The sequence below is a fragment of the Acinetobacter sp. 24-47-64 genome (assembly GCF_057737055.1).
On sequence record NZ_CM173215.1, the window covers coordinates 2363566 to 2421236 of the forward strand.

Here is a 57671-nt window from a genome sequence, read left to right on the forward strand (position 1 = left end):
AGATATTTCAGTTCCCCCACCCCACGACTTTGCTCCACCGTGCGTGGGAGATTAAACATAAGAAACAATAAAATCAGAAAAGCACAAACGAGGCTAATAATAGCCATGATTAAATAAGACTTCGTTTGGGCAGATTGCCCAAACAGCTCTGAAAACTGTTCAAGTTTTAACTTAAGTGAAGCTTTCCATCCCTGTGTGTTGGAATCTGAATCATTCACATTCCGACTGGTCTTTTTTAACCGTAAACTCACTCAGCTCCCCCAAAAAACTATTGCTGACTACACATTAAATTGAATTTGATGTGAACATGTGCTTTAGACGATCATGCTCATATAGCAGACTCATCATCAGCACAGCTACAGGTGTTGAATGATCGAGAAAATAACCTTGGCAAAACGATCTATATGGTTCTGCGATCAAATCCGAACTGGTGCTATAGGTATTATTCTTATAATGTTTTACACCAAGGACTTCATCCACAAGCAATCCAACACAGTCTTGCCCCACGTTAAAACATAAAATTTTAACATTAGCGTGTAATTGTGTTGATTTACTCAAAGCAAATTGCTTTAGATCTAATACGGACAGTACTCGACCTCGCAAATTCGCCAAACCTAAATACCACGGCGGCGTAAGTGGTAATGAGGTAATGCTCATTAAAGGGCTAACCTCCGCAATATCACCAAGTGGGGTAATAAATTGGTGCTGCTCAACTTTAAAACATACACCAGACCAGAGGTCCTGATTTTGCACATCACGGTACTCATTTGCTTGAGCCGAATTAGCATTACTGGCTTGCGTTAACCAGTGTTGTTGATCACTTTCATCTTGAATGATCATGCTGTGCCTGTATTTAAATATTGCTGAATGACATCAAGTAATCTTGATTCATCTACAGGTTTGATCAGGTAGTCGACAGCGCCTTGTCTTTTGCCCCAAATTCGATCCGTATCCTGATCTTTGGTACTGACAATGACAACTGGAATATGCTTCGTTACATCAGCTCTTGCAATTTGCCTCGTCGCTTGAAATCCATTCACACCAGGCATCACCACATCCATAAGTACAAGATCTGGTTGCTCTGCTTGCGCTAAGGTAACACCATCTGCACCATTGGTTGCTTCTAGCACTTCATAGCCATTTTTGGACAGAATTTCTTTAAATCTAAACATTTCTGTTGGAGAGTCATCTACCACTAAGATACGTGTCATATTTTGTTTTCCCAGTACTTAACGTGAAGCGACAAGTTTACGAATCGCATTCAATAGCTCATCTTTACTGAATGGTTTCGTGAGGTATTCATCAGATCCAACAACTCGTCCTTTTGCCTGATCAAACATCCCATCTTTACTGGATAACATGACCACTGGAATATGTTGGAAATTTTGTGAGTTTTTTAACAATGCGCACGTTTGATACCCATCTAAACGCGGCATCATAATATCTACAAAAATAATATCAGGTCGAGTTTCAGCAATTTTAGATAATGCTTCAAATCCATCTACTGCAGTTACAACGTCATATCCTTCACGCTGTAATAAAGTTTCTGCGGTCCGACGAATCGTTTTTGAATCATCAATGACCATCACTTTAATATTTTGCAGATTATCATCCATTGAATGATCCTTCCTGAGATGAGATTTAAAGAAAAATGAAACGCTTAATTTAGAGAATAACCATTATTTTCTAACATAACATTACATTGATTTTCAATGCAGTTGAGTACTCGCGGAGAGATTGTGTCACAAAGCTTCATAGAATTTAAGGGTGAATCAGATTAAGCGTAAATTATTTAATGGTTTATATTTATAAATTTACCAAAACCACATAAAATGCTTGTTATTAAAAGCAAAAATTAAAAAATTGAATTGATATCACGGGGGCCTATTCCAATGTTTAATCTTTCGCACAAATCAAGAATTGGGTTAAAGCATCTTCATCATAAAACATTCTTAGTGATCATGATGACATTTGGTTTATGTATCAGTGAAGCAATTGCTAATACCACAGTGATCAAACCGTCTTGGTATCGTTATTATGATAAAAATGGCGTAGCTAATATTAGTAGCTCGGTAACACCCGAGCATATTCGTCACGGTTATGAAGCACTTGACCGGAATATGCAAGTAATTAAAAAAAATCGACCTTATGATGCCGATAAAGAACAGCAACAAAGTGCTGTACGTACGCAACAAGCCAAACAACATGAACAAGATCTACGCTTAAAACGTGCTTATGGTTCTAGTAAAGTGGCTGCGAACAAACGTGATGATATGTTGAAAAACATCAACCAACAAATCACCTTTCAAAAACAACAGTACCAACAACTGGAGCAAGATCGAATATTGTTTAAAAAGCAGGAACAGACCTATATCAAAAAAGGGAATCCTGTCCCTAAAAACTTACAAGATCGAATCACTTATAATGCGCAGAATATGAGTAATATCCAAAAAAATATTGAATCTTTACAAACAAACTATCGAAATACTCAGTCACAATACGACAATATTATCAAGCGCTTAAAAACTCTTGAATAAAGAAGAGTTTGTCTGAATGGAAAGGAATTATCACATGCCGAATGCGACTCGACACAGCAGTCAGTTTAAGAAATATCTCGTATTAGGAACGCTGTGTACGAGTTGTCTTTTAGCCGCTTGTCAAAAAAATGACGAAAGTGTACAGCCAACCTCATCTACCCCTCAAAAAATTGAATTAATACAACAGGACTTAGTCAAAGTTGAAAATGGGGTCTCAAATCTGAAATTTGCTTTCACGGGCACCATACGCGCTGTGAATCAAAGTACAATTCAAGCGCAAGTGACTGCCACTGCTAGCCAAGTCTCTGTACAAGTCGGTGAAAGGGTGAGTAAAGGACAAGTCTTGGTACGTTTAAATAATCAAGATAATGCAGCCCGACTCGCACAAGCTCGCGCTAATCTTGCTTCTGCACAAGCGCAGGCACAACAAGCTGCAAATATGGTTACTCGAAAAAAACGACTTTATGATCAAGGATTTATTTCTAAGGTTGAATATGAACAAAGTCAAGTGGAGCATAAAGCTCAACTCGAAACTGTACGAGCTCAGCAAGCAAATGTGGATATCGCACTGAAAGCCGATGCTGATGGGTTAATTCGTAGCCCCATTTCTGGCGTGATTACCAAACGTCAAGTTGAACCTGGTCAAACCGTTTCAATGGGTCAAACACTATTTGAAATCGTAGATCCACAAAAATTAGAGATTCAAGCAAAACTCCCTGTCGAATCTCAACATGCGCTCAACATTGGAAACAATATTGAATATAAAATTCAAGGGACTACCCAAAATTATACTGCCAAGTTAACACGCATTTCCCCTATGGCCGATCAAATCAGTCGTCAGGTTGAGTTTTTTGCTCAACCGAATGAATCAATCAATTCACTGAGTATTGGTGCTTTTGTCGAAGGTTTCATTTTAGATGACAAACAAATTCAGGGGCAAAAAGTTCCTCTTGATACTATTCAAGATGCAGATGGCAAACCTTATCTGTGGATCATCCGTGATCAGAAAATTCTGAAAGCCAATATTCGAATTCTGGATCGACAACCCAACGAGAATATTGCAATGATCAGTGGTCTTCAGCCAACGGATTACATCAGTAGAATTAAGTTTAATAATGATGACTTAAATAAAACAGTCTCAATTGCTTCAAAGTAAGACAGGATCTGAACTATGTGGTTAACTCGAATCAGTGTGAAATATCCTGTCTTTACGATCATGATGATGCTATGCCTGATGGTATTGGGCTTATCATCATGGCAACGAATGGGAGTTGAAGAATTCCCTGATGTCGATTTCCCATTTGTGGTCGTGTATACCACTTACCCAGGTGCTTCTCCTGAAACTGTTGAATCTGAAATTACCAAAAAGATGGAAGATCAGATCAATACGATCTCAGGTGTTAAACAAGTGATATCGCAGTCGAGTGAAGGACTCTCTACAATTATCACTGAGTTTAATTTGGATGTTCCTTCAACCGTTGCAGCTCAAGATATTCGAGACAAAATTGCGCCAGTGACAGCTGAATTTCGTGATGAAATTACTGATCCTATTGTTGAGCGCTATGACCCTTCCGCAGGTGCCATCATGTCGGTGGTATTTGAGTCTGAGAATATGTCACTCCGAGAGCTCAGCTCTTATTTAGATCAAAAAATTGTTCCTCAATTGAGAACTGTTCGTGGGGTAGGTACAGTTAACCTGCTAGGTGACTCGCAGCGTCAAATTCGTATTGAAGTTAATCCACAAAAATTACAAAGTCTTGGTGTTGGCGTTGATCAAGTCATTAACACACTAAAAGGCGAAAACATTGAAGTCCCTGGGGGCACACTCAAACAGTCAAATTCAGAGCTGGTCGTTGAAATTAAATCAAGAGTAATTCATCCCCAATCCTTTGGGGATCTCATCGTCGCGAGTAAAAATGGCACGCCAATCTACTTAAAACAAGTAGCTGAAATTTACGACAGCCAAGCTGAACTCGAGTCGAGTGCCTTCATTAACGGTCAAAATGCTGTCGCGTTGGATATTCTCAGAAGCTCTGATTCAAATGTAATTGATGTTGTAGATGCGGCTTATAAAACACTAAACCGTATAGAACAACAACTCCCGAAAGGGACAACATTGAAAGTAGTTGTCGATACATCTCGAGGCATACGAGCAAGTATTGGTGATGTTGCCCGTACAATTATTGAAGGTGGTGTACTTGCGGTTGTCATCGTTCTACTGTTTTTAGGTTCATTTAGATCGACGATTATTACAGGCCTTACCCTGCCAATCGCCTTACTTGGTACATTAACGTTCATTTGGGCTTTTGGTTTTACCATCAATATGATGACTCTTCTTGCCCTGTCTTTAAGTATTGGTCTTCTTATTGATGATGCAATTGTGGTACGTGAAAACATTGTCCGCCATGCTGATATGGGGAAAGATCATGTGACTGCTGCTTTAGATGGAACCAAAGAAATTGGGCTGGCAGTTCTCGCAACCACTTTGACTATTGTTGCGGTGTTCTTACCAGTTGCATTCATGGGCGGTATTATCGGTCGTTTCTTCTACCAATTTGGCGTGACAGTGAGTACCGCCGTACTAATCTCAATGTTTGTCAGTTTTACGCTCGATCCAATGCTCTCAGCTCACTGGGCTGAACGTCATCATCCAAATAAAAAACCGAGCGCATTGAAACGCTTCTTCAATGGGATCTCAAATAAACTTGATTCATTAAATGAAGTGTACGAGAAGCTGCTAAAACTGGCTCTAAGATTCCGCTTTCTAACAATTATCGTTGCTGTTGCTTCACTGTTTGGCGCGCTCGCGCTGTCAAAAATGGTGGGAACAGAGTTTGTACCAGTTCCAGATAAAGGTGAAATTCGGATCAAATTTGAAACGCCCGTAGATGCTTCACTCGAATACTCTCAGGCAAAGTTAAAACAAGTTGAATCTATTATTCGACAGCATCCAGAGGTTAAAGGAACGTACGGCGTTATTAATGGGGTGACTGATCGCGGGAAAAACCACGTAAGCATCCGAGTCAGTCTGAGTCCTCGCCAAGAGCGCTCTCAGACACTGACTGATTTAACCAATGAGTTTCGTGATCGACTACAAACAGTGGCGGGTATTACCCTCACCTCTATTGCTTCAGCGGATGAAACTGTGTCTGGTGGTCAAAAGCCTGTCATGATTTCCATCAAAGGACCTGAGCTAGATGAATTACAAAAAATTTCTGATCGCTTCATGGTGGAAATGGCAAAAATTGATGGTGTCGTCGATTTAGAAAGCTCGCTCAAAGAGCCTAAACCTACCCTTGAAGTGCATGTAAATCGTGTACTGGCAAACGATTTAGGATTATCAGTCAGCCAAATTGCCAATGTGATCCGCCCTCTCCTTGCTGGTGATGATGTAACGACGTGGAAAGACGAAAAAGGTGAAACGTATGATGTCAATTTGCGCCTCTCTGAAGATCAACGTACGCTTCCAAGTGACATCAATAATTTATATTTAAAATCGCAAAAAGTGGATGCAAATAATCAACCGATCTTGGTTCCACTCTCAAGCGTAACAAGCACGCATGAAAGCTATGGTGCATCTCAAATCAACCGTCGTGATTTAGCGCGTGAAGTCATGGTTGAAGCCAATACTTCAGGTCGACCTGCAGGTGACATTGGTCGAGATATTAAAGCATTGCAAGATAACTTCGACATGCCTGCCGGCTATGGTTTTGAAACACAAGGTGCAAACGCAGATATGGAAGAATCGATTGGGTACGCTGTTACAGCCGTTACACTCTCTATTGTATTTATCTATATTGTTTTAGGCTCTCAATTCAATAGTTTTATTCATCCTGCGGCGATCATGGCCTCATTACCATTGTCATTGGTCGGGGTATTCCTTGCATTATTCTTATTTAACTCAACAATGAATTTATTTTCCATTATTGGCATCATCATGTTAATGGGATTAGTAACCAAGAATGCAATTCTCCTCATTGACTTTATTAAGAAAGCTATTGATCGCGGTGATACACGTTTTGATGCCATTATTGCTGCAGGTAAAACACGACTGAGACCCATTCTGATGACCACAAGTGCGATGGTCATGGGTATGGTGCCATTGGCATTAGGCTTGGGTGAAGGAGGTGAACAAAGTGCTCCGATGGCGCATGCTGTCATTGGGGGCGTCATTACCTCTACCCTGCTGACCTTAGTTGTCGTTCCCGTTATCTTTACCTACTTAGATGACTTTAAGAATTTTATGGTACGTCAAACACGAAAATTCATGTCATAATGTAGAGAATTGTCATGAGGTGTCATTCAAAATGCTCACCTCATTTTTTATCGTATAATCTTATGCTTTAACGCTCATTATTAGGACAAATTCCATGCGCGCGAGTCGCTTTTTATTTGCAACGTTAAGAGAAACCCCAAGTGATGCTGAAGTAATCTCTCATCAGCTGATGCTTCGTGCGGGTATGATTCGTAAATTGGCTTCAGGATTATATTCTTGGTTGCCAATGGGCGTACGTGTGTTAAATAAAGTCGAAGCGATTGTTCGCGAAGAAATGGACCGTGCTGGTTCACTACAAGTATTGATGCCTGTGACCCAACCGGCAAGTTTATGGGAAGAATCTGGTCGCTATGTGCAATATGGTCCAGAACTTTTACGCTTTAATGACCGTCACAACAACCCGTTTGTTCTCGGCCCTACACATGAAGAAGTCATTACTGATTTAGCGCGTAACGAACTCAAAAGTTATAAACAATTACCCGCTAATTTCTACCAAGTACAAACTAAATTCCGTGATGAAGTTCGTCCTCGTTTTGGCGTTATGCGCTCTCGTGAATTCGTGATGAAAGATGCTTACTCATTCCATGCAGATCAAGCTTCATTACAAGAAACTTACGACACGATGTACGATGCCTATTGCCGTATTTTTACTCGTTTAGGTTTAGACTTCCGTCCAGTTCAGGCGGATACAGGTTCAATTGGCGGTTCAGGTTCGCATGAATTCCATGTATTGGCATCAAGCGGTGAAGACGATATTGCATTCTCAACTGAATCAGATTATGCAGCCAATATTGAAATGGCTGAAGCGATTCTTGTAGGTGAACGTGCTGCACCAACTCAAGAATTAAAAATTATTGAAACGCCAAATCAAAAGACTATAGCTGATGTATCTGCTTTCTTAGGTACCGATGCAAAACAGTCTGTCAAAGCTTTGTTGGTACAAGGAGTCGCTGAAGAAGGTAAAACTGCGCCTGTCGTGGCACTGTTCCTTCGTGGTGACCATGAGCTAAACGAAATCAAAGCTGAGAAACATCCGCTGATTGCATCACCACTTGCATTTGCAACTGAAGAACAACTGAGTGCTTTAGGCTTAACCGCTGGTTTTGTTGGTCCTCAAGGTTTAGTCGAAAAAGGGATTAATGTCATCGTTGACCGAGCAGCATCAGTTTTGTCTGATTTTGTTGCAGGTGCAAACGAAGCAAACAAACATGCGACGGGTGTGAACTGGGAGCGTGATGCTCAATTCACTGAAGTTTATGATCTTCGCAATGTTGTTGAGGGTGATCCATCTCCAGATGGTAAAGGTGTACTTCAAATTAAACGTGGTATTGAAGTTGGTCATATTTTCCAATTAGGTCAAAAATACTCTGAAGCTCTGGGCTGCAAAGTATTAGGTAAGGATGGTAAACCATTCACTGTAACAATGGGTTGTTATGGAATTGGGGTGACTCGCGTCGTCGCGGCTGCCATTGAACAAAATTACGATGAAAAAGGAATTATTTGGCCTGCTGCTATCGCACCTTTCCATGTCGCAATCGTTCCGATGAATGCTCATAAATCACCTCGTACTGTAGAGGCTGCTGAAGCACTTTATACAGAACTTCAAGCTGCTGGTTATGACGTGCTTTTAGATGACCGTGATGAACGACCAGGCGTTAAATTCTCCGATATCGAAATAACAGGTATTCCGCACCGTATTGTTATCGGTGAAAAAGGTTTAGATGCTGGTACTTTTGAGTACAAAGGTCGTTCTGATACTGAATCAAGCAACCTGAGTAAAGAAGAAATACTCGCTAAAATCGCCCAATAATTTGAGCATAAAAAATCCCGCTATTCGCGGGATTTTTTATAGACCGTTGATATTCACTTTCAAATCTTTCACAGATGTACCAATAGCCCCAAAGCTCCCCATTGAGCCATTCGCTAAACCATTAAAGACCGTCGGACTACTCGCCCCCTCACGTCCCAACATCACATTGTTGAGACCAACATTCATTTTACTAGATTGTCCTGTATTTCCGATGTAAATACCTGAAGGTGCAACACCTGCATGGAAACCAGATAATGAAAAACCATTGTTTTGATCAGTAGCTTTAGCCTGAAAATCGAATTTTGCAGAAGAATTACCAGATACAAATGCAATAGGACAGCCTGTGCCACAGATTGATTGAATTGCGCCTCCAAACTGGACCATGTAGCCTTGTGGCACATTGCCTAATTGAACATTGATTTGAGGACGTTGGGATTGATTTAATGTAATTTCAAAGTTTCGATCAGTACTGCCTATTTCTAAAATTTTAGCGACGCCAGGCACCAATTGCTTCAGATCATTATAAATCGATTTAGTTTGCGTAGTACCAGACACCTGATTACTGCTGGCGATATAGAGTGCGAATGGACTCAATTTAAACCCAGTAATTTGCTCCGCAAAAGTGATACCTATATTGGCATATGGCGTGCCATTGCCTCCGTCTGTATCAATTTTTGCATTGATTGTAGACGAACCAGGGGTATGACCTAAAAATTGAACCTGAATTGGATTACCAGTTGGACCTGCGACCACTAAGCCAGCAGCTTGTGAATAATTTTTTCCTAATATTGGATCTTTAATTCCGTCTTGATCAATGATCGCAGCCTGTGTGAACTGGATCTTATCCATTCCAATACCAATGCTGATCCCATCTTGACCAGTAGTAGATGAAAGAGACTGATCATCTAATGGTTGCATAGCAAAACACGGGAATCCCACCGCAGTGGTCAAAATAAGCAAACTGAATCGTTTTGTTTTTATCATATTCATGAGTCTATCCCTCAACTTTCCATATTTACTTATTAATTTCGAGGTGTAATGCGCAATTCACTATTCAAGCGACCGCCAGTAATAGCCAATTCGCCTAAACGAGCGCCAGCACCTACAGTTGGAGGATAGAAGTTGATGTCTCTTGCTCTAAAAACACCCGAAGTTGTCTTTTGAGGATTGAACATCAAGGCAGCATTCACACCTAATTGTCCCGCACCATTTTGATCTTTACTAACAACCAATGCATTATTAAATGCAATTTTACCTGTCAAACGGTCTAAACCAAGTGTTGAACCATTATGAGGATCGGTAATTTGGAAGGTGTTATTGTCACCTTTCAATTCTAATTCACCTACAAAAGATAAGTTCTGACCATCTTCAGCAGCATTATTTGGAATTAAAGAAAAATCAACATCACCACCAAGACGTGATTTCACCACAAACATCACATCATCAGCTAAAGCAAAATTGTTATCTGGTGATGAACTTCGCGTAGCACATCCTGCTGCTCCACTATTTAATTTACAGGTTTTATAAATGGTACCTGGCAGATATCCCGCAGCAACTTCTGTTGATAGAACAATCAACATATCGCGCAAGCTGACATTTACACTACCATTTTCTACGCCCATATTTCCTGTACCCTTCGCGTACAGATCAATATTACGTAAACCCATATAGTAATCGGTTGATGTTGCCGTATCTCCACTGCCTACCTTACCTCCATCAACCACTAAAATTGACGTGGTTTTATTACCTAGCGCTTGACCATTAGCTCGGTCTACCCCAGAGGTACTCATTGCAAAAGACAAACCAATTCTTGAGGTATTACCCGTTGTAGCAATCATGTTTTTAACAACATCGGAGCCTGCTAAAGTGTAATAAAAAGCTTGATCTGCACGAACTGATGTTCCATATAGAGCAAGATTGGCATTCAGATTATAAAAAGGCAGTGCCAAACCCCACTCATTTTTAACATTTGTATTCGCAAACAAGTTAGCTGCTGGTGTTCCTGCACTATTGGTAAAACGTCCACGGCGGGAAATAGACTGAAATTCAGCACCACGAATCGCAGCAATCAAGCTGTATGGATTATCACCTGTTACTGCATTATGAATTTGGTGCTGATAATCAGTTGCTAAGGTTAAATAACTTCCATTACCAAAACGACTTTTTTGGAACACTTCGTTTTCAGGTAAGCGCAGTGTTTTTGTATCGGCTAAATTGAGATACACGTTACCGCTATCAAAAGATGCTCGAGTATTTGGTCTTAACCCTGTTAAGTTACTAAACTCAAAACCGTATGCATTTAGACCTGCCCCACCAATTTCTAAAGTCGTTGCTTGTCCATCACTTCCGAGCATTGAATCATTGTCTTTGGTAAAGTCAGCTTTCATACGGAATCCGATTCCAGAATCACCAATTACACTATTACTAGATGAAGCCGTTGGACTATTGGCATTTCCTAGAACACTTTCATTGCCTTTTGTACCACGAAATTGCAACGATGAATTGACCATTCGCCCGCTGGCACCTACACGGATGAGACCTTTAGCTCCTTGAGGATTATTCGTATTGCTATTTAAAGCATATGGGTCATTTGAACTCACGTTCTTATTCAACATTACTTCAATATTTAGACCCGAGTTTGTTGTTTCACCCTCAGCACCTGACTTACCATTGCCATAGGTTCCTGTGTTAATAAATCCTGCTTTTTTTGAAGCCGAATTTGCAACACGGTTTAAATCCACATAACCCAAATTATCATTAGGCGTACTACTCATACCGGCAACATTATCTGTCGACCCTGTACGTGTATTCGACTGCATTCTCAATCCCTCAACTTCATCCACAAACATGGCACCACGTGCTTTGAAGTTGAAATTGAAGTTGTTTAAAACAAGTTGGTTGAGTTGGTTTCGTGCGTCAGTCTGCCCTAAATAGATATTGGCATTTTTAATCCCTAGTGCGATTTCGCTAAGATTCTCTTTGCTGAATAATCCGTGAATCGTTCTAAGCGATAAATCAGTATTCGAAGTAGTTTGTAAAGCCAATTGACCCATTGAAAAACTACAACGGCTTGAACTCTCGTTATCACAAATTCTGAGATTATTCATGGTCACTAAAGCAGGTGTCACACTGGCATTGAAGTCTAAACCTGCTTGGTTCGCATTGCTTCCAGCATTAATTTTAATATCTGCCCCTAATGTTTGATTAGTGACATTACTTTTTCGAATAGAGACATTATCTGCTGTTGCCTGCAATGTATTATTGGTTGCTCCACTACTGCCACGACCAGCTTGATCTTGCCAATAGACCTGATCCATGTTGGCTTCAGTCAATGTTGTCGAGATATGCACACCATCTTGACCATTGACATTTCGCAAAGCTTCGTCATGCATCACTTCTAAAGCCATGGCATGACCGCTTGCAAGCAAGATACTCAGGCTTAATGCATTCATAACCAGCAATGAGCTGTGATTATATTTTTTATTGTTCATCACATTTCCTTATGCATGTCTAATTTCAACAACGCTGGTGACTGCCGTCACAACCAAACATCATGACTTTACCCTGAACAGCTAAATTACCATTCATTTTTAAACCCATAAAACCAGTTTCTCGCCCATGGTCATATGCAGAACGAGGAGCGTTAGATGAATCATAACGTGTCACTTGCAGGTAACCATAGTCAGCAGGACTTGTTCCTACACCCTCAGTGGTGGCATTGCTGGTAAATTTATCCTGACCAAAAGCCAAAGCATCAAAACCAAAATTACGAATTTGAATTGGCTTAGATGCATCAAAGCTCAGTTGCATCGCTGCTTTAAGCTGATCAGTACCAGAATCATTTTTATAGCTGAGATCTACACCATCCAAGCCAATCTTTTGAATATTTAGAGTGCCCTGAATCCCTTTAAAAACAAGCCATAATTTAAAACCATCTGTACTACTTGCTTGACCATCTTTGATATAGCGATTATTGACAGCAAGCGCGAGACGACAATATTCCACATCCTTACACAGTGCATCATCAAACACATAACGTTGAACATTATTCTCAGTCACTAACTTTTGGTTTAAAGAAAGTTTTAATGAGAGATCAGCTCCAGCTTGTCCTTCAACATTTTTTAAAGCTTCATCTGACATGGGCTCAAGTGCATAAGTCATTGATGCTATAACACTGAATAGGACAGCGACTAATGAATTTTTCATGAATGCTCTCCTATAATCCTTTTGTGGTGATTTTCATATGCTGAATAAGAACACCATCAATGACCGCAGAACCCATATTTTTAAAATTTGATGCTGGCAATGCGGCATTAGGCGTTTGGGGAATTGGATTGACTGCACCAAAACTTATACCTACTGCATCTGATCCTTTATAAGCACTTAAAGTATTATTCGCAGCGTTATAAGAAGTACTTCCAATAGTGATACTGCTATGTGTTGCATTCGTCCCTTGATAGCCATTCAAACCATTGTTACCACATTTATAAAAGTTACAGGTTGAGCCCGCATATTCTGTCGAGTTTGGATTGCTATAATCTGTGTATATTTTTTTATAAATTTCAGGTTTATTTGGAATACGCGTGAGTTCCAAACTAAAGTTTTTACCATCAGAGCCTAGAATCAAAGGCTGATAGAGTGAACCCAATACGATATTGGCATTCAAATTATGAATAAAGATACCCTCATTGGCATCAAATACTGGTGCCAGAGTATTGTTGATGGCAGGGGTTTGTAAATTAGGAGTGTCTGATGTTTCACGCGTACTCAGTCTAAGAACATTGGCTGTTTTATTCCCCGTCGTCAGATTTTGACCATCACCTGAGTTCAAACGCACAAGTCCAGCAACACCCAAGGTGTTGTTATAAAATGCACTCATGCCTGCTTGGTTACTTGCACCATTTAAAGTTTGAAAGATTTTTATATTACTTCCATTAATGGAAAAATTATTCCAAATGGCCTGTAAACGAAGTCGATTAGCACGATCCGCATTACTCGTTCCTGCTTTTTCACCCAATTGGTAAAGTAGTGGATCCCCTTCTTTACGAGATGGATCAAGAACAAAAGCATCCGCCCACATGGCCATCTTCAATTTGTAAGCATCAAGACCATTGGCTGCATCCGTAGGACGAACTGTGTCCATTAATGGAGCTTCAAGCGTCAAGAATGGAACCTGACAGCTAGGATCATTACTTATACATGTTTTATTTAAATCAAAATTTGGAACCTGATTTTCAGTACCGACTCGAAGTAGCCATGGATTGGTTGCTGTTCCCCATGATCCTATACGTGCATCTTTATCTGTCGCAGCTAAGCGCGTATTGTGATTATTATCAGATTTAGATAATGCGAGACCATACACGAACAAATCAGCCTTACCCACGGAATGATCTTCTGACCCTACTGTTCCATTTTTATTGGTATCCAATGCCGCATCCGTTAAAGGACCCACTGGAATGAGATGAATATATCCGGTATCTTTTTGGCGATTCATTAAATCTGCCGCAGTTGAATTTTCCCCTTGAAAAACAAAATAAGCATCTTGAGGAATCATGGCGACACCCTCACCAGTCGTCGCACTTAAATTTTCATCCGAAAGAGGCTGCAATGCATAGACCGAAACCGTAGTAAGCGTCATTAAACTTGCAAGTAAAGTCTGATTAAATATGTTCGTATAATTAAGTGCCATCTCGACCTTCCCGTATACGATGCCTTGCACCATATTTATATTTTTAATTGTTCAGAGAAGAATTCCATGCTTCTCTTTTAATATTAAGATTACATCACAGTTTATAGTATATAAATGAAGTAGAATTTGCAAAAAATTGCGATTGGGTTGGCATTTTTTCCGATAAATGAATAAATTCAATTTTTCAAATACTTATAAAAAAAGCAAACTCATTGAGTTTGCTTTTTGCATGAAGTCTTACAATTCAATACTTAGGTTTTAGGTAAAGTTACACCTGTTTGACCTTGATATTTTCCACCACGATCTTTATAAGATGTTTCGCACACTTCATCAGACTCAAAGAACAACATTTGAGCAACACCTTCACCAGCATAAATACGTGCAGGTAAATTGGTTGTATTTGAAAATTCCAAGGTCACATGACCTTCCCACTCAGGCTCAAGTGGCGTCACGTTTACAATAATACCGCAACGCGCATAGGTTGATTTACCTAAACACACCGTCAAGACATTACGTGGGATACGGAAGTATTCTACTGTACGAGCAAGCGCAAATGAGTTAGGTGGAATAATACACACGTCAGCTTCGATATCGATAAAACTTTTATCATCGAAATTTTTTGGGTCAACAATAGCAGAGTGAACGTTTGTGAACACTTTGAACTCACGCGCACAACGAACATCATAACCATAGCTTGAAACGCCATATGAAATGAGTTTTTGACCATTTTCATCTAAACGAACTTGGTTTTCTGCATACGGTTCAATCATGCCGTGTTTTTCGCTCATTTCGCGAATCCAACGATCAGACTTAATAGCCATTTATTTATTCCCAGAATACATATTCAATTACTGCGCTGTACTTTAACTGAAAACCCCGTCAATGGAAATAACCCACGATTTGTATTCCTGTTCAGTCTGCTGCGGTGAATCATCTTAAAGACTTAACAATGCCGAATAACTCATTGGAATTGAGAAACTCATCAGGACTAAGGATGCTGTTTTTTGCATATTGGACTGGTTTACCCACTTAATTTTATTATTGGCTAACAGCGACCCAATGAGTGTCCAAATAAAAGCGATGGGTAGGATCAATAAAATAAACATCAACATGTGCGCAATATAATAATCTACACTCACCCAAACAATTGCAGGGAAAATAGCCGAGGCAAAAAGCAAAGCTTTAGGATTTAGTAAAGTTGCACAGAATAATTCAGAAGCTTTGATGGTGGGCTGATTCAACTGATGTTCTACGTTGGCAGTGCGCCATAATTTGATGGCCAGATAGATAATATAGAATGAACTAAATAATTTTAATATCACTGGCAAAATTGGCAAATGAGTGGTGACACGACCAATTAAAAATCCCCATGCAGTGATGGCAATAAGATAGCCTAATGCTTCCGCGGGTATTAAGCGAAATGACTTTTTAATACCTACCTGTATGCCTGAAGATGCAAGTAAAGTATTGGTTGGTCCGGGTGTGAATAAAATCGTGGTAACCAACGCAATAAAGAGCCATGAAATCATAGGATGACCTCGCTGATAATGCGCTCAGATTAATCAGGATTATTTCAATTGGCAAAATATTATTTGTGTGAAAATTTCTCAAGAATGAAACACAATTTTTTTTGTAATATTTTTCATCAGGTTAGTTTGTCATTTAAATTATAACTCTGAAGTCACACAATGTAATCGAAACGAAAAACATGATGCACTCTTGCAAAAATGCTTATAGCACGTTCTTCATCGATGAAATTCAGCATCACAGTCCATTCACGCTGTGATGCTAAGTTCAAGTATTAATTTGACTGTTGTTCAGCTTCTTGAACCTGAATATTTAAAGATTTCTTTTGGAATTCTTTAGGATAATCAACATAAGGAATAATAGCAGCAGAAGCTGTCGTTGACAGAATGAGAGAAATCATAACCATCTTCATTGCAGTGATTGAACGCATTTCTATACCCATATAACGTGAAATTTCACAAAATATTTTAGGTAGAAAAATTAGAGTAAATAATCCTAAAACGACGAACGGTCAACAAAAAAACCTGCCTAAGTAAGACTTAGACAGGTTTAATATCGAGTCTTTTCAAATAGTTAGAAAATCCGACTTTTATCTCTTTCAGCTTTAGGCAATGCAGCTGCAATCTTCTGTGCAATTTCAATATAACTATCTGCTGCATCATCACCAATCAATACAGATGGTTTACCTTCATCGGCATGCTCTCGGATTTTCGCATTCAATGGTAAACGTCCAAGTAATGGAATATCGTATTGTTCCGATAACTTATCGCCACCACCAGTACCAAAGATTTGCTCTTCATGGCCACAGTTTGAACAAATATGTGTCGACATATTTTCCACCACGCCCATCACAGGAATTTGAACACGGTTAAACAATTCAATACCTTTGGTCGCATCCATCAATGCGACATTTTGTGGTGTCGTCACGATCACTGCACCGGTCACTGGAATACGTTGTGCCAGAGTTAATTGAATATCCCCTGTTCCTGGTGGCATGTCGATCATTAATACATCAAGATCAGGCCAAAGGGTTTGGTTGAACAGTTGCATCAATGCGCCTGTTGCTTTTGGACCACGCCAAGCCACAGGAGTATTGTGATCTCCTGTCAGATGACCAATCGACAACACCGCCATACCAAAAGCATCCAACGGTACAAAATGTTCTGCCTCGATCATTGGGGTTTTACCGGCATTGCCAAGCATCGTTGGGATACTTGGACCATAGATATCTGCATCCAACACACCTACTTTCAGCCCGAGCTTTTGTAATGCCAGAGCTAAATTTACCGTAGTGGTTGATTTGCCTACACCACCCTTACCTGACGAAACTAAAATCACGTTCTGGATACGTGGATGCTTAGGTACATCACGTTGCTGTGGTGCAGCTTTTTGAATCGGTGCTTCTTCTTGTTGAGGTTGGTAATTCGCATTCGCTTGTTTTACCGCATCTTGGCTTGCAGATGCATCTACAACAGGAGGCAGATTGGATTTTGGGGCTTCGGCTTTTTTGCTTGAACAGCTTTCACCTGCTGCATGGTTGTGCCCACAGCCACCTTGTTGTTGAGCATGACTGCCTGTTTTTTGCTGAATGACATGCATATTCAGCTCTTTAATCCCACACTTTTCCAAAGCATCAGCAAGTTCATCGTGAATTTGCTGTAACTGATCTTTTTCACTTGGCACGGTATTAATGGTAATTTGTAGTACATCATCTTCAACATTGACCTGTGTGATTCGATCTTTCAAAAAATTGTCAGAATTCGGCAAAACGTAGTGTTGTAATACGTGTTGTACAGCCTCTTCATTCACCTCCTTTGAGGGTGAAAAAACAGATTTGAGTGAAGAAAGCCACGACATACCGTACTCCAAGTCTGGACAGAAACTGATAAAGGAATAGTTTAACGAGAAATATCAACAAGGTTAAGCAACAATATATTGATCCCCGTTTGATTAGAAATATGTTAGTCGAATTCCAACTAAATTAGTCAGCTTTTTTATTATTTTTATTGGCGTATTGCGAATGCTGTCATTGATACACTCTATAAACTTGATTTCACTGTTAAACGCCTTGATTCATGTTGCAAGTGATTCATGCTTTCAACAAATAGCAACACAATAGCGAATTTTTAACATTAAAATTGAAAAGAATATAAAACCAAGATAACGCTACGATATGTCTTTAAAACAAATAAATCTGAAACTTAAATTAAAAACACGCTCAATAACTGCCCTAATGAGCACAATGCTCCTTCTACCAATTTCAGGCTATGCCGCCAATGAATCCCGAAGTTTTCGTACTCCTTCAGGACAAATCATCAGCTTAGGTGACTCTTATGCAAAATTAAGCTCACACATGAAGCAGACGCCGACTTCAACACAACATTATGAATGGAAAGAAGGAAAAAATCTTTTTACGGCTTATAGCTATACCTACGAATTTCATGATCTGATTTACACCTTTACTGTGGTGAATAATGAAATTAGAAAAATCGAATGGATTAGAAAAAATTAAAAAAAAGCTCATCTGATGATGAGCTTTTTTGTGATCAATTTACTTTTTCAGTTGATCAATTTTTTCTGATGCTTTTGCTTTAAGATCCGCAAATTTTTCACTCGCTTGATCTTTCAGGTCATGCAATTTATCTGCTGCTTGCTCTTTTAAATCTACCGCTTTATGTTTTAAATCATCTAAAGTTGAATGCGCTTCAGAAGAATTTTGCTGCGTGTCATGTTTTAGATCATTCAGTTTTTTTTCACCTTCAAGCTTGGCTTCTGCTGCACCATGCTTCACTTGATCCAATGCTTTCTCGCCTTTCAGCTCAGCTTCTTTCGCCTTTAATTTCAGATCATCGCCGAGTTCTGAAGCTTTGTTTTTTAAGTCATCAATTTTATTATTCGACATCTTCAATCCTCTTTATCGCTTTGATAGTGAATCTTAGTTATATCGAAGATTTGCAGTGCTCATCGTAAATGTTTCGAATCACTACAATTTCTCACATGATGATGTAGAACAACACTACGCTGTAACTTTTGAGTTGAAAATGATGAATTTAGGAGCGAATATTCGACATAAAGTTCAATGCAGAAAACAACCAAATAAATAAAATAAAGCTTCGTGCTTGTGTGAAATGCTCGACATCCGTGCCATGCAAAATATTATGACGTGTCGCAGTCACATTCGAGCTTGAATCCATTTTATAAGCCGCGAGTTCTGCAAAGTATGGATTAAGCTCAATGGCAATCTTGGATTTATGCCAAAGGCTCTTAATTTCATTGCCTTTCAAACCCGGTACAATTTTATAAACATCGACAAACTTGGTGCCGTTTTGTTTTAAGAATGCTTGTTGAATCAGTACATCTGTCAACAGCCCTTCCAACTGTGCATAGAGTAAAGGCACACAACCTGCATAACAGCCGAGTTTATACATTTTAAAGGCTTCAACAATCACAGGTCGACGCAAGGCTTTATTCTGCTCATCGATCTGCATAGCATCGAAAGCGGTCAACACATCTTTTTGAAAAGCTTCAGTGTTAATAACATCAAGTAAATTAAAACTTTGCACATCTTCGTAAGCATGAATTTGTTGCCAAAAGTGCATCAGATTTAACGCATCATTGGCAACTTTCGAACCGACAGGTTGATCCAACTGATCGGCAAGCACATTAAAATATTCATCTTGCTGGGCAAGTTCACGTAAATGATTGACTAAAAGTGTATGTTCACCTTGTGAGATTTGATCAAGATAATCCTGTGCCTGATTAAGAATTTGCTTACCCAGAGTTGGTAAGCCCTGCACATTCGATTTGATGCGTTTTACAGGTTGCTCATCTTCATAATCATCAAAATCGTCATACATGGTCAAACACTCAGGTGAATAGCAGGATGTCTATTATCCCTGATAAGTCCGTAACAAAGTAGCCTTTCCACGTGCTCTAACTTTGTTAATAAAAAAGAATTCATCAAAAGGCTTATGCAAGTCTCGCCTATCTCATGTAAAATTATCGCCCATTGCATAAAATACGAATGAGAGAGTCAGATCCGTGCGTAATATCTTAGTCACTAACGCCCTTCCATACGCCAATGGCCCGATCCATATGGGTCACTTACTCGGTTATATCCAAGCAGATATTTGGGTACGTGCGATGCGTGCAATGGGTCATAACGTGACTTATGTCTGCGCGGACGACGCTCACGGTACAGCGATTATGCTACGTGCTGAAGCCAACGGTATTACTCCAGAACAGCAAATTGCCAATGTACAAAAAGAACATGAGCGTGACTTTGCCGGCTTCAAGGTTGATTTCGATCACTACGACTCAACCAACAGCGCTGAAAACCAAGCTCGCGCTTCTGAGATTTATATTAAGAACCGTGAAGCAGGCAATATTGCGGTGCGCCCTGTAACGCAATTGTTTGACCCTGAAAAAGGCATGTTCTTATCAGACCGTTTTATTAAAGGCACATGCCCGAAATGTAAAGCGGAAGATCAATACGGCGACTCATGCGAAGTCTGCGGCACAACCTACAACGCAACTGAATTACTCAATCCAAAATCGACTTTAAGCGGTGCGACTCCTGTTGAGAAATCTTCAGATCACTACTTCTTTAAACTGCCGAACTTTGGTGAATACCTACAAAAATGGACACGTGACGAAGGTCGTTTACCTGTGTCGATTGCCAACAAGCTCGATGAATGGTTTGAAGCAGGTTTGTCGGATTGGGATATTTCTCGTGATGCGCCATATTTTGGTTTTGAAATTCCTGATGCACCAAATAAATATTTTTATGTTTGGGTCGATGCGCCAATCGGCTATATGTCGAGCTTTGAAAACTACATCAAAACCAAGCGTCCTGACTTAAGCTTTGATGATTACTGGAAAAAAGATTCTCAAAATGAAGTCTATCACTTCATTGGTAAAGACATCGTTTATTTCCACGCATTGTTCTGGCCTGCAATGCTTGAAGGTGCAAACTACCGCACCCCAACAAGCTTATTCGTAAACGGTTTCTTGACTGTAAATGGTCAGAAGATGTCTAAATCTCGTGGTACGTTCATTAAAGCGGAAACGTATTTAGAGCATTTAAACCCTGAATATTTACGTTACTACTTTGCATCTAAACTTTCTGACAAAGTTGAAGATTCTGACTTAAACCTTGATGATTTCGTTCAAAAAGTGAATTCTGACCTTGTTGGTAAAGTGGTGAACATCGCAAGTCGTTGTGCGAAATTCATTAACACGAAATTTGACAATAAATTGTCTACGACTTGTGCAGAGCCTGAGTTGGTTCAAAGCTTTATTGATGCGGGCGATTCAATTGCGCAAGCATACGAATCACGTGAATTCTCAACTGCCATTCGTGAAATCATGTCGTTAGCTGATAAAGCCAACCAATACATCGATGAGAAAAAGCCTTGGGCTTTAGCGAAGATTGAAGGTGAAGAACAACAAGTTCATGATGTGTGTTCAGTGGGTATTAACCTATTCCGTCAATTGGCGGTGTACCTTGCGCCTGTATTGCCAACTTTGGCAGAGCAAGTTCAAGCGTTCTTACAATTAGACAGCTTTAACTTTGAATCTCGTAAGCAAATTTTGGTTGCACACGAAATCGCATTGTTCCAACCATTGATGCAACGTGTAGATCCAAAAGCTGTGGCTGCGATGGTGGATGCATCTAAAGATTCTTTAGCTGCACCTGCGGAAGCACCAAAAGCTGAAAAGAAAAAAGAGAAAGCCAAAGAGAAGAAAGCTGAGCCGAGAGTAGGCGAAGCTGAAATTATTAATATTGATGATTTTATGAAAGTTGACCTACGTGTAGCGGAAGTATTGGAAGCTGCAACGGTTGAAGGTTCGGACAAGCTTTTACAACTCACTTTAAATGTCGGTGAAGCTGAGCCACGTAACGTATTTAGCGGTATTCGTGAGTTTTACCAACCTGAAGACTTAAAAGGCAAATTGGTGGTGATGGTAGCAAACCTTGCTCCACGTAAGATGCGTTTTGGGATCTCTAACGGTATGGTATTGGCTGCGGGTAATGGCGAAGGTGTTTGGGTGATTTCACCTGAATCTGGTGCTAAACCGGGTGATAAAGTGTCTTAAGATTTAAGTCTTAGATAGGAAAAAGCCTCTACATTGTAGGGGCTTTTTTTATATTGAATAAGTTTACTTAGTATTATTCATCATCTGTCGAATTTCTCTCATCTTAGGTAAAAATTTTTCTGAAATCTTATGCCTTTCAAGAGTAGTTGTATCAACTAATCTTTTCTCTAATAAGTCCACAATACTCTCGAACCAGATTTTTTCCTCTAAGACATTCCTATTAGAAGCAAAACTAACATACCTTCTTTCTAGTGTATTGATGACACTATTTGCATTCGTATATTTAATTTCTAGTAAGGTCTCTACAAAAGCCCTAGGCTCAGCCCACTTTAAAATTGGATAGTTATAATATTTCGAAGACATAAGTTGAAGAAATTCATATTCATTATGTCTCATAGACACTAATATTGCATCTATTAGCTTAGTATGTTGAGTCTTATATTTTTCTTCATATGCATGCTGAATTTTAAGCAAAAACTCCTGAAACAAGGGTATTTCCTTAGCATAATACTCATATGTGATAGAGCCTTTCTCTAGTATAGAATCATCTAGTTGTTGAATATGCTCTTGTATTTCTACTTTATCTTTAAAGTTTTCAACTGCTAGATCTAACAAGCTTTCTACGGAAAAGAATATTAATTTTTTATCTTTCAAATAAACCAACATACTAAATGTATGAATAATATCTAAGGTGTTAGTTAATAATTTTTTTCTATAGCTATTTTTGCTTCTTTTACTAATTCTTCAAATATCTCTTGCCTTAAATCTAAATAATTCCAAAGTTTAAACCATGTAGGTTCTTCTATTTTTAGTCTAAAATATGATTCATAAAACTCATTTTTTATTTTTTCTTCATCAAGAATATTTTCGATTAAAATTTCATTCCATAATTTTTTTGACAAGATATACTCTTTTAAGTTCATCTGATACTTCTTTTGAAAATTATGTGCATCTTCACCTACAAAGCCTAAAAGATGCTGTAATGCTCTCTGACTTTTTTCTTCATCCGTCTTTGGTTCTTTTTCGTCATCTTTAAAATTTAGAATCTCTTTTTCAAATCGTCCACTCTTACTTTCTAACGATAAAATTAAAAAAGCTTTCAAAAAATTTTCAAATATCTCATTATCAAATTCCTTATCCTGTGAAAAATAGTTTTTTTTGTAGAATCGGTCAAAATCCAAAATTGTTTGTTTAAATGCTCTTAAATTTTTATAGCCCACTTGGTTAAACGTTCGCTTTATTATTTCAAAATTTGAAGTGAGCAGATTTTTTAAGCCTTCATCTCCCACCTCATGCAGAATACTTTTAATTGCTAAATCCTGATCTTCCGTATAAGTAAAAGTTACTCCTATTAATTTTTCCTTTTTTCTAGAATACTGCTCATTTTCTTTATTAATTTCTTCTTCATTCGAAACAATGAGTGTCTTAATTCCTTCCTGCTCAACGAAGTAATTAATATACCCGAGTACTTCTTCTTTTTTTAATTCACAGCGTTCTAGATCATCAAAAACAAGAATAAACCTTTCATCGATTGTTAAATAATCAGGAAGGTTTAAACTCGGCAAAGTAGCATTTACTGATGCGTCTGGTTTGGAATCACCATCTAAATCAACTTTCAAAGTCGCTTTCAGTAAACCTTTACCTAGTTGCCCGACTAACTTTGCACCTTTACTCCCAAGAATTGGATGAATGCTTTTAAAAATAGCCTCATCAATCATCGAAGTTTTAGATATTCCATTTAAGCTTACATAGCAAATTTTTCTTTTACCATCTTCTTTCTTTTCTAGATATTGTTTTACAAACCATGTTTTTCCACTTCCCCATGCTCCATTCAAAAGCACGGCATATTCAAAATTCTTTTTTCCATCAAAGTAATAATCTAAGAATTCCTCAATATGTTTATTTGGCTCTGAAATATAAGTAGACATAGTTTTTGGCTTACTCTTTTTAATTAGAATGAATTGGTTGAATTAAAACTCAATGAAAAATATTTCACAACATGATAAAAACAGTCTATCTATTTAAAACTTAAAAGAATCCCATGAAAACTTTAAAACCCTTATTCCTCGCATTCACCCTAAGCACCACAGCCCTCACCACTTACGCCACTGAACTGACTATTGCCCAACAAAAACAAGTCGCTGGCTACTACCATCACCAAATTGGTAATATCCAAATCACCGCCCTACTCGATGGTACAAACTACCTTAATCCATCCATGTTTAAAGGCTTAAGCGACAGTGAAAAAACTGAGATTCTTAAAAAATACGCTGCGGCGAATGACAAAGGCATCCAAACCTCAGTCAATGCCTTTCTCATCAATACAGGCAACCAACTATTGATGGTCGACAGCGGTGCAGCAAGCTGCTTTGGCGCACACTTAGGTTCAATCTATAACAACCTCAAAGCATCGGGTTATCAGCCTACGCAAGTGAATGGTATTTTCCTCACTCACTTACACCCTGACCATGTTTGCGGTATCTCAAACAACGGCGTAGCGAATTATCCAAATGCAACGCTGCATATTTCAAAAACGGAATATGACTATTGGCTGAGTCCAAATACCGTAAAAAAACTGCCAAAAGACAAAAAAGCAGGTTTTTTAGGAACAGTCGAAAAAATCAAAGCAGCGCTTGCACCATATGAAAAAGCGAAACAGATTAAAGTCTTCTCAGACAAATCTTTAAGCTTTGGTGATATCGAATTTAAACCATCCTTTGGTCACACCCCAGGACATTACAGCTTTAAACTGAAAGCTGATGGACAAGACGTGGTGTTTATTGGTGACATCGTACATTCACATACCTTGCAGTTCGACAAACCTGAAACCGCGATTGAGTTCGATATCGATCCACAAACGGCAATCCACACACGTTTAAAACATTTTGCTGAATATGCCAAAGATGGACATTTGATTGCAGCACCACATTTACCATTCCCGGGGCTTGGGCACATTTATTCCAAAGATGGACAAAGCTACCAATGGATACCGGTTCACTTTAAAGATTAAACTAAAGTCATGCAATGGTTGAAATTTCAAGTATTTTTATTTAAAGTTCCCTCGCTTAAAAACGGGGGTAAACTAATGAAAAAATTATTAATTTCAATTATCGCAGCAACTTCAGTATTGGCGACAGGCTGTTCAGTTCGTATGGCTGATATGACAGTTGCTTCAACTAAAAACTACAATCTTAACTCTAATCAGTTCGTGAAAGGTGAACGTGTAACAGGTGAAGATAAGGTCCCAGTTGTCTTGTTCCCTTTAGGGGTTCCAAACTTTAAAACTGCTGTAGATCGTGCTATTGAAAAAAATCGTTGCGCTGTGGCTCTTTCTGATGTGGTGATCACTCAATTGAATCAAGCATTCATTGTTGGTCAAATTGGTTATCGTGTAGAAGGTACACAAGTAATTGACCGTTCACAGCCTGAATGTAAGAAATAAGATTTTAAAAAGCCTCTAATACGTTTAGAGGCTTTTTTTTAAGGGCGTATTTAATTCAAAAATTAGGTATCTAAATTTACGTTTTGTCTTCGGTCAATATATTCAACATAACCTCGCCCCTTACGTTCAGTTCCATTCAGCAAACCACTCCACTGATAAGAACTCACATAACCTGCGGCTAAACCATAACAATATTCCGTATCTGCCACCGCAAGAATATCTAACACTTTCTCACCTTGATGATGCGCAATCCATCTAAAAGACTGAGGCACCTCCATTTCAAAACCGTCAGGTGTTATTTTCGGATCAGGCTTTAATGCAATCACTTGAAAAGCAACCTCACCATCATATTGAATAGAAGTACCATCAATATGGCGATAAGACACGGCGGTATAAGTAGGTTCACCTGCAAAACCGATATACGCCAAGACCAATTGTGACTCATCATCTATGTTGATGACTTGATAACTAAAACTGTCTAAAGGCACCAATCCTGTGGTCGGTTTAATGGGACTCGGCAACATTGAGCTTGAGACTGCTTTCCAATGTTCTAGTGTACATAGTCCTTTAACTTCAACACGTTTTCCATGTTGGGTGAAATGACCTTCATATTGCATCAATACACTAAAGTGCTGATATAACATGCTATGTGCAAACCACGTAATGGCATGCGTTGGGGTTAACCAAAGATCAACTTGCAGATCATCACGTTCAGATACTAGATGATAACTCCCTTCAATTTCAGCAAGGAAAGATTCTCGACCAAACTCAACCTTAAATGGCTTTTGATGAAATACAATTTCGTCTTGAATATTATAAATGCGAAAGGCTTCTTCATCTGTCGATAAGGCTGTTCCATGAACCAAAGTAGCGGTATTTTCAGGACTAAGACTCGATATCGACTTGGGTAAATGCGTTATCTTCACACCAACATCACCAATGACAGAAGCATAGGACAAATATCGAAAAGGCTCAGGCAAATCTGGAATCATAATTCCATAATGCGTACTCGCGAATTGACGATGAAAAACATGCGCTTCTAAATTATATTCGCGCGGTAAAAGTGCTTGTTCTTCTGGCTCTACTGCACCCAAAAGGTTTTTGGCCATTTGACCCAATTGATAGTAGAACTTTTGTTGTAGACTTTTATTTTTGGAATGACTACTGAGGAGAGAATACATAACAAACTCACAAACAATGAGAGATATTTACACCCTAAACAACCTCTCCTCAGTTCTTTATAGCTGATCAGGACTGGCAAATGTGAATTCAGGTCAGATCATAAAAATTGTTAGACAAGATTAAAAATGTGATCTACTTCACACCAAAAATCAATTTCAATCCGAGCACAGACATCACAATGCCCGCACCACGATCAAATACTTTCTTAAATTTTAAATATACCGCACGCGGCTTTTCCGCTGATAATGCAACCGCCACCAACGAGCACCAACCAGCATCGATAAAAAAGCACAGCATTGGTAACACAAAGTTAAAATACAAGGGAATCTCTTTGGGTAATAAAGCTGTGAAAATACTGGCAAGTACAATCGCGATTTTAGGATTCGACAATTGAGTAATTAAGCCTGTGGTAAATGCACGTCGTAAACTCATCGGATGCGATGCAGAATGATCAGCTTCGATTGGATCTTTGGCATGTTTGATAATTTTATAAGCCAAAAACAATAAATATAATCCACCGCAGATTTTCAAAGCCAAATATGCTGAAGGCACTGCAACTAAGAATGCCTGTAAACCTAATACTGCCAATAAACCAAAAATCGCAGCACCGAGACCAGTTCCTAGTGCAGTAAATAAACCATGTTTACGCGAAATAGCGATTGAATTTTTAGCGACATAGATTGAAGTCGGCCCCGGACTCATTGCGCCCAGTAAAAGTGCTGCTGCAATCGAACCTAAAATCCAAATTGATTCCACATTAATTCCATAGTAGATGATTGATTTATCGGGTTATTCTACTTGGAAGCCTTATGAATATTTCCCTAATTATTTGAGTGTTTTTTTTAAATATTAAAATTATTCACTATTTATTTTATTATTTTTAGCGAATTAGTTTACTGTATAAATTAAATACAATTGATTTTATAAAAATAGCCAAGTCATGCTAATCATCATCTGACAGTGCTTCATTATATGCAGTTTCGTGCGGAGACAGACGATAGTCCCTTTCCTGTACAGGTACGCCAGCAATAATCATACTTCGTGCTTCAGTTTTTGGTTTGTTTAGAAAATCCTGCTCACAGCCTAAGGCCGTTAAAATAAACAAACCCAATAATAAAATGGATAGAGATTGCTTCATGCCACCCTCCCAAAATTCCGTTTTCTTTCAGATTAGCACTTTTGATTATTTTTTAAACATATTTTTTCACTGTTTTTCAATTTATCCGAGTAAGAGCTAAGATTCGAAATCCGCTATACTCTTAAAAAACCAAATTCTCGCACTATGTTTGATACGATAGCCCAACAGGTTCAAGATCAGGAAATTTCTTTAAACGGTTTAAACATCACCGTTCGCCGTTTAGACCAAATTCATCCACATATCTCTGGAAATAAGTTTTATAAACTGAAATACAATTTTATTGAGGCAAAACGTCAAGGCTTTGAGAATGTAATGACCTTTGGTGGTGCTTATTCAAATCATATTGCCGCCACAGCGTTTGCTGCGCATCAATTTGGCTTTCAGTCTATTGGGATCATTCGTGGTGAAGAACTCAAGAACTCAGCCCGCAATCACACCCTCGCCACCGCAGAACGTTTCGGTATGGTGCTGCATTTTATCTCGAGAGAAGCATATCGACAAAAAAATGATCCTGAGTTTTTAGCTCACTTAGCGCAACGCTTTCCTGAAAGTTATCTAATTCCAGAAGGTGGCACCAACTCGCTTGCCATTCAGGGCACTCAAGAAATTTTAAAAGATGCTGATCAAACTTATGACTTCATTTGTTGTGCTGTCGGAACAGGCGGTACGATTTCAGGATTGATTGAGCGCAGTTTAAACCATCAAAGAATTATTGGATTTTCTGCATTAAAAGGCAATTTTCTGAATGATGAAGTAAAACTACTAACGGGTAAAAACAACTGGCATATCACGGATGATTATTGCTTCGGAGGCTATGCCAAAATCCAACCCGAACTGATTCAATTTATTGAAAAGTTTGAATATGAATACCGTATTCCACTTGAACAAGTCTATACCGGAAAAATGATGTTTGGCATTCATGATCTTATACAACAAAACTATTTCCCTAAAAACGCTAAAGTTTTAGTCATTCATTCAGGCGGGCTTCAAGGTCGAACGATTTAGTTGATCTTCATCCTGCTTCTGTTCGCTTGAATTAATCCGATAATGCTCAGTTCATCGTAATTTACCGTTATAATTGCGCTGTTTCGTTTTTTGATTATTTTCATGTCTTCCAAGCAATACGATGTTTTAGTAATAGGTGCGGGTGCATCTGGTTTAATGACCGCATATATGGCTGCTCAACGTGGGCGTCGTGTCGTGGTGGTTGAAAAAGCCAATAAAGTGGGGAAAAAAATTCTCATGTCAGGTGGAGGTAAATGTAACTTTACCAATCTGTATGTTGAGCCTGACAACTATATTTCTCATAACCCGCATTTTGTTATCTCAGCACTCACCCGTTATACCAATTGGGATTTCATTGGCTTGGTCTGCGAATATGGCATTGAATACGAAGAACGTAAACACGGTCAGCTCTTTACCCTTAACGGCGCGAAAGAAATCTTAGCCATGTTACTTGCTGAGTGTGACAAAACTGGTCTAGTCGACATCAAAACCAGTTGCGAGGTGAAAGCCGTCAACGCCCTTGAGGAGCACGGTTTTCAGGTGGCAACCAATTTAGGTTTTTTTGAAGTTGAATCTGTCGTGGTCGCATCTGGTGGTCTCTCAATTCCGACGCTTGGTGGCTCAGGCATTGGCTATGAGATTGCTAAACAATTTGGACACTATGTTTATCCAACTCGTGCAGGTCTAGTCCCCTTTACTTTTTCTGATGGTTTCAAAGAAGTGACGACACGACTTAGTGGCAATGCTGTTGAAGTGACATTAAGCAATCATCTCAATAGCTTTACTGAAGCACTCTTGTTTACGCACCGTGGTTTAAGTGGTCCAAGTTCCTTACAACTCTCAAACTATTGGGATGTCGGTCAAAGTTTTAAAGTCGACTTTTTACCAAGTATCGATCTCTTGAATTTTTTTAAAACTAAAAAACAAAATCAACCTAAAGTGTTACTTCGCACCTTACTCGCTGAACACTTACCGAAGAGTGTCGTAGTTGAATTACAACAGTTGATTTGGATGGATCAAGCTGAAATATCAATCGGGAATATCAGTGATGAGAAGCTAGAGGCGATTGCCCAGCGCCTTCACGCATTTGAAGTTAAACCTTCTGGGACTGAAGGTTACCGTACGGCTGAGGTGACTTTAGGTGGAGTTGATACCACTGAAGTTTCCTCAAAAACAATGGAAAGTAAAAAGCAAAAAGGGCTTTTCTTCGTCGGAGAAATACTCGATGTAACGGGCCATTTAGGTGGATTTAACTTTCAATGGGCTTGGTCATCTGCACATGCTGCATCTGAGTATGTCTAATTAACAACAAGTATTGTTCATTTTGTAATTAAAGGGGCATCCTTCGCCCTCTTTGACTATCATCCCTATTGATCAATCGAATGCTTCATTATTCATTTATCTTTTCTAAAAGCAGAATTTATGAGGGTCTTTGGGCATTGGTATCAGTTGAATCAAGCATTTGTGTGGTTGGATCTGTTACTGCATCATCAATAGATGGTGTATTGAGTCTGTTGTTTTCAGTAGCTTTTGAATTTGCAAAAACAAAGCGGTAAGCGCTTGCTAAAAAACCCACGGTGATACCTGCAATCACTATTGGGGCGAATAATTTATTAAATTTCTTACTCATAATTTTTACTCTTTTTCATGAGGATCAGCCAAACCATGCTGACTGATCCCGACACAAATTTACATGTTATTTAAGGTCATTTTTAGGCTGTGTATTTTGATCTGACTCCCCTGTAGATCCATAAGGATTATTCAATGGTTGAGTTGGCGCTTCTACATCAATTTGCGTTGGTGGAATATCTTCATCTTGATATTCTTCCGCAACAGTTGAAGCATCCATTTGCTCAGTAAGTGGTGGCGTGACTTGTTCAGGCTGATTTGGTCTTGGCTTATTCGCGTCAGATTTCGCTTTATCGATTAAGTCAGTCAACAATCGCTCTGCAGGTTGGCGACCACCTAGACCAAATGCAAGTGCAAAAGCGACAGCAACCGCTCCAAGTGTTAATCCAAAGGCTAAATTTACGATCGAGTCAGCGATTCCCATTGCACGCAAGCCCATTGCCACAACTAAACCAATGATCAGTACTCGGACAAGATTCGCTAACCAATGTGCGCTATTGGTCTCACCACGTTTCACCACATTGGCAACTAGATTTGCTAGCCAGAAACCAATGACGAGGATAACTGCACCTAAAAGTACATTCGCTCCGAAATAAATGAACATCGCAATCAAATCACTAATTTGATCGAAGCCCAAACGATTCGCAGCTTCAGACACCGCAAAGAGCATGGTGAAGAATACAATCAAATGACCGACAACTTTTGATATTTTGGTTTGACCCAAAAATCGTTGCATATCGAGCTTTTGAGGAATGTTATCAACACCTGTCCCAGCGATCACTTCAACCACAAGATTAGATACGAAACGTGAGACCACATAAGCAATGATCAGGATTAAACCTGCTGCGATGATATGTGGAATTGCATTCATGATTTCATACAACATAGCCGTTGCTGGTTGTGAAATCGCGTCTACACCCAAAGCCTCAAACGCAATAATCAGTGAAGTAATGATGACTAAGGCAAATACAAATGATCCTAATAGCTTAGGCAGATTAGAATTTTTAAAAACTCCGACTTTTTCAGCTTGCTGTTGGACATTCAAACTTGAAAGTAGCCCTTCGACAATACCGCGTACAATTTTTGCCAAAATGTAACCAACAAATAAAATCACACCTGCCATAAAGATATTCGGCAAGTAGGCAACGGCTTCAGTCACCATATTCTGAACTGGATATAACAAACCATTTAAGCCCAAAATAGACAGCACGATCGGTAAGAACAGCAATAAAATGAGCCAATAAACAATTTCACTGATATTTTGGCTAAATGAGCTCACACCAACGTCTTGACTGAGCTTTTCATCCAATTGTGTACGACTGAGTAGTCGAGTTAATCCAACTTTGACCAAATTGGCTACGATCCATCCAATAAAACCAACTGCTACTGCAGCCAATAATTGTGGGATAAATAGTAAGAATTGTTGAACCATATTACTAAAAGGACCACTCACACTGGTCAGGTTTAAAACGTTGAGTGAACCGATAACAGCAATAATGAGGATCAGCCAGAAAACGACTCTGGAGATGATATTTTCTATATTTGAGCGATGTCCTGTCGCGCTACTTAATTTTTGATTGGTATTTAATTTTGCAAGTACCTTCTTAACCCCTGCGGCAACGATTAAAGCGATGATCCATCCTATGAGTAAAATGGCCACTGCAGCAATAATTGGTTGGAATTGCTCCCAATAATACATTGCATCAAAGCCCCCAGTTCGAGTGAAGCCGTTATATTCATCATTCATTGGTTACGCCTCTTCTTATGTTAAGTGTTCTGAATTACGATTGATTTAATTCTTTTCCCTAGATCATTTTTCGATCGCGTCATCACACCATAAATTTCGAATATTTTTTAATCAACTCAAAGCATCATAAATACAACACATTGTTGCAAATCAAGAAAAAACCCAGCCGAAGCTGGGTTTAAACGTGAAAAGTGTAGTGGTTTATTGATCGTTTGCGACCGCAGTAACGGTATTATCCACTGCTGAATCTGTTGCCGTTGCTGTATCTGCATTATCTTGAGTTGCAGGAATAGTCGTATCAGCAGGAATTTGACCTGGTGTTGGATCACGATCAGCGAGCATATAGAAAATGAAGGCTGCTAAAAAAATACCAACGATAATCAGAATATACACTGGGATCTTACTTTTCTTCTTTTGATCATTATGGGTCGGATGATTGGATTGATCTACCATGATGCCCCTCTTATGTATTTTGATGATTTTTTATACTAGCAATCTATCATGTTGTTTTGTGTGAAAAAACATTATCAATTCGTACCGATCAAAGCACATGAGCTGTGATGCAAAATAGAGTATAATATGCACCCTCCTCATTTTTATTGTCGATCTGTATGACCTATCGCCGACAAAGTGTCTCTTTAGATTTAGACACAGATGTCACTCATGCCTGTTCTTTGCATCATACCCGTGATGGGCATTTGATTGGAATTATTGAGTTTACGAAACCAAGCTATGTGCTGAAGTGGGGTGACTTAGAGTATTTCCGCCGTCGCACTGAAGAGTTTTCGGTGATGCCCTTTCCTGAATGTGTCAACGGCATGATCATCGACATTCGTAACATCGCTTGCTTCTTAGATAATGAAGTGCCCATTATTCCTTGGCGTTTACTCGAGGAAGAATGCCCAATTCGTTTAGTGGTTCCACACGATCGTTTGGAACATTATGCAGGTTTATTTGAACCGACTTGGCTCACGAGCGATGTCGATACTGCGATTCAAGAGATTCGTCAATTTATGGATATGTTTGTCCATTAAGTATGTCGCATAGTATTCCTATGTAATTTAGAAAAAAACCTCCGAGATGGAGGTTTTTTTGTGCCTCAATTCCCTCTCCTCGTAGGATAGGGTGATTTGGACTTACCAATAGTTCTCTACCGCAATATTTCCTTCACCACGACGATTCATGGTCAGGCCACGTGCTTTCAGAGCCTCTTTTGTATCTTCAACCATTTGGGGATTCCCACACAGCATGATATGTGACGTTTGCGGATTAAAATCGACACCTACAGTTTTCTCTAACGCTCTATTTTCGATTAATACTGGCAATCGATCATGCAATGGCGCATTTGGATCACGTGTAATAATTGGCACAAATTTAAATCCTGTATGACCTTCACCAAAGGTATCCGCGACTTCCTGAATTCGGTCTACGTAAGCCAATTCGCTTGCTGTCCTCACACTGTAAACCAAATGAATATTTTTATATTTTTGCCATACTTCAAAGTCTTGCAACATAGAAATAAATGGTGCGAGCCCCGTGCCTGTCGCCAATAACCACAGGTCATTTGGCATAGGTAATTGGTAACGTGCTAAAGTCAAAAATCCATAAGGAATCTTTTCCAAATAAAGTTCATCGCCGACTTTGAGATGTTGTAAATTTGATGTAAAAGCACCATCTGGTACAACAATTGAAAAGAACTCTAAAGTTTCATCAAAAGGCGATGAAACGACAGAATACGCACGTACCACCAAATCATCGCCAACTTTCAAACCAATACGCGCGAACTGCCCTGCGGTAAATTTAAAATGTGCGGGACGCGTCATGGTAAAGCTAAATAAAGTGTTGGTCCAACGATGTACAGAAAGGACTTTTTCTACGCTAAATTTTTCAATTGACATAATTTCTACGTGGCATGACAGACTGCGCTCATGGTAGCATGACAATATAATTTATTAATATTTTTTCACATTAAGGCTTCATTCATGCGCATGACATTACGCCAACTGGCTGTTTTCGTAGCTGTCGCTCAAGAGGGTACGGTAACTAAAGCAAGTGATGCTGTACGACTCACACAAAGTGCTGCAAGTATGGCGTTAGCAGATCTTGAAGATGGTCTCGGTGCACCATTATTTGATCGCTTAGGAAAACGATTACAACTGAATGACTTGGGTCGTTTTTTACTTCCACAGGCGCTTGAAATTTTAGGTCGATGTGAATCATTTGAACAAGCGGCAAAAGGCGAGCTTCAAAGTATTGATCTCCGTATTGGGGCGACTTTGACCATTAGTGATTATTTGATGCCTGATTTAATGGCTGATTTTCTTCAATTACAACCACAAGCACATTTGCAACTTCAAGTGGGCAATACGCGTCAAATGATTGAAGCTGTTAATCAATTCCAACTTGATTTAGCCCTTATTGAAGGTTCATGTCACTTACCTCAATTACAATCGATCCACTGGCGTGATGATGAGCTTGCTGTGTGTTGCTCACCAGACCATCCTTTGGCGAAATTAGACCGCCCTCTGACCATTGAAGACTTTAAACAGGCTGAATGGATTTTACGTGAAGAAGGTTCAGGGACTCGTGAAGTCTTTGACAACGCAATCCTGCAAGACTTACCGAATGCCAATATTCGTTTAACTTTGGGTCATAATGAAGCTATTTTGAAAATTGTTGCTGGTGGTTTAGGCATGTCATGTATTTCAAAATTAGCTATTGAACCATTAAGAGAAAAAGAGCAACTGGTGATTTTAGAAACGCCGTTCTGGCAACTCACACGTCCTTTATTTATGTTAGTACACCGTCAAAAATATCAAGGACCTGGTTTAAAAGCCTTTATGAAATTCTGTAATGCTTAATAAAAAAAAGCTCCTCATTGGAGCTTTTTTTATTTCTCAGCTTCTTTCTTTTGTTCTTTGATAATGTGTTCTTGTTCTACCGCATAAATTTTTGCTTTTGCGTCTTGCTCTTCTCTGTATTGCTCATATTTTTGAAATCCCCAAACACCCAGATTAATAAACACTAAAATAGGGACAATACTTGCAAATATCCATGGATTAAATTGCTTGTTTGGATCTTTTATCTTCTTGGCTTTTTTCTTTGATTTTTTATCAGCTCCGAATTCATCAACACGCGAACTCGTAATGAATTTTTGCGCATTAAATTTTAATTGAAAATGCGTTTTAACATCAGGGATTTCTTTACGTACAACTTTTGGTGGGCGCCCTTTTGCATGGGTTGGCTCGGGTAGATGATCATCTACGTTCTCTTCAGGCGCACTCTCATTCAAAGGTTGAACTTTCGTAAGTGGTACGACAGCTGACTCATCTAAGACTGGCACACGGCGACTTGGCTTTGATTCGAGCATTTCTTTAATTTGCTCTTCCTCAAGAGGTTCACCTAAGGAAATTTTAGATACTGGATCTGAAACTTGATCTGCATGATGTTCAGTACCAGAACCATCCAACACGATTGATTCTTTACTCAGTGTATTAAAATTTAGTTCAAAATCTTGGATTTGTGTTTGTGAGTCAAGCGTACTTTCCTGATCTGCAAGACGCTTTTCGATCAGCTCATCTAGCTCTTGTTCAAACTTCTTAGACTCACCTTCTAAATCTTCGTGCGCACGATAAAAAAGTTGATTCAAGGGTTGTTCGACGCGTGCATGTTTATTGTCTAACCGCACGATAAATTTTGCATGACGTTGGTCGTCTTTATCGACCACGATACATTTCACACGCTCACCAATTTGAGGCGCGATACTGGAATTTGCCATGTCATTCAATACGAAATGTACATCAAAATCATGATCATTGATTTTGATAATTCCTGCTTTCAATGCAGGGTCGTACGAATGTAAAACACCCCTGTAAAACATGTTATTTCCCCAGCATAAAAAAGATTGATTCTTAGTAATTAGTTTTTTTAAATTTATCGTTGAATCAAAATCTTAATAAAAAAGGAGGCCTTAGCCTCCTCTATAATTTAATCAAATTTTAATCTTTTTGTACAGAACCAAAAATTTTATCGCCAGCGTCCCCAAGACCCGGAACGATATAACCATTCTCGTTTAAACCGTTATCCACAGCTGCGGTAAAAATGACAACATCAGGATGTGCTTCTTCCACACGTTTAATACCTTCTGGTGCTGCAACCAAAACCATCACTCGGATATCTTTACAACCACTCGCTTTAAGGACATCAATAGCAGCAACCAATGATGATCCAGTCGCAAGCATTGGATCAATAATCATCGCTATACGGTTTTGTACGTCAGGTACCAATTTCTTATAGTATGTACGTGCTTCTAATGTTTCCTCATCACGCTCTAAACCAAGAACAGAAACTTTTGCACTTGGAATAAGATTTAAGAAACCATCAAGCATACCAATGCCAGCACGTAAAATTGGTACAACAGTAATTTTTTTACCTGCAATACGCTGTGTTGTCACCGGGCCATTCCAGCCATTAATTTCGTGATCTACAACAGGTAAATCTTTGGTTGCTTCGTAAGTCAGTAACATTGTGACTTCTTGCGCTAACTCACGGAAGTTCTTCGTGCTGATATCTGCACGGCGTAATAAACCTAATTTATGACGAATGAGCGGATGACGAATTTCTTGGATTGGCACGGGAGAACACCTGAAGTATAAATGTAAATTCTGTCTATTATAAATGTTTTTAATATAAGAAATAAGAAAAGCCCTCAATGAATGAGGGCTTTTTTTGTTAACAACAATAGTTTTTTTAGATTAATCGATCAACTATTGAAGAACGATATGTAATGGCGCGATCAATTGTGCTTGATTTGCCATCGCAATGACTGGATCTGGATATACACCGATTACAAGCACTGCAAGCGCAGCAAGCAATACCATAATACCACCCACTTTTTGACCCCAATGTTTATCAGCATCAATACGTGGTGTGTCTGGTGGCGTCATATACATGACGATCATGACACGTAGGTAATAGTATAGACCAATACCAGAACCCACAATGATCATCGCAGCGAAGAACCAATGTGCTTCAGACACAACTGTCATGATCAGCATGAATTTACCGATGAAGCCTGCAGTTAACGGAATACCTGCAAGAGATAGCATCATCACAGTCAGTGTTGCCGTCAATACTGGACGACGCCAGAATAGACCACGGTAGTCTGCAAGTGATTCTGCTTCGTCATTGTTGTTGTATGGGCTAGACATCAACGCTACAGCACCAAACGCACCAATCGTCGTTAATACATACGTTAATACATATAAACTTACTGACGTTAAGCTTAAGAAAGATGTCGTAACAACAGCAAGGAATAAGTAACCAAAATGCGCAATTGACGAGTATGCCAAAATACGTTTTAAGTTCACTTGTTTCACTGCAAGCATGTTACCAATCAAGATTGATAACACTGCAATGACGATCAAAATCGTTTTGATCGATTCGATACCAATTACACCTGAAGACAGTAAGTAACGTACGAATAAACCAATCATTGCAACTTTAGCTACAGTAGCAAGGAATGTTGCAATTGGTGCTGGAGCACCTGCATACACATCTGGCGTCCATTTATGGAATGGCGCTAAAGACAATTTAAATGCAACAGCTGCGATGATTAAACCAAGACCTAAGATTCCAAATACAGTGGTAAGTTTCTCACCAAATTGAGGAATATAAGCTTGCAGCGCCATCATCAATTGAGGATCTTGAGACTTAGTTAACGCCCAGAACATATCATCCACTTGACCCGCAAATGATAATGAACCTAGAACTGAGTAAACATAAGCCATACCCATCAACAACATTGCAGAAGCAGTTGCTGAAAGTACAAGATATTTAATACCCGCTTCGAGTGACTTACCGCGTTGGTAGGTATAAGCAATCAGACCGTAGACTGGAATCGACATTAACTCTAAGCTAATGAAGAATGATGCAAAGTGTGAACTTGTTACCATTAACATTGCCCCTGAAACAGAGATCAACATTAATAGATAAAGTTCTTCACGATTATCTTTATAAGTTTCGATATATGCATGTGACAGTGTGCAACAAGCCAATGCAGCAATCAAAATAATCACTTGATAGAACAGACCAAAAGCATCAACCATAAATAGGTTCATGACATTTGGTGAGATCTGAGAACCTGTAAATAACGTGAATAGAATATTCAACAATGCAAGGTTAAGACCGATAACAGATACTGTCGCAATCAAATTATGATTACGTTTGATTGCAGTCAAAATCATTACGATGATTGCTGTTAAAGCAACAATCATCACAGGAGCTAATGGCATTAGCTCAGAAAATGATAGTGTGAAGTTCATGACTTATTGCATCTCCACATTTTCGAGTTGAGTTGTGGCTTGTTCAACCACTTCAACTACTTCTTGTACTGGAATGTAGCTATTCGCAATCCAAGCCAAACTTGATTCTGAAATATCAAGGAAGCTTTGTGGATACAAACCAAGCCATAACAGACCGAACGCACAAATTAACAAAATACCAAGCTCACGCACATTAAGATCTTTTAATGGGTTCGCATAGTGTTGTTTTTGCTCTTCGTTTGGCACACCAAATAACGCTTTATGAATCAGGATTAAACCATATAGACCCGCAAATACTAAGCTGATCGCAGCAATAATCGTGAATGTAGGGAATTGAGCAAATGCACCCATCAAGATGAGGAACTCACCAATGAAGTTACCTAAGCCAGGGATACCTACAAGCGCAGCAATAAAGAACATCAAGAAGAATGGTAAATACTGGAATTGACCACGAATACCACCCATCAAGCGTAAATCACGTGTGTGAAGACGCTCATACACTTGACCACACATAATGAATAATGCTGCTGACGATAAACCGTGAGCCAACATCATGACCATCAGACCTTGGAAGGTCAGGATGTTACCTGCGTAGATTGCAAGTAAAACAAAGCCCATGTGTGAAATCGACGTATACGCCAACAAACGTTTCATATCGGTTTGCTGGAAAGCACACCAAGCACCGTAGAAGATACCGATTAAACCGAAAATGATTGCTACATCAGCAAACTGCGCTGAAGCAACTGGGAAGAATGGAATGACGAAACGAAGTAAACCGTAAGCCGCTGTCTTAATTAAGATACCCGCAAGGTCTACAGAACCTGCTGTAGGTGCTTGTGCGTGCGCGTCTGGTAACCAACCATGCAATGGGAAAACAGGAAGTTTGACTGCAAAACCAATAAACAAACAAATCATAAATGCAAAGGCAATTGATGACGTTTGTGGGTTAGCATCCAATGTATTCGCAACAGCGAGTAAATGGTTATAACTGAAGCTGATTGTATCTGTCATCATGAAACCGTAGATCACAAGACCTAAGATACCAATCAACATGATCAGACCAGCCACCTGCGTGTAAATAAAGAATTTAGTCGCAGCGTAAACACGAGATTTACCAGAAGCACCTTTGTGGCCCCAGAGTGCAATCAAGAAGTAGATTGGAACGAGCATCATCTCCCAGAAGAAGAAGAACAAGAACAAATCAACAGCCAAGAATACACCGATCACGCCACCTAAAGACCATAAAAGGTTTAAGTGGAAGAAACCAACGTTCTTCTGAATTTCACCCCAAGAGCAGCCAACCGCCAATACACCTAGTAAAGCAGTTAAACCGACCATTAGAAGTGAAAGACCATCCACCGCTAAGTGGATGTTAATGCCAAGGGTTTGAATCCAAGGTACATAGAACTCTGCAGACCAAGTCGGTACAGTTTCACCAATTTGGTAGCTGTAGGTACCTGATTGCCATAAAGCAACGGTCATGCCCAAAGTAATGAGCATACCCACAAGTGCGATATAACGTGGTAGGTGTTGATCTAATTTATCAACGACCCAACAAATAAAACCAGCAATGAACGGAATGAGGATCAGCGCGGGTAAATACCAGTTATTGATGTTTTCCATCTTATTTCCCCACGATCTGAGTCACGATCAGAATCATGATAATCACCACGATACCGAACGCCATGCTCGATGCGTACTCACGCAAAGAACCTGTTTGACGTGAACTAGTGAAGCTATGACCCCCTTTAACAATCGCTGGCAATACAAGCCATACGCCATCAATCGGGTCACGACCAATCATTTTTGCAATAAATAAGTAAGGTTTTACAAACACGAGGTCATATAACGCATCGAAACCAAGCGCATTACGACAGATATTTGCAAGTCCAGCACCCAATGAAGTGCGAGCAAAACCTTGAACTGCTTTATAAGCAAAAGCAAATAAGACAACACCAACCGCTAAACCAGCAAGTGCGATTGCAATAGCGACATATTCTGCACCATGCGCACCAGCTTCTAGCGCTTCAGGAATAACAAATGCAGGGATTTGTGCTGCATCAAGAATACTCATGACTGGCGCTTTAAGTACGATTGCCAAACCTGTAGAAAGGACAGCAAGAATCGCTAAAGGAGCCCAGTAAGTTGCACCTTTGATTTCGTGATATGGCGTTTTCTCTTCGCCAAAGAACACAATCCAAATTAAACGGAAAGTATAGATTGATGTTAAGAATGCACCAGCAACACCGACCCAATACAATGTATTGAATACAGGTAAGCCTGCGATATGGCTTTGTGTCCACACAGCCGCCAAGATTGCATCTTTTGAGAAGAAACCAATCGTTAAGAATGGAATCGCTGCTAAGGCACCGCCACCGATCGCGAAACAAGCAAATAAGAATTTATTACGCTTGAACAAACCACCCATTTTGAAAATGTTTTGTTCGTGATGGTATGCAAGAATCACCGCACCTGATGACAAGAACAACAACGCTTTGAAGAATGCGTGTGTCAACATGTGGAATAGACCAGCTTGGTATGCTTCAGCACCTACAGCCATAAACATATAACCCAACTGACTCATGGTTGAGTAAGCAAGAATACGTTTGATGTCTGTTTGAACCAGTGCAGCAAAACCTGCAACTAATAATGTCACCGCTCCTGTGATTGAGATAAACACCATGACTTCTGGTGCCATTTCAAATACAGAGAACATACGGCAGCATAGGTAAACACCTGCTGTTACCATTGTTGCAGCATGGATTAATGCAGATACTGGTGTAGGACCCGCCATCGCGTCTGCTAACCATGTTTGTAATGGGATTTGCGCAGATTTACCTGCAGCACCCAAGAACAACATTAATGCAGTCCAAATGGTTAACGATGAGCTTTGTGTCATTACCACAGGCGCAGCAGCAACGATTTCAGCAATATTCAATGTTCCAAATTGTTGGAAAATTAAGAACAATGCGATGAGTAAAAAAACGTCACCTATACGTGTCACGGTGAATGCTTTAATTGCAGCAGCACCATTTGCTGGATTTTGGTAGTAATAACCAATCAGCAAGTATGAGCACAGACCAACACCTTCCCAACCTAAGAATAACAACGCAAGATTGTCACCCAACACAAGCAATAACATGCTTGCAACGAATAGGTTGAAATAAGAGAAGAAACGTGCAAAGTCTTCTTCACCACGCATATACCATGATGCAAAGATATGAATTAAGAAACCCACACCCGTAATCATGCCAAGCATAAGTAAAGATAAACCATCTAAGTGCAAGCTAATGCCTGGTTCAAAACCACCCACACTGAACCAAGTCCAAAGGTGAGTCACTTGAGATGTTTCACCGCTGTTGATGAAATTCATACCAGCCAATAATGCACATAGTGCAGAAAGGCCAACTGAACCCACACCAATAATGGCAGCTACAATTTCAGGAAGCTTATTACGCCCTGCCGCTAAAAGGATAAAACCAATGAGCGGAAATAATATGGTTAATGCTAATAAACTCATCCGCGCATCTCACTAGCAGCATCTACATCCAAATGATGGAAGCGATGATAGAACTGAAGGACGATCGCAAGCCCAATACACGCTTCTGCCGCAGCAAGCGTTAAGATCAAGATAAACATGATCTGACCATCTGGTTGCACCCATGCACTACCAGCGAGGACGAATGCAAGCGCTGCTGCATTCATCATGATCTCAAGGCTCATTAACATAAATAGAAGGTTGCGTCGCACCATTACACCGTAGAAACCGAGTGCAAAAAGAATGGTTGCAACAATCAAACCATGCTCTAAAGGGATATTACCCATTATTCTTTTTCCTCTTCTGCACTTGGTTCACGTTTGCCTAAGTGGAATGCAGCGACTAACGCAGCAAGCAATAACATTGCGGCAACTTCAACCAATAATAAATATTGTGTAAAGAGTGCTTGACCAACTTCTTTAGGGCCTACAACTTCTGTACCCATTAAAGGACCAGAAATGCTGTGCTCTGAAGTCATTGTCCAAACTAAAACCAGACCCATTAAAAAGCTCATCAATGCAGGGTAAGCCCAAGCATCAGATGTTAACCATTTACGTTCTTGTTCAACAGTTTGAGAACCAAGGTTCAACATCATCACAACGAAGACGAAAAGAACCATAATTGCACCAGCGTAAACAATAATCTCAAGTGCACCTGCAAATGGTGCACCCACGATCATGAACATACCAGCAACTGCAAGTAACGAAACGATTAAGCTTAAAAGTGCGTGTACTGGATTCGCATTAGTCACAACACGAACCGTAGAAACGATGGCCACAAGTGCCATCAAATAAAATGGCCACATCATGGTAATAAGCTCCGTACATCGACAGGTGCGCTTTCACGCTGAGCCTGACCTTTGTCTTTACCAGCTACAGCCATACCAGTTACACGGTAGAAGTTATAGTCTGGATATTTACCAGGACCAGAAATGAGCAAGTTTTCTTTCTCATAAACTAAGTCTTGACGAACGTATTCACTGAGTTCGAAATCAGGTGTCATCTGAATAGCAGTTGTAGGACATGCTTCTTCACACATACCGCAGAAAATACAACGAGAGAAGTTGATCCGGAAAAATTCCGGATACCAACGACCATCTTCTTTCTCAGCTTTCTGTAATGAAATACAGCCAACAGGGCAAGCTACAGCACACAAGTTACAAGCTACACAGCGCTCTTCACCATCTGGGTCACGTGTCAATACGATACGGCCACGGAATCGTGGTGGAACGATTTCTTCTGCTTTAACTTCAGGGTATAAAATAGTGTCACGTTTACGTGTTGCGTGGCTGAATACCATCCACAACGAACGTACAATTGACCCAAACCCAGCTAGAATTTTATACATAATGTTCTCCCTGCTGTCCTAGGCCTGATTCATCAGAATCACAGCACCAGTCACCAACAAGTTGACCAACGCTAAAGGCAAACAAATCTTCCAACCAAAGTTCATCACTTGGTCATAACGTGGACGCATTAATGAACCACGTGCCAAGACAAACATCATCACAAAGAATGCTGTTTTAATCATGAACCAGAATGCTGGAGGTAGGAAATCTAGACCAAATGGTGCTAACCAACCACCGAAGAATAAGGTTACGATCAAAGCTGAGATCAGGACAACGTTGACGTATTCCGCAACGAAGAACATCCCCCACTTCATACCACCATATTCGACATGGTAACCTTCCGCCAATTCTTGTTCCGCTTCTGGTTGGTCAAATGGATGACGATGCGTTACCGCAACACCTGCGACCACGAAGATTAAGAAACCTAAGAACTGTGGAATAACAAACCATACATCTTTTTGAGCTTCTACGATTTCACGCATGTTGAATGAGCCTGCAATCGCAACCACACCCATCAAAGAAATACCTAAGAAGACTTCATAAGAAATCGTTTGCGCTGCTGAACGAAGACCACCGAGTAATGCATATTTGTTATTTGATGACCAACCACCAAATAAAACTGCATACACTGCAATACCCGCCATTGCCATAAAGAACAATAGACCGATACTCATGTCTGCAACACCTAAATAAGGTGATACAGGGATAACCATGAACGATAGCACCGCAGTTGCCATCGCAACTGCTGGAGCTAAACGGAAAGTCAATTTATCTGCAAACTTTGGTGTCCAGTCTTCTTTGAACATGATTTTCAGCATGTCGGCAACAATCTGGAACATCCCCCCAGGACCTACACGGTTTGGACCGTAACGGTCTTGCCACAAGCCAAGTAAACGACGCTCAATGAAAGACATCAACGCAGCAATCAAAACTACAACGAGCAAGATCACAATCGCTTGAACTACAGAGTAGGCAATTGGCCAGTTCTCAGCCCAAAGCGGCGTTTGACGGATTAATTCTTGTTCCATGAATTATGCTCCTACCGCGACTGATACAGGCTCAGCTAACGATACCGTTGGCGCGAGACCAATTGGGTAACCAATATAACCTGTAGGTAAATATTCAATGACTTGAACAGGAAGAACGATCGAAGCCTCACCTGCTTTCACAGTAATGTTTTGGCCGTCTTTCACATTCAAGCGCGCTGCATCTTGCTCACCCACTGCAAATACCGCTTCTGGAATACGAGACTCCATTGCAGGTGTTTTCACTGTGAATTCACCAGAACCAAAAATATGATGCATTGGAACAAGGCGGAAACTCTCAGCATTTACAAGAACTGGTGCTGGTGCAACGTATGTGCGTGCTGGTAATTTCGCAAGGCGATCAAATAAACGAATACCTGAATCACCACCTTTTAAAGAACCGCCCACTGATTCTTGGAACTTATTCCAAGCTTGTGGCGAGTTCCAACCTGCTGACCATGCAAATGGAACTAACGCTGACGGCGTTTGGTTCCCGACATAACCTTCCATAGAGAATGTTAATGCAGAGTCTTGATCAGTTGGTTGTTTAGGCTCATGGACAGATAACGGCGCACGAAGTGAAGTACGACCAGAGTAACGACGTGGTTCACGTGCCACTTTAAGACCATGGACACGGAATCCTGCATCTGGTGCTACATCTTGAATCGCTTCAAGCGCAGGTACATTCTTGGCAACTGATTCGATGACATCATCAAGCACAGTCCAAGAAATTGCTTTGCCTTTCACGCCAGTTTCAATGGCATGTAACCAACGCCAAGATTCTTTGATCGCAAGTTCTGGTTTGTAGTAACTTGGGTCATATACTTGATAGAAACGTTGTGCACGGCCTTCTTGAGATACCACAGTACCGTCACCTTCAGCAAAGCTCGCTGCAGAAAGAACGATATTCGCTCTTTTCACCGTTTCAGTTTCTGAATGGTCAAGCACGATCACGTCTTTACCAGACAAAGCAGCATCTACTTGCACTGCAGGTAAACGACGATAAAGGTCGTTTTCTACAATCACGACAGTGTCATAGTCTTGTGCAAATGCTTGCTCAAGGCTGTTACCGCCAAAGATTGCTAAGCCCATTGAGTTCACTTCAGGAACAGTCAAAGTTAGACCCGCATTACCCAGATTCTGTGCAACTTGTGCAGCAGCTTCCATAATTGCAGCTTCTTGCAAGCTTGTACCAGAGATAATCAATGGTTTTTTTGCAGCTTTTAAAGTGTCAGCAATGGTTTGAGCAAATGCTTTTGCATCTTCTTCTAAACCGGTAATACTTTCACCTTTCACCGCCGCAGCAACAGCAAAACCTAAACGTGCGATATCATTTGGAGAAGCAACGACTTCACCAGTAGCTACGTCAGATAAACGTGTTTGAGTCGCAGCCAAGATATAAATTGGTGATTTTTCGTCTTGAGCAATACGTTGTACTGGCTCAGCCAACCATTCTTGTGTACGGCGTTCAGCAGCCATTTCTTTGGCTTTGTTCTTCGCAGCTTGACGTACTGACAATGCCATACGTGGTGCAGTTTGTGTTAAATCTTCACCGAGAATTAAGACAGCATCGTAGCTTTCAATTTCACGCATACCTGGGTTATATACACCCTCAGTTTGCATAATGGATGCAGCAAGTTCAACCAAGTTTTGCTCTTTTTGAGACATACCTGTTGAATAGTTTGCTTGTCCAACCAATTCACGAAGCGCAAAGTTAGACTCAAGAGATGCACGTGGAGAACCAATACCCAATACTTTTTTGCCTTGGATTTTCTCAATCACGGTGTCTAACGCTGTATCAACTGAAACAGTCTCTACATTGCTACCTGAACGGAATTGCGGTTGACGTGGACGGTCTTCACGGTTCACATAACCCGTACCGAAACGGCCTTTATCGCACAGGAAGTATTGGTTGACTTCACCGTTAAAACGGTTTTCTACACGGCGTAATTCACCATAACGCTCACCCGGAGAGATGTTACAACCTGAAGAACAGCCTTGGCAGACGCTTGGCGCATACTGCATGTCCCATTTACGGTTATAACGTGCAGAGTGTGTTTTGTCTGTGAATACTCCCGTCGGACATACTTCAGTTAAGTTACCCGAGAACTCAGACTCTAAAGTACCTGATTCTGGACGACCAAAATAAACACGTGAAGCGTTTGCATACACACCGAAGTCTGTGCCACCTGCGTAGTCTTTATAGTAACGAACACAACGGTAACATGCGATACAACGGTTCATCTCGTGCGCAATAAACGAACCAAGTTCTTGGTTGTAATGCGTACGTTTCGTGAAACGGTAACGACGACGGTCATGTTGTGTCATCACCGTCATATCTTGAAGGTGACAATGACCACCTTCCTCACATACTGGACAGTCATGTGGGTGGTTCGTCATCAAGAATTCAACAATAGACGCACGGAAATCTTTTGCTTCTTTGTCTTCAATCGAGATGTAGGTATTGTCAGCTGCAGGTGTCATACATGACATAACTAAACGACCGCGAGTATCTTCTGGATTCGCGTATTGAGTTACAGCACATTGACGGCAAGAACCGACAGAACCTAAGGATGGATGCCAACAAAAGTACGGGATATCAATACCCAAAGACAAGCATGCTTGTAGCAAGTTCTCTGAGCCATTGACTTCATACGATTTGCCATCGACATGAATTGTAGCCATAGTCGAATTCCTTAAGCTTGTTCTACGTTGCTAACTTGAGCAGCGGCATTCACCACTTTTGCTTCAAATTCGCCACGGAAATATTTGAGTGCACCCATGAGTGGTTCCATAGCACCAGGAGCGTGAGCACAGAAAGTCTTACCAATCCAAAGCTTACGTGTAAGCTCTTGCAAATGATCGATGTCTTCTTTCTTGCCTGTACCATCTTCAAGTGCTTTAAGCGCTTTCACCGCCCAAGGTAAACCATCACGACATGGTGTACAGAAACCACATGATTCACGCGCAAAGAATTCTTCTAAGTTACGTGTTGCTGAAACCATACATTGAGTTTCATCAACCACCATGAGCAAACACGTACCTAAACGCGAACCTGCTTTCATGATGCTTTCCGCATCCATTGGAAGATCGATGTGTTCAGCTGCCAAAAAGTCAGTTGATGCACCACCTGGTAACCATGCTTTAAGCTTTAAGCCATCACGCATACCACCCGCATGTTCTTCAATCACTTCACGTGCAGTTGTACCAAATGGAAGCTCCCAAAGACCAGGGAATTTCACTTTACCTGATGCACCATAAATTTTTGTGCCAGGATCTTTCGACTTACCTGCAGATAAATTGATATACCACTCAGGACCACGCAGCATAATTGCTGGTAAGTTATTGTAAGTCTCTACGTTGTTTACAATCGTAGGACGACCCCAAGCACCTGCAACTTGCGGGAATGGTGGTTTTGTACGTGGATTTGCACGGCGACCTTCAAGCGAGTTAATCAATGCAGTTTCTTCACCACAGATATAACGACCCGCACCAGTGTGAACATGTAGTTCAAAGTTCCAGCCAGAACCAAGGATGTTTTCACCCAAGTAACCTTTGGCACGAATTTGCTCTAAAGCTTGGTTCAAATACTTCGCAGCTTCGATGTATTCACCACGGATAAAAATATAACCATGGGTTGCTTCAAGTGTATAACCTGCAATTAACATCCCTTCGATCAATTGATGAGGAAGTTTTTCCATCAACAAACGGTCTTTGAATGTACCTGGTTCCATCTCATCGGCATTACAAATCAAGTAACGAGGACCTGAATTGTCATTTGGCGCCATGAGCGACCATTTAATCCCTGCAGGGAAACCAGCACCACCACGACCTTTCACAGTCGCTGCTTTAATGATTTCCAATACATCTTTAGGCGGCATTGTGAGTGCTTTCTTGAAACCCTCATACCCGTCAAGAGATTCATAGTCTTCTACACTATGAACAAATTCTTGCTTGCTCAAACGCCATGTTAATGGGTGAGTTTCTGGGTTACCGTCGCCATAAATCGGTTTTGGTTCAGTATTCATACATACTTCTCCAATAACTGTTTCACTGAAGAAACTTCTACTAGGCCGTGAGTATCTTCATTAATCATCAAGGTTGGACCCTTATCACAGTTTCCTAAACAGCAAATCGGGAGCAAAGTAAAACGACCATCAGCAGTCGTTTGACCAAATGAAATCCCGAGTTCGCGTTGGAATGCTTCTGCTAAAGTTTCTGCACCCATCAAGAAGCAAGCAATAGAATCACAAAGCAAAATTACGTTGCGACCTACTGGCTGGCGGTAAATACGGTTATAGAATGTTGCCACACCTTCCAAATCAGCAAGGCTCATTGACAACATCTGCGCAATCGCATTCATTTGCGCATCATCCACCCAACCATTACGACGTTGAACACATTTAAGTGCATCTAAACATGCCGCACGTGGGTATGGGTAATGACCAATGTGATGCTCGATTTCGTGGATTTCTTCCGCAGTTAAAATCCCTTCGACATTCACACGTGGCTTTTTATCAGTCAAAATCATCATAATGCGTACCCCTTAGCGATCCACGTCAGCCATTACGACATCAATCGTCGCTAAATAAATGATTAAGTCAGATACAAGACTGCCGTTAATTACAGAAGGAATTTGCTGTAAGTGCGTGAAGGTTGGTGTACGAATACGGGTACGGTAACTCATCGTTGACTTGTCTGAAGTCAAGTAGTAGTTCGATGCACCTTTTACCACTTCCGCCATAACAGATGCTTCACCTGCTGGCATGACAGGACCCCATGACACGCTTAAGAAGTGCGTAATCAAAGTTTCAATGTCTTGTAGTGTCTTATCTTTCGGTGGTGGAACAGCCAATGGGTGATCCGCTTTATAAGGACCAGATGGCATGTTATCCAAGCACTGCTTGATGATTTTTAAAGATTGTTCGATTTCACGGTAGTGAACGATCACACGTGCATATGCATCGCCTTCGTATTCTACAGGCACTTCGAAGTCGTAATTTTCATAACCGCTATATGGACGATATTTACGTACGTCAAAATCAATACCTGTTGCACGTAAACCTGTACCTGTTACACCCCACGCCAATGCAGATTTTGCATCGTATTGCGCAACATTACGGGTACGACCTTCAAATACCGAGTTTTTAAGTGCTGCAGAATGATATTCCTTCAAACGTTTAGGCATCCAATCCAAAATTTCACGGATCAAATGTTGCCAGTTGTTTGGAAGATCGTGTGCAGTACCACCGATACGGAACCATGCTGGGTGCATACGGTAACCCGTGATTGCTTCAATCGCGTCATAGATCTTTTGACGATCGGCGAACATATAGAATACTGGGGTCATACCGCCGGCATCCTGAATCGCTGTACCGATATAAAGCAAGTGGTTATTAATACGGAATAGTTCCGACATCATGACACGAATACATTGCGCACGTTCTGGCACAGTGATCCCTGCCAGCTGCTCCACACCCATCACATAAGGCATGTTTTGCGCACAACCACCTAAGTAGTCAACACGGTCAGTATACGGAATGAATGAATGCCAAGTTTGACGTTCAGCCATCTTTTCCACACCACGGTGGTGATAACCGATATCAGGCACACAGTCTTTCACTTCTTCGCCATCTAACTGCAAGATCACACGGAATGCACCATGCGCAGATGGATGGTTAGGACCCAAGTTCAAGAACATGAAGTCTTCATCAGCATTACCGCGTTTTAGACCCCAATCTTCAGGTACAAAACGTAAATGCTCTTGTTCGAAATCTTGTTTCGCTTGGTTCTGACGATAAGGTGTGTATTCAGTCGCACGTGCAGAATATTCTTTACGCAACGGATGACCTTCCCAATACGTTGGCAATAAAATACGACGGAGCATTGGATGCCCTTCGAAGTTAATGCCGAACATATCGTAAGCTTCACGTTCGTACCAGTTGGCATTTGGCCAAATGTTGGTTGCTGTTGGAATATTGAGATCAGACTCATTCAACGCAACTTTAATACGAATATCCGTATTACGCTCTAGTGACAACAAGTGATAGAACACAGTGAAGTCAGACGCAGGTAACCCATCGCGGTGAGTACGTAAACGCTCATCTACCGCTGACAAGTCAAACAACATCACGTAAGGACGTGACACTGTACGCAAGAACATTAATACGTCTTGTACACGTGAGCGCTCAACCCAGACTGTTGGAAAGTCTTCAAAAGTCGTTTGCACGTAGAAATTCTCACCAAACTTGGTTTTGAGCTCTTCTACAATTGCAAATGCTGGGCGTGAATCAACTGGAGTTGATTCTGGCATAGCAATGTCAGTTTCAGCCATTGGCTTGGCTTCCTATTTAATACAAATTCATTCAACCAAAACGACAATTACACCCAAGCGGGTGCATCAATATTATTTGCCGTTAAGATTATTTAATTTCATCCATAGAGCGTAAGTGTTTTACTGCAATACGTTCAGCATTCTTACGGTCACGTTCAGGCTGCATCTTTGGCTTATAAACTGGCTTAAGATCATCACCGATCACCGCAGAAAGCGGACGACGCTCTAATTGAATTTGGTCTTGCAATAACATCAACGCTTGGATTAATGCTTCAGGACGCGGTGGGCAACCTGGAATATACACATCCACTGGAATGATTTTATCGACACCTTGTACAACCGAGTAAATGTCATACATACCGCCAGAGTTTGCGCATGCACCCATTGAGATCACCCATTTAGGTTCTAACATTTGCTCATAAAGGCGTTGAATTACAGGTGCCATCTTGACGAAGCATGTACCCGCAACAATCATCAAGTCCGCTTGACGTGGTGAAGCACGAATTACTTCGGCACCAAAACGTGACAAGTCATGCACGCCTGTTAAAGTCGTTGCATACTCTACGTAGCAGCAAGATGTACCAAAGTTGAACGGCCAAACTGAGTTTTTACGACCCCAGTTTACTGCTGTATGCGCCAAATCCTCTAAACGAGTCATGAACACATTCTTATTCACTTCTTCTTGTAGAAGCGGATCTTCTACAACGATACGCTCTTGAAGTGGATACTGATCAGCATCCGGATTCGCACGGGTTAATGTATATTTCATCCCGTATTACTCCTTATCAGATGATGTAGTCGTTGGCGAAGCTTTTACACGACCAGATGATTGCGCTGGAATTTGACCTGTAGGGTCAACCACCAACTCCTCAATTGAGTTGAAGCGAGTAATTTCTGCGAGATCCATATTTGGCGAACCAATTTTAGGTTTAATCCCTGCTGCTTTACGCTTATCAGATGGCGCCCAATTTAATGCACCAGTAGACAACTCATAAATCAAGCCAACGAGTAAAACTAAAATAAATACAGCTGCTGCTGCAAAACCGATCCAACCCACTTCACGAACTGACGCAGCCCATGCATAGAGATAGAGCGCTTCTAAGTCAAACACAACGAAGAAGATTGCAACCAAATAGAATTTTGCAGATAGACGAATTCGTGCTCCACCAGCACTAACTACGCCTGACTCGAACTGCTCTTGCTTAGCACGTCCCCACGATTTACCCCCTAGGAGTAGCGGGACAGTGAGCATAAAGACGCATAAAAATGTAACGCCGATCACGAAGGCAATTATTGCCCAATCGTATGGAGTAATGGCACTCATGCGGGGATAACTCCTGGCAGGCCTATTTATTAACAAAGAATGTATGTATTGGCCTTCAAATACACCAAACACAAAATTAATCCCGCCAATTGTACCTGATTTATGATTTCTGTTGCTAGCCAATCCCTCTAAGTCTTTAGGATGAATTTTGCCCTTTTTCCAGATTTCATGGTGATTAAAGTCAATAAAACCTTATTTAATCGTAGAAAGTTATTAAGGTGATACAACTGATTATTTTTTCCGAATAATCATTCAAAAAATTCAAGAGGCGTCAATCCAGACACTATCACTTTTTTAGTTTTACCATTCGTGTTAGGTCAGCTTTTTTTGCACCAATATGGCTCAATTATTTTTGATTTATTCTATTTTAAAAGTTTTAAATTTTAATTGCTTACAATGTTTTAATTAACTTTATACAAATCGTGCTGATTTTCGTTATATGCTCAATTAAATAATAAGGAGAAGATCTATGAGTCTAGAATTCACACACAAACCTAACTATTTTTTATTTGCTCAGTTGATCGTCCATCATTTAGACAGCTATATCAAAAAACATCCTGATGCAACGAATGCTATTTTTGATTTACGCGATATTTATCAAATTTTCCGCCAAGACCTCGCCTCTACAACCACTAATCTTGATGCTATTCTCAACATCGCAGATGAATATACAGTTGAGACCATTCACGGCGATCAAAAACTGATTAGCAATTATCATATTGATGCAACCAATAACAGTTTACTGATCGATTTCAATGCCGATGCCTTAAATGCACTTAAACAAGGAAAACGCATCATTGAACCGAATGCCAATAATTACCAATAAAAAGCAATATAAAATATAAAAAAAGCGCTTAATCGCGCTTTTTTTAATTCTTGCTATATTCTGATGTTTGACTGGTTTGAACAATCTTCTTCTTTTTAAATCTTTTAGCTGGCCATTGCATAGTAAATCGTGCACCGCCCATTTTAGGACTTTGATCCACTTGAATCGTACCGCCAAACCAATAAGCGATTCGACTTACAATAGACAAGCCTAAACCATATCCGCCTGAGGCACGTGTACGACTATCATCCAAGCGAGCAAAAGCTTCAAAGACTCGCTTACGATCCTCTTCTGGAATCCCCGGACCATCATCTTCAACTGAAATATACGCCATTCCCTGAGCATCAATTCCACCAGTGATCAGCACTGTATCATCGCAGTATCGGATCGCATTTCCGACTAAGTTTTGTACTACACGATGCAAATAACGGCGTTCCGCATCCACCACCAAAGCTTGTGATGGCAAGTGTAATTGAATATTTTTATTGGTTTTTAATGCTTTAGTTTCAATAGCGACTTGCTCAAGCACTTCGTATAGTCGAATTTCCTCAAAATCAATAGAGGGCATGCCTTGCTCAAGTTTAGCATAGGTCATAATTTCATCAATGAGCGTGTTTAAAGCCTCAATGTCTTTATCAATCATTTCTACTTGTTGCTGACGATACTCATAATCCTCTTCATCAACCAACATTTCCATACCAAAGCGAATACGTGCGACTGGCGTTCGCAGCTCATGTGATACAGCTCTCATTAACTCTCGCTGAGCTTCGATCAAACGCTGTATATGATCTGACATACTGTTATAGCTGGCTGCCAAATGTGCTAACTCATCATATCCTTCGACAGGAACGCGAACGGACATATCCCCTTTTTGCATAACATTTAAGGCTGAGTTAACTTGCTTCAACTTGCGTTGCATTGGGACAATCAGACCATACACACCAAGCGACAAAATAAACATACTCAGCAAAGTAATCCCTGCCGCCAATTGGAATGGCATCCAATTGAACATTGGCACTGGTCCCATCACCAAGACATCACCAGACGAATTCGTCATTGGAGAAATGACAGAAATCGTAGTACCACGAATGCTAGCGCTATCCTGATACAGGATAACCCCTTGATCCGCACGTAAACGACCAATTTGCTCGGAATCTAAATTGAGATCAGACAGATTTTGAATGCTTAAATCATAAGAAAAGTGTTGCTTAATTTTTGCAAGATATTCCCTTTCCTGCCCTGGATAATAAACCAAGTATTCCCATACAAAGATTGGCAAGGCCTTCATTTGACGCTCACCGATATTATCCACTTTCACATAAAGTAAATGCTCAGGGTCATCTATTAAACCAATAATGACATAAGCAATACTTTCTTTGGCGTCATACCGCACCACTGCTTTGCGCTTTTCTAAACGGTATTTTTCGGTGCGTGAAAGTTCGACTTTATCAGATTCTAGATAATAGATTGGAAGTTCGAGCAAATCAGATGCATCTGATATCCAATCCATTCTTTGTTGCATGGTTTGTTGTCTTGAAACACCCTCACTGATGACGTACGAAATCCCATCAGTCAATGACTCACGGTATTCCTGCGCGCGTTGATAGTTGATGATTTGCACAAGCAAATAACCAAATATGGCAACCAGCACCACCAAAATGACGAGACCTGCGTAGATGCGCAGGAATATACTGTGTTTAGACACTAAGGTATGACCTTCTGAGGAGTGAGGGCATTACCGCGGGGATGTGATTACATCCCGTTGGTTTCTTTAACGAATAAATATCCTTTACTACGCACTGTTTTAATACGTTTAGGATTTTCAGGATCATCACCAATTTTTGGACGGATACGAGAAATACGAACATCAATTGAGCGGTCTTGACCATCATATTCAATACCACGTAGACGCTCAAAAATGTCTTCACGTGAAAGGATACGACCAGCATTAGATGCCAACAACCATAATAAGTCATATTCTGCACTTGTGAAATCTACAAGCTCACCGTTTAAGGTTACAGAACGACCACCATTATCAATCACTAAATCATCAAATTCGATACGTTGAGCAACTTCATCCTCTGGTGTTTTGTCTGTACGACGAAGCAACGCACGAATACGCGCTAATAGAACGCGTGGCTGAACTGGTTTCGCAACATAATCGTCTGCACCCATTTCAAGACCCAATACTTGATCCATGTCTTCAGTACGAGCAGTCAACATTAAAATCGGTTGATGATAATGTGGACGAACCTCACGACAAACAGTTAGACCATCAGCACCAGGAAGCATAACATCCAGCACCACCATATCCGGTTGCTCTGCGATAATACGACGGATTGCACGATTACCGTCTGGTTCTACCCCAACTTCTAATCCATTACGAATTAAATACTCTTGCGTTAAACGCGCAAGACGCTCGTCATCTTCAACGATCAAAATCTTTGGTAACTTTTCTTCTTGGCTCATAGAATGCCCCTATATTGTTACGATATCTGCTGATTAAACTTCACAGATTTACATCGATATGTTTTGCAATATACACACGTTTACATTGTAAACAAGAGCCTGTTCACGAAACTGATACACGAGCGTAGTCTTTTGTTATCTTTTTATTAACTATTGATAAATAGATAGTTTTGCCAAGTCGATCAATATTTTCAATCAACTTTAAACTTTCAAACACAAATCAATTTGATGATATTTTAAACAAAATATTTCAAAAAAATTATTTTCGAGAAGCAATATGCACTTTCAGAGTTATCCACAAACTTATCTATAAGCACTCTAAAAAGTCTCTGTTATGCTTAGCACCCTGTGACGCTGACTACATAACAAAAATGGCGGAACATGGAAAAAGTTAGGGAAATTTGAGTGTTAAACTCAGAAAAAAAATTATCAAAATGTCAATATTGATCTACCCTGAAATTTACCGTATCTTGTGTCTTAATTTACATTAAACCACTAAGTCTTGTGTTTACCCTCAAATATCGCGATAGCTCATTTTTTGAGTTTGTATCCGATTCAAATGGTCCATAAGCATAAAAATGATGAGAATGGAGCGACGCTGAAATGAGCGCTAATACAACCCCTGGTCAACTTCAAGTGATTAAACGCACTGGTGATGTTGCCACTTTTGATGCAGATAAAATCTCTGTAGCAATTGGTAAAGCATTTTTGGCTGTTGAAGGTCAACCAAGTGCAGATTCGAGCAGAATTCATGATCGTATTACTCAGCTGACTGAGATGGTGATGAATACATTTAAGCGTCGTTTACCTTCTGGTGGCACGATTCATATTGAAGAAATTCAAGATCAAGTTGAATTAGCTTTAATGCGCACAGGTGAACAAAAAGTAGCGCGTGCATACGTGATCTATCGTGAACAACGTGCTGAAGCGCGTAAAGAGTTAGGTGCTCATCATCACCCTACTCTTCAGATCACAGGTCAAAATGGTCAGCTCCAACCATTAGATTTGAGTCGTTTACAAGCGAAGATTGAAAAAGCTAGCGAAGGCTTAGAAGGCATTGATGTTCAAGCAATCATCGATGAAACTGTAAAAAACCTATACAACGGTGTTAAAGCATCAGACATCTCTACAACGATGATGATGGCGACACGTACACGTATTGAACAAGAACCAAACTATACGTATGTCACTGCACGTTTGTTGCGTGACAACTTAGTTGCAACAGGTCTTGAGTTTCTTGGTTTATCTAAAGACACGCTTGAAAATGATGCGCTTGAAACCTTCTTGAAAAAAGGTGTTGAGCTAGAGCTGCTTTCTCCAGAATTATTAAATTTTGATCTTGTAAAATTAGCGGCTGCGATTAAACCAGAACGCTCTAATCAATTTACATATTTAGGTCTTCAAACATTATTTGATCGTTACTTCATCCACTCTGATGGCGTACGTTTCGAATTACCACAATTATTCTTTATGCGTGTTTCTATGGGCTTGTCGCTCAATGAAGACAACCGTGAAGATCGTGCAATCGAATTCTATAACTTACTTTCTAGCTTCGATTACATGGCATCTACGCCGACTCTATTTAACTCAGGTACATTACGTCCTCAGTTATCAAGCTGTTATTTAACAACGATTGATGACGACTTGTTCGATATTTATGGCGCTATGCGTGATAACGCAATGTTGTCTAAATGGGCAGGCGGTTTAGGTAATGACTGGACACCAGTTCGTGCCTTGAACTCATACATCAAAGGTACTAACGGTAAATCGCAAGGTGTTGTTCCATTCCTTAAAGTAGCGAACGATACAGCTGTTGCAGTTAACCAAGGTGGTAAGCGTAAAGGTGCGGTATGTGCATATCTTGAAACTTGGCACTTGGATATCGAAGAATTCCTAGAGCTTCGTAAAAACACGGGTGATGACCGCCGTCGTACACACGATATGAACACTGCAAACTGGGTTCCAGATTTGTTCATGCAACGTGTATTTGAAGATGCTGAATGGACACTATTCACCCCGTCTGAAACACCAGATCTTCACGATTTAACGGGTGCTGAATTCGCAGAACGTTATGCTTACTACGAAAGCATTGCGAAAGAAACAGACATGCTTCATAAGAAAGTCCGTGCGAAAGACTTATGGCGCAAAATGTTATCAATGTTATTTGAAACAGGTCACCCGTGGATCACATTCAAAGACGTATGTAACTTACGTTCACCGCAACAACACGTAGGTGTGGTGCACTCTTCTAACTTGTGTACTGAAATTACATTGAACACAAGCAAAGATGAAATTGCGGTATGTAACTTGGGTTCAATCAACCTTGTTCAACACGTTCAAGGTGGTCAATTAGACCGTGAGAAACTTGCTCGCACGATTAAAACTGCAGTTCGTATGCTCGAT

General features: G+C 40.2%; 52 protein-coding genes and 1 pseudogene (1 of these 53 running past the window's edge). 14 read left to right on the top strand and 39 right to left on the bottom strand.

Translation table 11 applies throughout. The annotated features are described in order from the left end of the window. Positions 1-285 precede the first annotated feature (285 nt). Genes AC1M85_RS11265 through pilG form a run of 3 tightly spaced genes read right to left on the bottom strand, consistent with a single transcriptional unit; the run spans position 286 to position 1616 of the window. Entirely contained in the window at positions 286-840 is a 555-nt protein-coding gene (locus AC1M85_RS11265) for a chemotaxis protein CheW (protein WP_488213086.1), read from the bottom strand. After that, the gene (locus tag AC1M85_RS11270; RefSeq protein WP_035269071.1) at positions 837-1211 is read right to left on the bottom strand and encodes a response regulator; all 375 of its coding nucleotides are present in this window, start codon (positions 1209-1211) and stop codon (positions 837-839) included. Before AC1M85_RS11270 ends, AC1M85_RS11265 begins: the two co-directional genes overlap by 4 nt. An 18-nt stretch (positions 1212-1229) precedes the next feature. Then, the gene (gene pilG / locus AC1M85_RS11275; RefSeq protein WP_035269072.1) at positions 1230-1616 is read right to left on the bottom strand and encodes a twitching motility response regulator PilG; all 387 of its coding nucleotides are present in this window, start codon (positions 1614-1616) and stop codon (positions 1230-1232) included. Positions 1617-1964: 348 nt separating this feature from the next. On the opposite strand from pilG, the gene AC1M85_RS11280 reads away from it, so the two are divergent. The 4 genes from AC1M85_RS11280 (at position 1965) to AC1M85_RS11295 (ending at position 8623) form a co-directional block, all read left to right on the top strand. Beyond that, a complete protein-coding gene (locus AC1M85_RS11280) occupies positions 1965-2537 on the top strand; it encodes a hypothetical protein (RefSeq protein WP_488213875.1) in 573 nt (190 codons plus the stop codon). 34 nt (positions 2538-2571) lie between these two features. Beyond that, on the top strand, positions 2572-3693 hold the full coding sequence (locus tag AC1M85_RS11285) for an efflux RND transporter periplasmic adaptor subunit (protein ID WP_488213087.1): 1122 nt from the start codon (positions 2572-2574) through the stop codon (positions 3691-3693). Between the two features lie 15 nt (positions 3694-3708). Then, positions 3709-6813: an efflux RND transporter permease subunit gene (locus tag AC1M85_RS11290; RefSeq protein ID WP_488213088.1), complete on the top strand. Its 3105-nt coding sequence runs from the start codon at positions 3709-3711 to the stop codon at positions 6811-6813. Positions 6814-6907: 94 nt separating this feature from the next. Then, on the top strand, positions 6908-8623 hold the full coding sequence (locus AC1M85_RS11295; protein ID WP_481589083.1) for a proline--tRNA ligase: 1716 nt from the start codon (positions 6908-6910) through the stop codon (positions 8621-8623). Positions 8624-8659: 36 nt separating this feature from the next. Here the strand turns inward: AC1M85_RS11295 and AC1M85_RS11300 are convergent, their stop codons facing one another. The 8 genes and pseudogenes from AC1M85_RS11300 to apbC form a co-directional block, all read right to left on the bottom strand. Further along, positions 8660-9613, bottom strand: a complete 954-nt coding sequence (locus AC1M85_RS11300; protein ID WP_488213089.1) for a DUF6160 family protein — start codon at positions 9611-9613, stop codon at positions 8660-8662. 32 nt (positions 9614-9645) lie between these two features. Then, positions 9646-12114 carry a DUF6160 family protein gene (locus AC1M85_RS11305; RefSeq protein WP_488213090.1) on the bottom strand — a complete coding sequence of 823 codons (2469 nt, stop codon included), beginning with the start codon at positions 12112-12114 and terminating at the stop codon, positions 9646-9648. Between the two features lie 25 nt (positions 12115-12139). Then, complete coding sequence (locus AC1M85_RS11310) at positions 12140-12829, bottom strand: hypothetical protein (RefSeq protein WP_179999378.1); 690 nt, start codon at positions 12827-12829, stop codon at positions 12140-12142. A 106-nt stretch (positions 12830-12935) separates the two neighbouring features. Then, positions 12936-14345 (bottom strand): annotated as a pseudogene (locus AC1M85_RS11315) (hypothetical protein); the annotation flags it as partial. Between the two features lie 218 nt (positions 14346-14563). Beyond that, positions 14564-15133: a dCTP deaminase gene (gene dcd, locus AC1M85_RS11320; RefSeq protein ID WP_004694514.1), complete on the bottom strand. Its 570-nt coding sequence runs from the start codon at positions 15131-15133 to the stop codon at positions 14564-14566. 114 nt (positions 15134-15247) lie between these two features. Next, positions 15248-15841, bottom strand: a complete 594-nt coding sequence (locus AC1M85_RS11325) for a LysE family translocator (RefSeq protein WP_180028060.1) — start codon at positions 15839-15841, stop codon at positions 15248-15250. A gap of 272 nt (positions 15842-16113) precedes the next feature. Next, a complete protein-coding gene (locus AC1M85_RS11330; RefSeq protein WP_155756999.1) occupies positions 16114-16269 on the bottom strand; it encodes a hypothetical protein in 156 nt (51 codons plus the stop codon). Between the two features lie 143 nt (positions 16270-16412). Beyond that, positions 16413-17696, bottom strand: a complete 1284-nt coding sequence (apbC, locus tag AC1M85_RS11335; RefSeq protein WP_488213091.1) for an iron-sulfur cluster carrier protein ApbC — start codon at positions 17694-17696, stop codon at positions 16413-16415. Positions 17697-18081: 385 nt separating this feature from the next. Between apbC and AC1M85_RS11340 the strand changes: the two genes are divergently transcribed. Continuing rightward, positions 18082-18351: a hypothetical protein gene (locus AC1M85_RS11340; protein WP_488213092.1), complete on the top strand. Its 270-nt coding sequence runs from the start codon at positions 18082-18084 to the stop codon at positions 18349-18351. A gap of 39 nt (positions 18352-18390) precedes the next feature. Here AC1M85_RS11340 and AC1M85_RS11345 read toward each other — a convergent pair whose 3' ends face one another. After that, entirely contained in the window at positions 18391-18741 is a 351-nt protein-coding gene (locus AC1M85_RS11345; protein WP_092766966.1) for a hypothetical protein, read from the bottom strand. A 148-nt stretch (positions 18742-18889) separates the two neighbouring features. Beyond that, entirely contained in the window at positions 18890-19696 is an 807-nt protein-coding gene (locus tag AC1M85_RS11350; RefSeq protein WP_488213093.1) for a hypothetical protein, read from the bottom strand. Positions 19697-19880: 184 nt separating this feature from the next. On the opposite strand from AC1M85_RS11350, the gene metG reads away from it, so the two are divergent. Next, complete coding sequence (gene metG / locus AC1M85_RS11355) at positions 19881-21938, top strand: methionine--tRNA ligase (protein WP_488213094.1); 2058 nt, start codon at positions 19881-19883, stop codon at positions 21936-21938. 63 nt (positions 21939-22001) lie between these two features. Here metG and AC1M85_RS11360 read toward each other — a convergent pair whose 3' ends face one another. Both AC1M85_RS11360 and AC1M85_RS11365 read right to left on the bottom strand, forming a co-directional pair. After that, positions 22002-22592 carry a hypothetical protein gene (locus tag AC1M85_RS11360; RefSeq protein WP_488213095.1) on the bottom strand — a complete coding sequence of 197 codons (591 nt, stop codon included), beginning with the start codon at positions 22590-22592 and terminating at the stop codon, positions 22002-22004. 44 nt (positions 22593-22636) lie between these two features. Continuing rightward, positions 22637-23866: a P-loop NTPase fold protein gene (locus AC1M85_RS11365; protein ID WP_488213096.1), complete on the bottom strand. Its 1230-nt coding sequence runs from the start codon at positions 23864-23866 to the stop codon at positions 22637-22639. 113 nt (positions 23867-23979) lie between these two features. Between AC1M85_RS11365 and AC1M85_RS11370 the strand changes: the two genes are divergently transcribed. Together AC1M85_RS11370 and AC1M85_RS11375 are read left to right on the top strand one after the other, a co-directional pair. After that, complete coding sequence (locus tag AC1M85_RS11370; protein ID WP_488213097.1) at positions 23980-24948, top strand: MBL fold metallo-hydrolase; 969 nt, start codon at positions 23980-23982, stop codon at positions 24946-24948. A gap of 75 nt (positions 24949-25023) precedes the next feature. Next, entirely contained in the window at positions 25024-25380 is a 357-nt protein-coding gene (locus tag AC1M85_RS11375) for a hypothetical protein (RefSeq protein WP_035267298.1), read from the top strand. A 62-nt stretch (positions 25381-25442) separates the two neighbouring features. On the opposite strand, the gene AC1M85_RS11380 is transcribed toward AC1M85_RS11375, so the two are convergent. The 3 genes from AC1M85_RS11380 to AC1M85_RS11390 form a co-directional block, all read right to left on the bottom strand. Next, complete coding sequence (locus AC1M85_RS11380) at positions 25443-26561, bottom strand: DUF6670 family protein (RefSeq protein ID WP_481590474.1); 1119 nt, start codon at positions 26559-26561, stop codon at positions 25443-25445. 133 nt (positions 26562-26694) lie between these two features. Further along, entirely contained in the window at positions 26695-27318 is a 624-nt protein-coding gene (locus AC1M85_RS11385; RefSeq protein ID WP_481590473.1) for a LysE family translocator, read from the bottom strand. 187 nt (positions 27319-27505) lie between these two features. Continuing rightward, entirely contained in the window at positions 27506-27700 is a 195-nt protein-coding gene (locus tag AC1M85_RS11390; protein WP_092766959.1) for an NF038215 family lipoprotein, read from the bottom strand. 144 nt (positions 27701-27844) lie between these two features. On the opposite strand from AC1M85_RS11390, the gene AC1M85_RS11395 reads away from it, so the two are divergent. Together AC1M85_RS11395 and AC1M85_RS11400 are read left to right on the top strand one after the other, a co-directional pair. Continuing rightward, positions 27845-28705 carry a 1-aminocyclopropane-1-carboxylate deaminase/D-cysteine desulfhydrase gene (locus AC1M85_RS11395; RefSeq protein ID WP_488213098.1) on the top strand — a complete coding sequence of 287 codons (861 nt, stop codon included), beginning with the start codon at positions 27845-27847 and terminating at the stop codon, positions 28703-28705. Positions 28706-28807: 102 nt separating this feature from the next. Next, the gene (locus AC1M85_RS11400; RefSeq protein WP_092766957.1) at positions 28808-30007 is read left to right on the top strand and encodes a BaiN/RdsA family NAD(P)/FAD-dependent oxidoreductase; all 1200 of its coding nucleotides are present in this window, start codon (positions 28808-28810) and stop codon (positions 30005-30007) included. Between the two features lie 118 nt (positions 30008-30125). Here the strand turns inward: AC1M85_RS11400 and AC1M85_RS11405 are convergent, their stop codons facing one another. The 3 genes from AC1M85_RS11405 to AC1M85_RS11415 all read right to left on the bottom strand — a co-directional run bounded on the left by AC1M85_RS11405 (position 30126) and on the right by AC1M85_RS11415 (position 32534). After that, entirely contained in the window at positions 30126-30335 is a 210-nt protein-coding gene (locus tag AC1M85_RS11405) for a hypothetical protein (RefSeq protein ID WP_092766956.1), read from the bottom strand. Between the two features lie 66 nt (positions 30336-30401). Next, positions 30402-32081, bottom strand: a complete 1680-nt coding sequence (locus AC1M85_RS11410; protein WP_092766955.1) for a mechanosensitive ion channel — start codon at positions 32079-32081, stop codon at positions 30402-30404. A 201-nt stretch (positions 32082-32282) separates the two neighbouring features. Further along, positions 32283-32534 carry a hypothetical protein gene (locus AC1M85_RS11415; RefSeq protein WP_092766954.1) on the bottom strand — a complete coding sequence of 84 codons (252 nt, stop codon included), beginning with the start codon at positions 32532-32534 and terminating at the stop codon, positions 32283-32285. Positions 32535-32692: 158 nt separating this feature from the next. Between AC1M85_RS11415 and AC1M85_RS11420 the strand changes: the two genes are divergently transcribed. Beyond that, on the top strand, positions 32693-33115 hold the full coding sequence (locus AC1M85_RS11420) for a hypothetical protein (protein ID WP_035267287.1): 423 nt from the start codon (positions 32693-32695) through the stop codon (positions 33113-33115). 102 nt (positions 33116-33217) lie between these two features. On the opposite strand, the gene AC1M85_RS11425 is transcribed toward AC1M85_RS11420, so the two are convergent. After that, the gene (locus AC1M85_RS11425; protein ID WP_035267285.1) at positions 33218-33979 is read right to left on the bottom strand and encodes a ferredoxin--NADP reductase; all 762 of its coding nucleotides are present in this window, start codon (positions 33977-33979) and stop codon (positions 33218-33220) included. Positions 33980-34063: 84 nt separating this feature from the next. On the opposite strand from AC1M85_RS11425, the gene gigC reads away from it, so the two are divergent. Next, the gene (gigC, locus tag AC1M85_RS11430; RefSeq protein WP_092766953.1) at positions 34064-34942 is read left to right on the top strand and encodes a LysR family transcriptional regulator GigC; all 879 of its coding nucleotides are present in this window, start codon (positions 34064-34066) and stop codon (positions 34940-34942) included. Positions 34943-34971: 29 nt separating this feature from the next. Here gigC and AC1M85_RS11435 read toward each other — a convergent pair whose 3' ends face one another. The 15 genes from AC1M85_RS11435 to ndhC all read right to left on the bottom strand — a co-directional run bounded on the left by AC1M85_RS11435 (position 34972) and on the right by ndhC (position 51973). Continuing rightward, a complete protein-coding gene (locus AC1M85_RS11435) occupies positions 34972-35961 on the bottom strand; it encodes a hypothetical protein (protein WP_488213099.1) in 990 nt (329 codons plus the stop codon). A gap of 118 nt (positions 35962-36079) precedes the next feature. Continuing rightward, positions 36080-36715 carry a uracil phosphoribosyltransferase gene (gene upp, locus AC1M85_RS11440; protein WP_035267277.1) on the bottom strand — a complete coding sequence of 212 codons (636 nt, stop codon included), beginning with the start codon at positions 36713-36715 and terminating at the stop codon, positions 36080-36082. Positions 36716-36847: 132 nt separating this feature from the next. Further along, positions 36848-38404, bottom strand: coding sequence for an NADH-quinone oxidoreductase subunit NuoN (gene nuoN, locus AC1M85_RS11445; protein ID WP_035267275.1), 1557 nt, complete (start codon positions 38402-38404; stop codon positions 36848-36850). A gap of 3 nt (positions 38405-38407) precedes the next feature. Then, a complete protein-coding gene (gene nuoM, locus AC1M85_RS11450) occupies positions 38408-40027 on the bottom strand; it encodes an NADH-quinone oxidoreductase subunit M (RefSeq protein ID WP_488213100.1) in 1620 nt (539 codons plus the stop codon). Position 40028: 1 nt separating this feature from the next. Beyond that, entirely contained in the window at positions 40029-41924 is a 1896-nt protein-coding gene (nuoL, locus tag AC1M85_RS11455) for an NADH-quinone oxidoreductase subunit L (protein ID WP_092766949.1), read from the bottom strand. Beyond that, entirely contained in the window at positions 41921-42229 is a 309-nt protein-coding gene (gene nuoK, locus AC1M85_RS11460; RefSeq protein ID WP_004695395.1) for an NADH-quinone oxidoreductase subunit NuoK, read from the bottom strand. Before nuoK ends, nuoL begins: the two co-directional genes overlap by 4 nt. Beyond that, positions 42229-42747: an NADH-quinone oxidoreductase subunit J gene (nuoJ, locus tag AC1M85_RS11465; RefSeq protein WP_171076777.1), complete on the bottom strand. Its 519-nt coding sequence runs from the start codon at positions 42745-42747 to the stop codon at positions 42229-42231. The genes nuoK and nuoJ overlap by 1 nt, the downstream gene beginning before the upstream one ends. Then, the gene (gene nuoI, locus AC1M85_RS11470; RefSeq protein ID WP_035267267.1) at positions 42747-43289 is read right to left on the bottom strand and encodes an NADH-quinone oxidoreductase subunit NuoI; all 543 of its coding nucleotides are present in this window, start codon (positions 43287-43289) and stop codon (positions 42747-42749) included. Before nuoI ends, nuoJ begins: the two co-directional genes overlap by 1 nt. Before the next feature lie 18 nt (positions 43290-43307). Beyond that, positions 43308-44318 (bottom strand): NADH-quinone oxidoreductase subunit NuoH, encoded by a 1011-nt coding sequence (gene nuoH / locus AC1M85_RS11475; RefSeq protein ID WP_035267266.1) that lies wholly within the window; start codon positions 44316-44318, stop codon positions 43308-43310. Between the two features lie 3 nt (positions 44319-44321). Then, positions 44322-47000 (bottom strand): NADH-quinone oxidoreductase subunit NuoG, encoded by a 2679-nt coding sequence (gene nuoG, locus AC1M85_RS11480; RefSeq protein ID WP_035267264.1) that lies wholly within the window; start codon positions 46998-47000, stop codon positions 44322-44324. An 11-nt stretch (positions 47001-47011) separates the two neighbouring features. After that, a complete protein-coding gene (gene nuoF, locus AC1M85_RS11485) occupies positions 47012-48343 on the bottom strand; it encodes an NADH-quinone oxidoreductase subunit NuoF (protein ID WP_481589066.1) in 1332 nt (443 codons plus the stop codon). After that, positions 48340-48849, bottom strand: a complete 510-nt coding sequence (gene nuoE, locus AC1M85_RS11490) for an NADH-quinone oxidoreductase subunit NuoE (RefSeq protein ID WP_035267260.1) — start codon at positions 48847-48849, stop codon at positions 48340-48342. The genes nuoF and nuoE overlap by 4 nt, the downstream gene beginning before the upstream one ends. A 12-nt stretch (positions 48850-48861) precedes the next feature. Continuing rightward, the gene (nuoC, locus tag AC1M85_RS11495; RefSeq protein WP_488213101.1) at positions 48862-50649 is read right to left on the bottom strand and encodes an NADH-quinone oxidoreductase subunit C/D; all 1788 of its coding nucleotides are present in this window, start codon (positions 50647-50649) and stop codon (positions 48862-48864) included. 88 nt (positions 50650-50737) lie between these two features. Beyond that, the gene (locus AC1M85_RS11500) at positions 50738-51418 is read right to left on the bottom strand and encodes a NuoB/complex I 20 kDa subunit family protein (RefSeq protein WP_035267257.1); all 681 of its coding nucleotides are present in this window, start codon (positions 51416-51418) and stop codon (positions 50738-50740) included. A 6-nt stretch (positions 51419-51424) separates the two neighbouring features. Further along, entirely contained in the window at positions 51425-51973 is a 549-nt protein-coding gene (gene ndhC / locus AC1M85_RS11505; protein ID WP_035267255.1) for an NADH-quinone oxidoreductase subunit A, read from the bottom strand. Positions 51974-52442: 469 nt separating this feature from the next. Between ndhC and AC1M85_RS11510 the strand changes: the two genes are divergently transcribed. Further along, on the top strand, positions 52443-52799 hold the full coding sequence (locus tag AC1M85_RS11510) for a hypothetical protein (protein WP_092766947.1): 357 nt from the start codon (positions 52443-52445) through the stop codon (positions 52797-52799). Between the two features lie 43 nt (positions 52800-52842). On the opposite strand, the gene bfmS is transcribed toward AC1M85_RS11510, so the two are convergent. After that, on the bottom strand, positions 52843-54504 hold the full coding sequence (gene bfmS, locus AC1M85_RS11515; protein WP_488213102.1) for a sensor histidine kinase BfmS: 1662 nt from the start codon (positions 54502-54504) through the stop codon (positions 52843-52845). Between the two features lie 47 nt (positions 54505-54551). Beyond that, positions 54552-55268, bottom strand: coding sequence for a response regulator transcription factor BfmR (bfmR, locus tag AC1M85_RS11520; protein ID WP_035267251.1), 717 nt, complete (start codon positions 55266-55268; stop codon positions 54552-54554). A gap of 603 nt (positions 55269-55871) precedes the next feature. On the opposite strand from bfmR, the gene AC1M85_RS11525 reads away from it, so the two are divergent. Beyond that, on the top strand, positions 55872-57671 hold the 5' portion of the coding sequence (locus AC1M85_RS11525) for a ribonucleoside-diphosphate reductase subunit alpha (RefSeq protein ID WP_481589064.1). It continues 1026 nt past the right edge of the window; the window shows 1800 of its 2826 coding nt (coding positions 1-1800); it begins with the start codon at positions 55872-55874; its stop codon lies off the right edge, out of view.

Bases quoted from the DNA above. Each gene is read 5' to 3' on its own strand.
- AC1M85_RS11390 (WP_092766959.1), bottom strand. From the start codon at position 27,700: ATGAAGCAATCTCTATCCATTTTATTATTGGGTTTGTTTATTTTAACG.
- nuoG (WP_035267264.1), bottom strand. From the start codon at position 47,000: ATGGCTACAATTCATGTCGATGGCAAATCGTATGAAGTCAATGGCTCA.
- AC1M85_RS11330 (WP_155756999.1), bottom strand. From the start codon at position 16,269: ATGCGTTCAATCACTGCAATGAAGATGGTTATGATTTCTCTCATTCTG.
- gigC (WP_092766953.1), top strand. From the start codon at position 34,064: ATGCGCATGACATTACGCCAACTGGCTGTTTTCGTAGCTGTCGCTCAA.
- nuoJ (WP_171076777.1), bottom strand. From the start codon at position 42,747: ATGTGGCCATTTTATTTGATGGCACTTGTGGCCATCGTTTCTACGGTT.
- AC1M85_RS11405 (WP_092766956.1), bottom strand. From the start codon at position 30,335: ATGAGTAAGAAATTTAATAAATTATTCGCCCCAATAGTGATTGCAGGT.
- AC1M85_RS11285 (WP_488213087.1), top strand. From the start codon at position 2,572: ATGCCGAATGCGACTCGACACAGCAGTCAGTTTAAGAAATATCTCGTA.
- AC1M85_RS11400 (WP_092766957.1), top strand. From the start codon at position 28,808: ATGTCTTCCAAGCAATACGATGTTTTAGTAATAGGTGCGGGTGCATCT.
- AC1M85_RS11410 (WP_092766955.1), bottom strand. From the start codon at position 32,081: ATGAATGATGAATATAACGGCTTCACTCGAACTGGGGGCTTTGATGCA.
- AC1M85_RS11290 (WP_488213088.1), top strand. From the start codon at position 3,709: ATGTGGTTAACTCGAATCAGTGTGAAATATCCTGTCTTTACGATCATG.
- nuoM (WP_488213100.1), bottom strand. From the start codon at position 40,027: ATGGAAAACATCAATAACTGGTATTTACCCGCGCTGATCCTCATTCCG.
- AC1M85_RS11350 (WP_488213093.1), bottom strand. From the start codon at position 19,696: ATGTATGACGATTTTGATGATTATGAAGATGAGCAACCTGTAAAACGC.
- pilG (WP_035269072.1), bottom strand. From the start codon at position 1,616: ATGGATGATAATCTGCAAAATATTAAAGTGATGGTCATTGATGATTCA.
- AC1M85_RS11380 (WP_481590474.1), bottom strand. From the start codon at position 26,561: ATGTATTCTCTCCTCAGTAGTCATTCCAAAAATAAAAGTCTACAACAA.
- nuoI (WP_035267267.1), bottom strand. From the start codon at position 43,289: ATGTATAAAATTCTAGCTGGGTTTGGGTCAATTGTACGTTCGTTGTGG.
- AC1M85_RS11340 (WP_488213092.1), top strand. From the start codon at position 18,082: ATGCTCCTTCTACCAATTTCAGGCTATGCCGCCAATGAATCCCGAAGT.
- AC1M85_RS11375 (WP_035267298.1), top strand. From the start codon at position 25,024: ATGAAAAAATTATTAATTTCAATTATCGCAGCAACTTCAGTATTGGCG.
- dcd (WP_004694514.1), bottom strand. From the start codon at position 15,133: ATGGCTATTAAGTCTGATCGTTGGATTCGCGAAATGAGCGAAAAACAC.
- nuoK (WP_004695395.1), bottom strand. From the start codon at position 42,229: ATGGGTAATATCCCTTTAGAGCATGGTTTGATTGTTGCAACCATTCTT.
- AC1M85_RS11270 (WP_035269071.1), bottom strand. From the start codon at position 1,211: ATGACACGTATCTTAGTGGTAGATGACTCTCCAACAGAAATGTTTAGA.
- nuoE (WP_035267260.1), bottom strand. From the start codon at position 48,849: ATGATGATTTTGACTGATAAAAAGCCACGTGTGAATGTCGAAGGGATT.
- AC1M85_RS11295 (WP_481589083.1), top strand. From the start codon at position 6,908: ATGCGCGCGAGTCGCTTTTTATTTGCAACGTTAAGAGAAACCCCAAGT.
- AC1M85_RS11310 (WP_179999378.1), bottom strand. From the start codon at position 12,829: ATGAAAAATTCATTAGTCGCTGTCCTATTCAGTGTTATAGCATCAATG.
- AC1M85_RS11280 (WP_488213875.1), top strand. From the start codon at position 1,965: ATGACATTTGGTTTATGTATCAGTGAAGCAATTGCTAATACCACAGTG.
- AC1M85_RS11500 (WP_035267257.1), bottom strand. From the start codon at position 51,418: ATGAAATATACATTAACCCGTGCGAATCCGGATGCTGATCAGTATCCA.
- AC1M85_RS11420 (WP_035267287.1), top strand. From the start codon at position 32,693: ATGACCTATCGCCGACAAAGTGTCTCTTTAGATTTAGACACAGATGTC.
- AC1M85_RS11300 (WP_488213089.1), bottom strand. From the start codon at position 9,613: ATGAATATGATAAAAACAAAACGATTCAGTTTGCTTATTTTGACCACT.
- AC1M85_RS11325 (WP_180028060.1), bottom strand. From the start codon at position 15,841: ATGATTTCATGGCTCTTTATTGCGTTGGTTACCACGATTTTATTCACA.
- nuoH (WP_035267266.1), bottom strand. From the start codon at position 44,318: ATGGAACAAGAATTAATCCGTCAAACGCCGCTTTGGGCTGAGAACTGG.
- nuoL (WP_092766949.1), bottom strand. From the start codon at position 41,924: ATGAGTTTATTAGCATTAACCATATTATTTCCGCTCATTGGTTTTATC.
- AC1M85_RS11395 (WP_488213098.1), top strand. From the start codon at position 27,845: ATGTTTGATACGATAGCCCAACAGGTTCAAGATCAGGAAATTTCTTTA.
- AC1M85_RS11370 (WP_488213097.1), top strand. From the start codon at position 23,980: ATGAAAACTTTAAAACCCTTATTCCTCGCATTCACCCTAAGCACCACA.
- nuoN (WP_035267275.1), bottom strand. From the start codon at position 38,404: ATGAACTTCACACTATCATTTTCTGAGCTAATGCCATTAGCTCCTGTG.
- nuoF (WP_481589066.1), bottom strand. From the start codon at position 48,343: ATGAATACTGAACCAAAACCGATTTATGGCGACGGTAACCCAGAAACT.
- ndhC (WP_035267255.1), bottom strand. From the start codon at position 51,973: ATGAGTGCCATTACTCCATACGATTGGGCAATAATTGCCTTCGTGATC.
- AC1M85_RS11265 (WP_488213086.1), bottom strand. From the start codon at position 840: ATGATCATTCAAGATGAAAGTGATCAACAACACTGGTTAACGCAAGCC.
- AC1M85_RS11425 (WP_035267285.1), bottom strand. From the start codon at position 33,979: ATGTCAATTGAAAAATTTAGCGTAGAAAAAGTCCTTTCTGTACATCGT.
- apbC (WP_488213091.1), bottom strand. From the start codon at position 17,696: ATGTCGTGGCTTTCTTCACTCAAATCTGTTTTTTCACCCTCAAAGGAG.
- AC1M85_RS11510 (WP_092766947.1), top strand. From the start codon at position 52,443: ATGAGTCTAGAATTCACACACAAACCTAACTATTTTTTATTTGCTCAG.
- AC1M85_RS11435 (WP_488213099.1), bottom strand. From the start codon at position 35,961: ATGTTTTACAGGGGTGTTTTACATTCGTACGACCCTGCATTGAAAGCA.
- AC1M85_RS11345 (WP_092766966.1), bottom strand. From the start codon at position 18,741: ATGTCGAATAATAAAATTGATGACTTAAAAAACAAAGCTTCAGAACTC.
- AC1M85_RS11365 (WP_488213096.1), bottom strand. From the start codon at position 23,866: ATGTCTACTTATATTTCAGAGCCAAATAAACATATTGAGGAATTCTTA.
- nuoC (WP_488213101.1), bottom strand. From the start codon at position 50,649: ATGGCTGAAACTGACATTGCTATGCCAGAATCAACTCCAGTTGATTCA.
- AC1M85_RS11305 (WP_488213090.1), bottom strand. From the start codon at position 12,114: ATGAACAATAAAAAATATAATCACAGCTCATTGCTGGTTATGAATGCA.
- bfmR (WP_035267251.1), bottom strand. From the start codon at position 55,268: ATGAGCCAAGAAGAAAAGTTACCAAAGATTTTGATCGTTGAAGATGAC.
- AC1M85_RS11415 (WP_092766954.1), bottom strand. From the start codon at position 32,534: ATGGTAGATCAATCCAATCATCCGACCCATAATGATCAAAAGAAGAAA.